The sequence below is a fragment of the Cronbergia sp. UHCC 0137 genome (assembly GCF_034932285.1).
In the GTDB taxonomy this organism is placed as follows: domain Bacteria; phylum Cyanobacteriota; class Cyanobacteriia; order Cyanobacteriales; family Nostocaceae; genus Cronbergia.
Genome location: NZ_JAYGHC010000001.1, coordinates 7,613 through 65,283 on the forward strand (window position 1 = coordinate 7,613; position 57,671 = coordinate 65,283).

At 37.5% G+C, this 57,671-nt stretch carries 37 protein-coding genes (1 of these 37 cut by a window edge); 30 read left to right on the forward strand and 7 right to left on the reverse strand.

Annotated elements, in window-relative coordinates; translation table 11 throughout:
- Positions 1-1,592, forward strand: a 1,592-nt coding sequence (locus tag VB711_RS00035) for a M61 family metallopeptidase (protein WP_323283623.1), incomplete at its 5' end; no start/stop codon positions are given.
- Positions 1,593-1,831: 239 nt separating this feature from the next.
- Here VB711_RS00035 and VB711_RS00040 read toward each other — a convergent pair.
- Positions 1,832-2,572: a 2-phosphosulfolactate phosphatase family protein gene (locus VB711_RS00040; protein WP_323283624.1), complete on the reverse strand. Its 741-nt coding sequence runs from the start codon at positions 2,570-2,572 to the stop codon at positions 1,832-1,834.
- A gap of 399 nt (positions 2,573-2,971) precedes the next feature.
- On the opposite strand from VB711_RS00040, the gene VB711_RS00045 reads away from it, so the two are divergent.
- The 4 genes from VB711_RS00045 to VB711_RS00060 all read left to right on the forward strand — a co-directional run bounded on the left by VB711_RS00045 (position 2,972) and on the right by VB711_RS00060 (position 6,982).
- Entirely contained in the window at positions 2,972-3,292 is a 321-nt protein-coding gene (locus VB711_RS00045) for a DUF6825 family protein (RefSeq protein WP_323283625.1), read from the forward strand.
- Positions 3,293-3,500: 208 nt separating this feature from the next.
- Positions 3,501-5,186, forward strand: coding sequence for an AarF/ABC1/UbiB kinase family protein (locus VB711_RS00050; RefSeq protein ID WP_323283626.1), 1,686 nt, complete (start codon positions 3,501-3,503; stop codon positions 5,184-5,186).
- Between the two features lie 17 nt (positions 5,187-5,203).
- Entirely contained in the window at positions 5,204-5,938 is a 735-nt protein-coding gene (locus tag VB711_RS00055) for a Stp1/IreP family PP2C-type Ser/Thr phosphatase (RefSeq protein WP_323283627.1), read from the forward strand.
- 846 nt (positions 5,939-6,784) lie between these two features.
- Entirely contained in the window at positions 6,785-6,982 is a 198-nt protein-coding gene (locus VB711_RS00060; RefSeq protein WP_323283628.1) for an NblA/ycf18 family protein, read from the forward strand.
- 470 nt (positions 6,983-7,452) lie between these two features.
- Here the strand turns inward: VB711_RS00060 and VB711_RS00065 are convergent, their stop codons facing one another.
- A complete protein-coding gene (locus VB711_RS00065; protein WP_323283629.1) occupies positions 7,453-8,697 on the reverse strand; it encodes a lipid-A-disaccharide synthase in 1,245 nt (414 codons plus the stop codon).
- 98 nt (positions 8,698-8,795) lie between these two features.
- The gene (locus VB711_RS00070) at positions 8,796-9,623 is read right to left on the reverse strand and encodes a hypothetical protein (RefSeq protein WP_323283630.1); all 828 of its coding nucleotides are present in this window, start codon (positions 9,621-9,623) and stop codon (positions 8,796-8,798) included.
- Between the two features lie 120 nt (positions 9,624-9,743).
- On the opposite strand from VB711_RS00070, the gene VB711_RS00075 reads away from it, so the two are divergent.
- On the forward strand, positions 9,744-10,115 hold the full coding sequence (locus VB711_RS00075; protein ID WP_323283631.1) for a four-helix bundle copper-binding protein: 372 nt from the start codon (positions 9,744-9,746) through the stop codon (positions 10,113-10,115).
- A 776-nt stretch (positions 10,116-10,891) separates the two neighbouring features.
- Positions 10,892-11,347: a hypothetical protein gene (locus VB711_RS00080; RefSeq protein ID WP_323283763.1), complete on the forward strand. Its 456-nt coding sequence runs from the start codon at positions 10,892-10,894 to the stop codon at positions 11,345-11,347.
- A gap of 292 nt (positions 11,348-11,639) precedes the next feature.
- On the opposite strand, the gene VB711_RS00085 is transcribed toward VB711_RS00080, so the two are convergent.
- Positions 11,640-12,074, reverse strand: a complete 435-nt coding sequence (locus VB711_RS00085) for a ketosteroid isomerase family protein (protein WP_323283632.1) — start codon at positions 12,072-12,074, stop codon at positions 11,640-11,642.
- Positions 12,075-12,147: 73 nt separating this feature from the next.
- Positions 12,148-12,669 (reverse strand): orange carotenoid protein N-terminal domain-containing protein, encoded by a 522-nt coding sequence (locus VB711_RS00090; RefSeq protein ID WP_323283633.1) that lies wholly within the window; start codon positions 12,667-12,669, stop codon positions 12,148-12,150.
- A gap of 217 nt (positions 12,670-12,886) precedes the next feature.
- Here VB711_RS00090 and queG point away from each other — a divergent pair, with 217 nt between their 5' ends.
- Complete coding sequence (gene queG / locus VB711_RS00095) at positions 12,887-13,852, forward strand: tRNA epoxyqueuosine(34) reductase QueG (protein WP_323283634.1); 966 nt, start codon at positions 12,887-12,889, stop codon at positions 13,850-13,852.
- Positions 13,827-14,465, forward strand: a complete 639-nt coding sequence (locus VB711_RS00100; RefSeq protein WP_323283635.1) for an HAD-IA family hydrolase — start codon at positions 13,827-13,829, stop codon at positions 14,463-14,465. The genes queG and VB711_RS00100 overlap by 26 nt, the downstream gene beginning before the upstream one ends.
- Positions 14,466-14,567: 102 nt before the next feature.
- On the opposite strand, the gene VB711_RS00105 is transcribed toward VB711_RS00100, so the two are convergent.
- A complete protein-coding gene (locus VB711_RS00105; RefSeq protein ID WP_323283636.1) occupies positions 14,568-15,332 on the reverse strand; it encodes an ABC transporter ATP-binding protein in 765 nt (254 codons plus the stop codon).
- A 275-nt stretch (positions 15,333-15,607) separates the two neighbouring features.
- On the opposite strand from VB711_RS00105, the gene VB711_RS00110 reads away from it, so the two are divergent.
- From VB711_RS00110 to VB711_RS00155, 10 genes are all read left to right on the forward strand, one after another.
- The gene (locus tag VB711_RS00110) at positions 15,608-16,693 is read left to right on the forward strand and encodes a hypothetical protein (protein WP_323283637.1); all 1,086 of its coding nucleotides are present in this window, start codon (positions 15,608-15,610) and stop codon (positions 16,691-16,693) included.
- A 61-nt stretch (positions 16,694-16,754) separates the two neighbouring features.
- Positions 16,755-17,192: a DUF29 domain-containing protein gene (locus tag VB711_RS00115; RefSeq protein ID WP_323283638.1), complete on the forward strand. Its 438-nt coding sequence runs from the start codon at positions 16,755-16,757 to the stop codon at positions 17,190-17,192.
- A gap of 122 nt (positions 17,193-17,314) precedes the next feature.
- Positions 17,315-17,605, forward strand: a complete 291-nt coding sequence (locus VB711_RS00120; protein WP_323283639.1) for a nucleotidyltransferase family protein — start codon at positions 17,315-17,317, stop codon at positions 17,603-17,605.
- The gene (locus tag VB711_RS00125) at positions 17,595-17,951 is read left to right on the forward strand and encodes a DUF86 domain-containing protein (RefSeq protein ID WP_323283640.1); all 357 of its coding nucleotides are present in this window, start codon (positions 17,595-17,597) and stop codon (positions 17,949-17,951) included. Before VB711_RS00120 ends, VB711_RS00125 begins: the two co-directional genes overlap by 11 nt.
- Before the next feature lie 25 nt (positions 17,952-17,976).
- Positions 17,977-20,742 (forward strand): SUMF1/EgtB/PvdO family nonheme iron enzyme, encoded by a 2,766-nt coding sequence (locus VB711_RS00130; protein WP_323283641.1) that lies wholly within the window; start codon positions 17,977-17,979, stop codon positions 20,740-20,742.
- A 136-nt stretch (positions 20,743-20,878) separates the two neighbouring features.
- On the forward strand, positions 20,879-21,136 hold the full coding sequence (locus VB711_RS00135) for a hypothetical protein (protein WP_323283642.1): 258 nt from the start codon (positions 20,879-20,881) through the stop codon (positions 21,134-21,136).
- Between the two features lie 12 nt (positions 21,137-21,148).
- A complete protein-coding gene (locus VB711_RS00140; protein WP_323283643.1) occupies positions 21,149-21,316 on the forward strand; it encodes a PIN domain-containing protein in 168 nt (55 codons plus the stop codon).
- 80 nt (positions 21,317-21,396) lie between these two features.
- Entirely contained in the window at positions 21,397-21,744 is a 348-nt protein-coding gene (gene avd / locus VB711_RS00145; protein WP_323283644.1) for a diversity-generating retroelement protein Avd, read from the forward strand.
- Entirely contained in the window at positions 21,741-22,820 is a 1,080-nt protein-coding gene (locus VB711_RS00150; protein ID WP_323283645.1) for an RNA-directed DNA polymerase, read from the forward strand. The genes avd and VB711_RS00150 overlap by 4 nt, the downstream gene beginning before the upstream one ends.
- A 523-nt stretch (positions 22,821-23,343) precedes the next feature.
- Entirely contained in the window at positions 23,344-26,013 is a 2,670-nt protein-coding gene (locus VB711_RS00155; protein WP_323283646.1) for an NHLP bacteriocin export ABC transporter permease/ATPase subunit, read from the forward strand.
- Positions 26,014-26,383: 370 nt separating this feature from the next.
- Here the strand turns inward: VB711_RS00155 and VB711_RS00160 are convergent, their stop codons facing one another.
- The gene (locus VB711_RS00160; RefSeq protein WP_323283647.1) at positions 26,384-27,148 is read right to left on the reverse strand and encodes an SDR family oxidoreductase; all 765 of its coding nucleotides are present in this window, start codon (positions 27,146-27,148) and stop codon (positions 26,384-26,386) included.
- A 243-nt stretch (positions 27,149-27,391) separates the two neighbouring features.
- On the opposite strand from VB711_RS00160, the gene VB711_RS00165 reads away from it, so the two are divergent.
- The 11 genes from VB711_RS00165 to VB711_RS00215 form a co-directional block, all read left to right on the forward strand.
- Positions 27,392-27,964 carry an aspartyl/asparaginyl beta-hydroxylase domain-containing protein gene (locus VB711_RS00165; protein WP_323283648.1) on the forward strand — a complete coding sequence of 191 codons (573 nt, stop codon included), beginning with the start codon at positions 27,392-27,394 and terminating at the stop codon, positions 27,962-27,964.
- 140 nt (positions 27,965-28,104) lie between these two features.
- On the forward strand, positions 28,105-37,257 hold the full coding sequence (locus tag VB711_RS00170) for a non-ribosomal peptide synthetase (protein WP_323283649.1): 9,153 nt from the start codon (positions 28,105-28,107) through the stop codon (positions 37,255-37,257).
- A 167-nt stretch (positions 37,258-37,424) separates the two neighbouring features.
- On the forward strand, positions 37,425-48,344 hold the full coding sequence (locus VB711_RS00175) for a non-ribosomal peptide synthetase (RefSeq protein ID WP_323283650.1): 10,920 nt from the start codon (positions 37,425-37,427) through the stop codon (positions 48,342-48,344).
- Positions 48,345-48,369: 25 nt separating this feature from the next.
- The gene (locus VB711_RS00180; RefSeq protein ID WP_323283651.1) at positions 48,370-48,597 is read left to right on the forward strand and encodes a hypothetical protein; all 228 of its coding nucleotides are present in this window, start codon (positions 48,370-48,372) and stop codon (positions 48,595-48,597) included.
- Between the two features lie 68 nt (positions 48,598-48,665).
- A complete protein-coding gene (locus VB711_RS00185; RefSeq protein ID WP_323283652.1) occupies positions 48,666-50,027 on the forward strand; it encodes an MFS transporter in 1,362 nt (453 codons plus the stop codon).
- Positions 50,024-51,364: an alpha/beta hydrolase gene (locus tag VB711_RS00190; RefSeq protein ID WP_323283653.1), complete on the forward strand. Its 1,341-nt coding sequence runs from the start codon at positions 50,024-50,026 to the stop codon at positions 51,362-51,364. Before VB711_RS00185 ends, VB711_RS00190 begins: the two co-directional genes overlap by 4 nt.
- A 223-nt stretch (positions 51,365-51,587) precedes the next feature.
- Complete coding sequence (locus tag VB711_RS00195) at positions 51,588-52,598, forward strand: hypothetical protein (protein ID WP_323283654.1); 1,011 nt, start codon at positions 51,588-51,590, stop codon at positions 52,596-52,598.
- Positions 52,595-52,939 carry a hypothetical protein gene (locus tag VB711_RS00200; RefSeq protein WP_323283655.1) on the forward strand — a complete coding sequence of 115 codons (345 nt, stop codon included), beginning with the start codon at positions 52,595-52,597 and terminating at the stop codon, positions 52,937-52,939. Before VB711_RS00195 ends, VB711_RS00200 begins: the two co-directional genes overlap by 4 nt.
- Positions 52,939-54,276, forward strand: coding sequence for a fatty acid--CoA ligase family protein (locus VB711_RS00205; protein WP_323283656.1), 1,338 nt, complete (start codon positions 52,939-52,941; stop codon positions 54,274-54,276). The genes VB711_RS00200 and VB711_RS00205 overlap by 1 nt, the downstream gene beginning before the upstream one ends.
- Positions 54,277-54,327: 51 nt before the next feature.
- Positions 54,328-55,473: an acyltransferase gene (locus VB711_RS00210; protein WP_323283657.1), complete on the forward strand. Its 1,146-nt coding sequence runs from the start codon at positions 54,328-54,330 to the stop codon at positions 55,471-55,473.
- A gap of 528 nt (positions 55,474-56,001) precedes the next feature.
- Positions 56,002-57,671, forward strand: the 5' portion of a protein-coding gene (locus VB711_RS00215; RefSeq protein WP_323283658.1) for an alpha-amylase family glycosyl hydrolase. Its footprint extends 349 nt past the window's final position; the window shows 1,670 of its 2,019 coding nt (coding positions 1-1,670); it begins with the start codon at positions 56,002-56,004; its stop codon lies off the right edge, out of view.

Sequence of the window (57,671 nt, forward strand, 5' to 3'; positions counted from 1 at the left end):
ACGCTAAAAATTTACAAGATTTTGCCGCTTTTGCCGGTGCTGAACCTTTATCTTGGCGAAAGGTGAGTAAAAATCATTGGCTGGTAGAAAAAGGTGATGTTTCTGAAGTAGTTTTACGTTATCGCGTTTTTGCTCATGAGTTATCTGTCCGCACAAATCATTTAGATGCTACTCATGGTTATTTTAATGGTGCGGCACTGTTTTTGAGGATTCCTGGTTGGGAAAATCTACCAATTCAAGTTACTATTGTTCCTCCCGATCCTGAATGGCAAGTAACTACGAGTTTACCAACTGTTGCTAAACAAATCAATACTTTTGTCGCGGCGGATTTTGATACTTTGGTTGATAGTCCGTTTGAGATTGGTCGTCATGAGTTATATCATTTTGATGTATTAGATCAACCTCATGAATTAGCAATTTGGGGCAAAGGAAATTTTCAACCCCAGCGTCTAATTGCAGATTTCCAGAAAATTATTGAAGTGGAAGCGCAAATGTTTGGGGGTTTACCATATCAAAGATATGTGTTTTTACTCCATTTATTTAATCAAGCTTATGGAGGTTTGGAACATAAGAATTGTTGTTCGTTAATTTACCAACGTTTTGGGTTTCGTTCTCAAGATAAATATGAGCGGTTTCTGCAATTGGTAGCCCACGAATTTTTTCATCTCTGGAATGTTAAACGCATTTGTCCTAAAGGTTTGGATGTGTTTGATTATGATCAAGAAAATTATACACCTTCTCTTTGGTTTTGTGAAGGAACAACGAGTTACTATGATTTATTGATTCCTTTACGAGCGGGAATTTATGATGTTAAGTCATACTTGACTTATTTAGGTAAAGAAATTAACAAATATCAAACAACACCGGGGCGTAAGGTTCAAGCAGTGGCTGAGTCTAGTTTTGATGCGTGGATTAAACTCTACCGTCAAGATGCTAATAGTGGTAACTCTCAAATGTCTTATTATTTAAAGGGGGAAATGGTATCGTTGTTGCTAGATTTGTTAATTCGTTCCCGTCATCGTAATGAGCGATCGCTCGATGATGTAATGTTGAAAATGTGGCAAGATTTTGGCAAAACTGAAATTGGTTATACTCCCCAACAGTTACAAGCTGTAATTGAATCTGTGGCTGGAGTTGATTTATCTGAATTTTATCAAAATTACATTCATGGACTAGCAGATTTGCCATTTGATCAGTATTTAGAACCCTTTGGTTTGCAGTTAGTCAATGAGCAAGAAGAACAGCCTTATTTGGGTATGAAAATTAATACTGAATATGGACGGGAAATGATTAAGTTTATAGAAGCCGATTCACCTGCACAAACAGCAGGGATTGACGCTGGTGATGAGTTATTAGCAATTAATGGAATTAAGGTAGGAACAAATCAGTTAAGTGAACGATTAAAGGATTATCAGCCAAAAGACACTATTGAAATCGCTGTTTTTCACCAAGATGAACTGCGTACCTATTCTGTCACCCTAGCTGCACCAAATCCGGGACGATATCAAATTAAACCTGTTGAAAATGCTTCATCTACACAAATGGAAAACTTTTCAGGTTGGTTAGGTGTACCGCTTTCTCATCTTCAGTAAAGGTTAATTAGGGTTTGTTAAAAAAGTCTTTTCGTTAGGGCTAGGAGTCAGGAGTCAGGAAATCCATTGGACATCTGGTGAAAATTAAATATGCGTTTTTTAGAACCCTTGTAGAGACGTTCCATGGAACGTCTCTACTTTTATGGAGATGTCTAATGTCTATTATTTTAACTTTCTTCCCTGTTCCCTGTTCCCTGTTCCCTTGCCATAACGACAATTTTTAACGCTAACTTACTTAGTTATTTATGGTAACTTTTTAAAACTCCTGGTTCTTGCTGGATAGGTAAAATATCCAAAATATCGGTTTGGGAACAGTATTTTAGGTCTTCGTAACATTCTAGACGCAATAATCTTTGACCGTGACTGGCTTTGTGCAGTAGTCCTAATAGGTCATTTTGCCACTGAGAATAAAGAGCGATCGCACTAATCATTTCATCATTACCAGCTAATTCTTCTAGGGATGCGTTAAACTGTTGGCAAAGACTGTGAGCGATCGCTCCAGCACAAACTGTATCCTCTAAAGAAAAAGTTCCTTCCCAGCCAGAACCCACAATCCAAACTGTTTCCGGTTGCTTTTCTAAAAGAAATTTGACCACAGCTTCCCGATTAATCAAAGCCGCTGTCAGGACAATTGGGGCATCTTGTATCCGTTGTAAGGCGCGAGTACCATTGGTGGTGCTAATAAATAAACGCCGTCCCTCCACCACTTCCTCTGTACAATCTAGAGGAGAGTTACCCAAATCAAAACCAGCAACCTTTCCACCACCCCGTTCTCCAGCCCGCAATCGTTTTTCTGCCGGCCAATTTTCGCTAACTTCTATCAGTTGGTTTAGGTCACTGAATACCTGCACAGCTTCCCCACCAGCCGCTAGAACCGTGGCCATTGTGCTTGTGGCACGGAGGACATCAACAGCGATCGCGCATTCTGGTATCGTATCACTAGGAGTTAATTCGGGAGTATGATATACAAATATCTTCACGCGCTAGATATACCTGCTTTATAAATACTGCGGTTATATTCTACCCACTTCATGTCACCATCTGTTTACCATAAATTCTATCTTTTTAATAATACATATATACTAATAGATGATAAACAGCCTATTAATCAAGGTTTTAGGTTTGGTATTATATTTTCTAATCTTAAACATAGAAGAAACAGTACCAACCCAAATCATGCAGGAGGCAGGGGGCAGGGGGCAGGGGAGGAATAATTAATTTATTACCCATTACCCATTACCCATTACCTCTCTCAACAAATGAATTTAATTTTGTCCGACCACTTTTAGGACATAACCCCAAAACCTTATGCCTCAGCACAAACCGTAAAGCTTATAGTCAGGTTATAATTTTCTTGCGGAGCAACGTAACAAAAATTTATGAATCACCCCCTTGTACAAGCCTTTTTTGTAGGTAGAGCAGTAGCTGAACTAATTAATGAGCGTGTAGAGGTCGCCTTGACCGATGCTTTGAGTGAACTGGGTAAATTTGATGCTGAAACCAGAGAGCAACTACGCCAGTTTACAGAAGAAGTTATGCTCAGAGCTAATCGGGCAGCCGAAGCAGCAGAAAACAGCGCAACTACAGGTTATAGTCAACCCAGTACAGATACAGTAGACTTACAAGCAGATATTGATGAATTAAGAGCAGAAATCGCGCTATTGCGAACGGAATTACAGAAGTATCGCACTACATTATAAATATTGAGCAAATAGAGTTCAGTGGAATTTATTTTGTCTACTGGTGACAGAATAAATTCCCACAACAAAATCCGCTGATGTAGTGCATTCAATCTAAAATTGCCTGACCATAAAAAGTCTTGGCTCATACCTGATCAAATAAAGCTTAGGATTCAGAGTGTCTTTTCTTCCTGGAGATTCGGTGAAAACCCAACGGTACGCAAAAAATATGAAACAAGGTTATTCAGATCAGGCATACCGTTGGAATCGTGAAAACTACTCTAGCAGACGACGCTTTGTAGATATCTGGTCGTTTGTCTTAACCTTAATGTTCAAGCTTTGGCGTTTTAACAAAGCCTGGAGTTATTCTGGTGGGATCACTCAGACCAAGCAAGCTGCTAGACGTAAGGCACAAGCGGTCTGGATTCGCAATACTATTTTGGACTTGGGTCCGACTTTTATTAAAGTTGGGCAGTTATTTTCCACCCGTGCGGATATTTTTCCTAGTGAATACGTGGAGGAACTATCCAAGTTACAAGATAGAGTACCAGCATTTAGTTACGAACAAGTAGAAACAATTATTGAACAAGAATTAGGTAAAAAAATTCCTGAACTTTTCGGAAATTTTGAGCCGATTCCCTTAGCCGCTGCTAGTTTGGGGCAAGTACACAAGGCTGTTCTCCATAGTGGAGAATCAGTTGTAGTTAAGGTACAACGTCCTGGACTCAAAAAGCTGTTTGAGATAGATTTAAACATTCTCAAGGGAATTGCCCGTTATTTCCAAAACCATCCCAAATGGGGACGGGGAAGAGATTGGATGGGCATTTATGAAGAATGTTGTCGCATTCTGTGGGAAGAAATCGACTATCTCAATGAAGGTAAAAATGCTGACACCTTTCGGCGGAATTTTCGCACTTACGACTGGGTGAAAGTACCGCGAGTGTACTGGCGTTATGCTTCGTCTAGGGTATTAACCCTGGAATATGTACCAGGAATTAAAGTTAGTCAGTATGAAGCTTTAGAAGCCGCAGGAATTGATCGCAAAGCGATCGCTCGTTATGGCGCTCAAGCGTACCTACACCAACTACTCAATAATGGCTTCTTCCATGCCGATCCCCACCCTGGCAACTTAGCCGTCAGCCCTGATGGGGCTTTGATATTCTATGATTTTGGGATGATGGGGCGCATTAAAGCCAATGTCCGAGAAGGATTGATGGAAACCCTGTTTGGCATTGCTCAAAAAGACGGCGACAGAGTAGTACAATCACTCATCGACTTAGGAGCGATCGCCCCCACAGAAGACATGGGGCCAGTCCGGCGTTCAGTCCAGTTCATGCTAGACAACTTCATGGACAAACCCTTTGAAAATCAATCAGTAGCCGCCATCAGCGAAGACCTTTATGAAATAGCCTACAATCAACCATTTAGATTCCCCGCCACCTTCACCTTCGTCATGCGTGCCTTTTCCACCCTAGAAGGAGTCGGCAAGGGACTAGATCCAGATTTTAGCTTTATGGAAGTTGCCAAGCCTTACGCCATGCAACTGATCACCGATACCAATGGTTCAGAGGGGAATAGCTTCTTGAATGAATTAAGTCGTCAAGCAGTACAAGTAAGTAGCACTGCTTTAGGTTTACCGCGCAGGTTAGAAGATACACTAGATAAATTAGAACGTGGCGATATCCGTCTGCGGGTTCGTTCTGTAGAAACCGAACGTTTGATTCGCCGACAGAGTAATATTCAAATAGGAATCAGTTACGCTCTGATTATTAGTGGATTTACCATGTCCGCCACTATTCTATTAGTTAATCATTACCTATGGTTAGCAGTATTAGCTGGTTTAATTGCCGTAGCAGTTTCATTCATGCTGATTCGTCTGTTGTTACGCCTTGAGCGTTATGATCGTATGTACTAAATATGTCCGCAAAATTTATGAAACTTAACTTCACGGGTTCCACTGATCCGGGACTTATTCGTTCTAATAATCAAGACGCTTACTATATAGACCCAACAGGTCGATTTTTTATAGTTGCTGATGGGATGGGTGGCCATGCCGGTGGAGAAGAAGCCAGTCGCATCGCTACCCAAAAAATCCGAGCTTTCTTGGAGGAATATTGGGAAAAGCCTCAGTCTAACCAAGAAATATTAGAACAAGCTTTTTTTGCAGCCAATAGCGCCATTTTGCTAGACCAGCAAAATCACGCAGAACGGTCTGATATGGGAACTACCGTTGTAGCCGTCCTTTGGCGATCGCCAGAAACACCAGTATGCGCTCACGTTGGTGATTCCCGGTTATATTGTCTCCGGCAAGGTATTTTAAAACAAATCACCCAAGACCATACCTGGATCGCCAGGGCTATTGAAATTGGCGATATTTCCCCAGATGAAGCTAGAGTACATCCCTTCCGTCATGTATTATCACGCTGTTTGGGAAGAGAAGACCTAAATCATATTGACGTTCAACCTTTAGATTTGCAAGAGAGCGATCTTTTATTGTTATGTAGTGATGGACTAACAGAAGAACTCATTGAGCAGCAAATAACCGCCTGTCTCCAAACATCTCCAGAACTAGATCAAGTAGCCTCATCTTTAATTACAGCCGCCAAAGATCAAGGGGGACACGATAACATCACTGTGGTCTTAATCGCTGTAGAACAAGACTCGTAAATTAACAGGAGTCAGGAGTCAGGAGTCAGGAGTCAGGAGGAAGAATTAGAGGAATAGTCTGGAATCTGGTCAAGTGATAATTTTTTGGTAGTTTCGATGCTTATTTCTTGCACCTGATTCACCTTCCAACTCTTGATATATCTGAGTTTTAGGTTTATTAAGCAAGCCCCAATTAGGACTTACGCAATATCAAACCCTTATATTTCCTATCTCGCACGTAAGTCTTGTTGGGTTTAATGTATTAAAACTATCAAAAATTAACAATTTAATACTGGGTCTAATAAATCAAGTAAATATACTCATCATTTTGTTCAATTTGAGCATTTTTCCTGCCAACAAATTGATAAAAATATTTTTAAGCTTAAAAAGTAACCCGACGAGGATACATTTCCATAATTAAATAGATTGACATCTTGCACCTAATAAGGTATGGCGATTATAATTTGTTAATTCCTTCGTAAATACCTTTGACTTTACCCCACCGCAACTCTCAATTGTCAGGGGATAATTTATACCAAATTGGGATTTTAGATTTTGGATTGGTAATTAAAAAAATCTCTTATCCATTACCCAATCCCTATCCCAACTCAGTATTTAACCTACAGAAACAACAGCAAAAAGCCCTTTTCATTCAACAAAGGGACTGGAGTTGTATACCAGTAGGCTTAGGTGTAAGATATCCGAACTGAAAAATAGCCATTATGGATATGGGCAATTTTGTCCAACAATTGTTATCTTTCTTAATACAGGGTAACAAACGCAGGACAATCTAAAGCCCAACTATGATCCTTTTGGGCTTTCTGTGAACAATGTCGCTTTTACACGTTGTCTTTTCGGAGATATTTTATGAATCAACCAATTAACCTTTCCTTAGAACAGCAGTTCAGCATCCGTTCATTTTCCACTCAGGTACAGGAAATGAGCCATGACCAAGCAAAAGACTTTTTAGTAAAACTCTATGAGCAAATGGTCGTGAGGGAGGCGACCTATAAAGAGCTTCTCAAGCATCAATGGGGATTAGATTCTGATCCCACTATGGCATAGAGTAAGTTTCCTTGTGTCGCAGTGGGCGACCTCCTTCTCTTGCTTTGTTCCAGGGAGGAAAGAGGCTGGGGATGCTGGGGCGTCAACTTCGATTAAACTTTACAAAGGTAAGTTATTGGATACTACTGTTCTGCTGACACCTTTCCACTGATCATAAATAATCACTACTTTATATAACTAGAAATTAATAACTTAGAAATATTTTGTTGATAAAAGTTTACAATTTTACAAAAATGGGTAATGGGTAATGGGTAATGGGTGATTGGAACTGAACGATTTTCTTGTGGAGGTGAATAATAATTTCTGCTTCCCCTGCTTCCCCTGCTTCCCCTGCTTCCCCTGCTTCCCCCTGCCTCCCCTGCCTCCCCTGCTTCCCCTGCTTCCCCTGCCTCCCCTGCCTCCCCTGCTTCCCCTGCTTCCCCTGCTTCCCCTGCCTCCTAGCCCTAACCAAAAGAGTCTTTCAACAAACCCTATAATAGCTCTTGCTTGACTAAATTCGCTAACTTTTCGGCTGCACCACTTTCACCCCTAACATTACGAAGTTTTTCCCGCATAGCCTCCAGTTTTTCTGGATTTTCTAAAAAATCTAAAACCATTTGTGCAACTTTTATTGGTTGGAGTTTTCCTAACAGTTCTGGTACTATTTCTTCTCGCGCCCAAATATTTGGCCAAGCTAATAAACCTATACGTTTGAGAAAAAACCAATTAATCAACTTAGCAAAATTTGTACCTACTCCTGGTAAATTAGCTAACAACCCCGGTAAACCATCCCAAGAACGCATAGAATCCATTTGTTGGGTTGGTAATAAAACAATCATCGGCACGCCTAAAGCACCCAATTCAGCAGTATTGGCACCCACTGTAGTTAAACAAATACAGCATTGAGATAATAATTGATGTGCTGGATTTTCTTGGGATAATTCTACAGTTAATCCTGTTTCGGTTTTTAGTATTGCTTTACCTGTTTCTGAGATAATTAAATCAGTATTATTAGTGCTAAAAGTTTGCATAAAAGGATTTTTTTGAGCATCGGCAAAACTGGCTAAAGTTTGTAGATCTAAAGTTGGGGCGACGGGAAGTACAAATTTAGTTTGAGGTCGTTTAGTATGAATATATTCAGCGATCGCTAAAGTTAATGGTACTCCTTGGGTTAATTTTGCTGCTTTAGAACCTGGTAAAATTCCGATAATTTCTGTAGAATCCGAACACTGTCCTTTTCTACCATTCGTCCCTACATCTAACATCAAATCACCCACAACTGTAAATTTATCAGCATATTTGGGTGATACCTTTTCCATAACTTTCGCTTTCATGACCCCAAAGCGGTCTATTAAATTATGCCACCGGGCTTCCCATTCCGCGTAAACTACAGTTTTATAACCTAGTCTTTTACCAATGATGATGGGGAAAACTTGATCTCCACCCAGGAAGACCACTACACCGCGACTTCTCCAGTCCCAATGTTCTGCTGTTTTACCCCAGAGTAAAAATTGCCAAAAATGCTCTGCTGATTGTACTCTATCAACTTCTGGATAGGATAGGGCGATCGCTCTTTCTTTGCCACTAGCATGGGGACAAGGTGATAAAATTACCGAAATCCTCACCTGTGAACGATCCTCACCTAGTTGCTGTCTCAATGCTTTGACTACAGGACGCACCCAAGTTGTCACTTCACCAGGTCCATTGGAGAGAATTAGGATATCCACGTTTTTCATCACAGTTTTAAAAATCGAATTATATGTTCTATTCTGCCCACCTATTTACATTATAAAATATTTATTAGATACTTATGTTGGAGTGGGAGATTCCTAAGTTATTCTACATTAACCCAAAAGTCAGCAGTTTTAATTTTATTATTGTGATTAAATTGAATCCACATTTTATAAGTTCCTGACAGAGGAAATTTAGTCATAAACTCTATTTGGTGATCAGAATTATTTTTAAGAGCATGAGCATGAATATAATCAGATTTGGTGAGTGGGTATGAACTTTTGATAATTACTAAATGGGCTTTTTCACCTAAATAGGGCTTTAAGTTTTTAATCGGTTGGTTTTTAATAGTATCTTGTAAATCAAACTTCAAGCTAATTTCTTGACCAGATTTGATTTTTTGTGGAGATATATTCAAATTGACTTTGACATCTGAGATAGTTTTAGTTTTTGTGAATTTCTCCAAACTTTTAGGGAGAGGAACTGAACCAGGAATTGTGATTTTCATTAATGATACAGTTTCTTTTTGTCCAGCAGGTTTGTAATCGCTGAAAAGTGTATATTCTCCAGGTTCAGTAAAAGTTTTATCGACTGTGAATCGACCATTGTTTTTATATGCTGGGTGAATGTGATCAAAAAGTTTTAGATCATTACTAACAATGATTAAGTGCATTAATTTTTCTTGAAAAATATCAAATTTATTAATAGGTTTACCAGCAGAGGTTTGAATATCAATAAGTAAATTCAAGGGGAGATTTGCTGCTATATTTTGAGGGAGAATTAATTCAGCCTGGCTAGTTTCCATCTGTGTATGTTCATCATGATTCATGGAATTGTGGTTGATTTGATCACCAGATTTGATATCTGATGAACAACTAGAAGATAATAATAAAGTTGTGATTACAAAAATTCCGGTAAAAAAACGCTTCATGTTGATATTATTCCTTTTGTCTCAATAGCAATACATAATTATTACACCATTAGCTAGACGCTCATCCTCTTTTTCTTTTCTAGGGTAAAGATATACCCAAAAACCTCAAGAGGTGTGAATATGGCTATCCAACAAATCAATTTACAGCAAGTTAACCAACAAATACAGCAGTGCATTGAAAATTGTTTAGATTGTCACAGCATTTGTTTGAACACAGTAACCACATACTGTATTCATCAAGGTGGTATGCACATAGAACCCGCTCATATTCGCTTAATGCTAGATTGTGCAGAAATTTGTCAAACTAGCGCCAATTTTATGCTTAGGGGTTCTGAACTTCATCTGCGTAGCTGTGCTATGTGTGCGGAAGTGTGCGATCGCTGCGCTCAAAATTGCGATCGCTTTAGTGATGATCATCAAATGAGAGTTTGCGCTGATATCTGTCATCGCTGTGCAGAATCTTGTCGTCAATTTTCTTTGGTTGCGGCATAAGTTACTAGGACTTACGCAAGATTAACATATTTTCGTCATTGCGAGGCTAATCTAGCAATCTCAAACCCTGATTTTTCCTATCCCGTGCGTAAGTCCTGACCTAAACAAAAAGTATTTTTTTATTTTGTAATAATTTTAATTTTTAATCTTTCTTTTGATAGTAGATTTATCTAAATCTTACACCAGATAAGTAGCTATCACATTAGCTGAATCTTGAATACATCCCATGGAAAGATGACTAGAAAAGAGAGTAGATTTAAATTTATTTTGGTGTGTCGAATAACTGCTTTCTATGAAGGTTTAGCGAAGTGCTAAACCTTTTTTTATGAATTAAACTATGAACGAGACTAGAGAATATCAAGTTTTGCTCAAGATGCACTTAATAGCCAAAAAAATTCGTTTAATCTAGCTGCTAATGATCTTGGATGCCCGGAAGGCTTTTGTCAGTTCGCTTTGATAATGAGGGATGTGGGAGGGCGATCGCGTTAGCTTACTGAATTTTCTAAACTACAATTAAGTAGGTGGGTGCAAATAAACATAACTATGTGAAGAAAAATTAACGAGGCTAAAACCTCCTTCCCTGCTGTCTTATGCCTCCTGCTGTCTGCCTCCTGATTAAGAAATGTGAACTTAAATAAAAACTTTTGCTAAATTTGTTTGATTTATTAGTGTTAATCATTAAATAATTTAATAAAGCCCGCAATTTTGTAGCATCATAAACAATTACGGGCAACAAAAAACACATAAAAAACACTATAGCCATGACTTCACCTACTATGGAAGCTTTATTTTGCTTGTCACCCCGCTACCGTCTTGATGATCAATCACCTTGGTTGGAGGGAATTGACCCCAGTCGTCATTACTGGCTATGTGTAAATGGTGATAAAAAGATGACTTTAGCTCTCCCTGGTTTAATAGTTTCATCTTTGGATGAGTTTAAACAAGTAATCCGTAAATTTCGCTCTCTTCAGCCTGGTGAAACGATGACTTTGGCGAGAATTGCCAGCCGTTGTTTAATTCGCTGTGTATCACCTAACTGTTATGCTATTGAAGCTCAAGTGAATCACGCTCCTGTTTTGCATTTATTTGATCGAGAGACGTTGGAAAGTTTGTTAATGACAGCCCACCCAGATTGGCAATGTGCGCCTTCTGATGTTGAGTTAGGGCGTAAATTTCTACTGCGATCTTTACAGGAAACTACTGTACCCCATAATTCTAAATCCAAGATTTAAAATTCCAAAAGTTGATTTAGGTTGCTAAAACTTAGATATATCAAGAGTTTGAACGTTAAAGAGGTGAATCAGGTGCAAGAAATAAGCGTTGAAACTACTAAAAACCTATCACTTTACCAGATTCAAGACTATTCTTCTCTTCTTCTAATTCTTCCTCCTGACTCCTGACTCCTGACTCCTGACTCCTAGCTAAATTTGTTGTGTATTCAGGTGTGTGACAATTAATTTTAGGTATGCGGTGCGTCAGATAGAAAAAATCTGTTTTGTGCCAAATTATCGGGTCTGACGCACCCTACAGACTACAGACTTGGGATGGTTGTAAAGTGAGTAATTCTTGGGGTGAAGCTAGAAGTTCGATTTTGGCTTCTAAAATTTGTCGTTGTGGGTTGAGAATAAACCACCACATAACATTTACGCTAAACCAGGAAGTTTTTGCTTTACCTATGACTTGAATTTGGATGTGGTTATTTTCTAACTCTGTTGTTATTCCTTGATGGGGTTCGGCTTTGGTGTCTTGAGCTTCTTGTTGTAGGTAGAGAGCGATCGCACTACGTCCCACTATACCAGATTCAAATGGTGGATACATCACCCCATCTTGGGCAAATAAAGCCGCCGTTTCTGTAAATTCACCCGCGTTTAAAGTTTTAAAATATTGTAGGATTTTGGGTTGTGTAATTCCAGCAATTTTATCTTCTGTGGTTGGAAAAATTTCGCTAGATATGATCATGGGAATAAACTGGTAATACAAATAGTTCCCAAGTTGTTACCTGAGAACTATTGGTGGACAAAACATTGAGATTCTAGTCAGCGAGAGGATCAACACCCATATCTGAAACTATTTTCCGAAAAACTGTAATTTGTTGACCAAAATCTAATTGTTTGAGTGTTTCTAAAACTTGTGCGCCATCACGAGAAAGTTTGTAATCTGCTGGCATGGGAGCAACAAAACCTTTGACCATTAATTCTGATAACTCATACCAGAAAGCTAACTTGGTATTAGCGGTCAAAACACCATAGGAACGTGTCAATTTCGTATCTTTTTGAGCAACTAAGTCACGCATGAACTCTAGTTGATCTAGATAAGACAGAAATTTAATTTCATTTAACAGACCTTGGGCTAATTGCAAACGAGCAGCACCTGTAGCGGCAGGTGTAATGGAACGCCCCATTTCGGTATAAGCATACCACAGAACTGCTAACTGGTCATCTACAGTTAGGGCTTTAAATACAGCCGTGGTTGAAGCGATAGCATCAATAAGCTGGGCGCTGTAATTGAATGTGCCAGAAAAAGGATTTGAAACTGAGTCAGAAGTGAATGTCATAATGTCACTACGCTCGATAAAGTAAATAGGCTGTTAATATCTGGGAGGTTGGCATCACTGTTAGATTCCCTAACCCCTTGACTCCTATTCTGCATTATTTCTTAATAAAGTGCAAATAAAATTTATATATACAAGTGGTAATAAATCCTAAACAGCGGAATCCCAGACATAATCTATAATCTAAGTGCTGGTTATTAGCTAATTTTAGATAAGAAAAATGAATAACTATGGCGTAACGAGCAGTAATGTGGTAAAGGCGAAAGCTAAAGAGTTGGGATTTCATCAAGTTGGGATTGCGGCAGTAGATGGGGTAGATACCCAAAGACTGGAAGCGTGGATAAAATTGGGTTATCATGCTGATATGGAGTGGATGAATAATCCCAAGCGGGGGGATATTCGATTAGTGATGCCAGAAGTGCGATCGCTTGTGTGTGTAGCGTTAAATTATTACACAGCAGATCAGCGTCCCCAAGGTGAAGAATATGGGAAGATATCCCGTTATGCCTGGGGGAGGGATTATCATAAGGTGATGCACAAAAAGTTGAAACAATTGGCTAGTTGGCTAGAGTCAGTTGAAACAGGTGTAAAAGCCAAATATTATGCTGATACCGGTCCAGTGCAGGATAAGGTGTGGGCGCAGAAAGCAGGTATAGGTTGGATTGCCAAGAATGGTAATGTGATCACAAGGGAGCATGGATCCTGGGTTTTTTTGGGGGAAGTGTTAACTAATTTAGAATTAGAGAGCGATCGCGCTTCTACAGAACATTGCGGGACTTGCACCCGTTGTATACAGGCTTGTCCTACAGGTGCAATTACTGAACCGTTTGTAGTGGATGCTAATAAATGTATTGCTTATCATACAATTGAAAATAGGGCAGATAAATTACCACAAGCGATCGCCTCTAATTTAGAAGGTTGGGTGGCTGGTTGTGATATTTGCCAAGATGTGTGTCCTTGGAATCAGCGGTTTGCTCATCCAACTGATATCACAGACTTTCAGCCATACTCTAGGAATTTAGCGCCCAAGCTGGTAGAATTAGCCCATATTTCAAATGAGGAGTGGGATAAACAATTCACCGCATCTGCTTTAAGGCGGATTAAACCAGAAATGTTAAGACGAAATGCTCGTGCTAATCTTGAAGCATCTAGGCTAAAGAATGACCCAAAAAGTAATAATCTTTGATTTTGATGGTACAATTGCAGACACCGTAGATGCTCTTGTTTGTATTGCTAATAATTTAGCTGTACAGTTTGGTTATATACCAATTACTGCCAATGAACTTGCGCTTTTAAGGAATTTAACTGCCAGAGAAATTATTAGTTATTCAGGTATTTCTATATTTAAAATTCCTTTTTTAGTTAAGAAGGTTAAAGCAGAGCTAAAAGATAAAATTCCCTGTTTAAAACCCATAACTGGAATTAGAGAAGCTTTGATTGAATTAAATAATCAAGGGTACAGGCTGGGAATTATTACTTCCAACTCTCAAGAGAATGTAACTGAATTTCTCAAGGTTAACAATTTAGATTACCTGTTTGATTTTATCGAATCAGGGGTAACTATTTTTGGTAAAACCACAATTATTAATAATGTTCTCAGGCAAAAGAATCTGAAACTTCAAACTGTGATGTATGTTGGAGATGAAACCAGAGATATCGAAGCCTCTAAAAAAGCCAATATCAAAGTAATTGCGGTCACTTGGGGTTTTAATTCCCATGAAGCACTAGCTAAGAAACATCCAGATTTCTTAATTCACCAACCAAGGGAATTAATAGATGTGGTCAAAGAGTTTGATTAATCCCATAAGTAAGCGGGCAGAATAAAATTTTTTCTTTGCGCCTTGACGTGAGATTTTCAAGAATATTTTTGGCGACAAAAAAATCAAAAAGTGGTGAATAGTTCATGAAAGTACCAGTTGATTTAGTTCGACCGGAGTGAGGTGAGAATGCACGATTTCACCATCACGGAACCAGACTACACGCTTGGTTTGACGGGCAACTTCTGATTCATGGGTAACTATGACAACGGTGATTCCAGTGGCGTTAAGTTCAGTAAAAATATCTAAGACCTCTTGAGTTGTGTGAGAATCTAAAGCGCCGGTGGGTTCATCAGCTAAAAGAACAACGGGACGGTTGACTATAGCGCGAGCGATCGCTACTCTTTGTTGTTGTCCCCCTGATAGTTGGGTGGGTTTATTGTTGAGGCGTTTTTCTAAACCGACTTTAATTAATGCTTCCCTAGCGCGATCGCTCCTTTCTTTAGGCTTGACACCAGCATACACCATCGGCAACATCACATTTTCTAAGGCTGTTAATTGATTTAATAAATGGAATTGTTGAAACACAAAGCCTAGTTTTTTATTGCGGATATGTGCCAATTTTGTATCATCCATTTGAGCGACATCAATATTATCTAAATAGTAATGTCCAGAACTGGGACGATCTAAACAACCGATAATATTCATGGCTGTAGATTTTCCCGAACCAGAAGGACCCATAATGGCGCAATATTCACCTTCTTCTATAATTAAATTGATATCATTTAATGCTTTTACTTCTGTTTCACCGCTACCATATATTTTGAAAATGTCCTCAAGTCGAATAATCCCTGTTTTTGGCATAGGGTTAGGAGTATTAGTATCGGTTATGGTGAGAGTATTGTCCATAGAGATTTGTCTTCATGTAAAATATGATCATAGCCTAGAGACTACTATTTTTGTAAAGATTAGTTAAAATTCCGATTTCTAGAACGACGGTTTTGTAGTCAACAACACGGCGATTTTCTGGAACATCTGAGGATTTACGCAAGATTAACGTATTTTCATCATTGCAACGCTCACTTAGTAATCTCTAACCCTAGTGGTAGTTCCTCCCTGTCTACCCTAAAACCTAATCAAAACAAACACGGGGGTTTCCCCTACCATTAAAGGAAATGTATTTTATGAATAATGATGATTGGTTAAATGCTCTTACTAATGCTGTGAACATGGATTTTTCAACAGATCAACATTCTGGATCATCTTCCGAAAATCACAATCCTTCGACTCAAGAAACTGTCAACAATGATTTACATTCCTTAATTCCTCATCATCAATTTGATCCAACTCATCCTCATGGTATTGTTATTGGTAATCCCATAGAAGAAATGAACCATTGGCATCAACAAATATCCTCCGATGCTTGTGGTGTGGCGGCTCAACAGAATGCGATCGAACATCTTACCCATCAATCTTTTTCCCAAGAACAATTACTTCATCATGCCCAAGAAAATCATTGGTATAGTCCAAACAAAGGGATATCTGCGGAAGATTTTGGGAAATTAATTACAGAACAAACTCATATTGGCGTGGAACATCATTATGGTGGGACTCTGAGGGAAATTGCTGATAAATTAAATAATCACGAAGAGGTTTTTGTTGGGGTAAATTCTACTATTGAATGGCTACCAGATCGTAATTCTTCTTTAGGAGAAAATGCAATTGATTTATTCGATCCTCGTCATTATCAAGGTGCAGAAGCTAATCATATTGTGCAGGTAATTGGTTTAGAAATAGATCCCTTTAATCCTGATAATTCCTATGTCATTGTTAACGATTCTTTATCACCAGATGGTAAAGCAATGGAGATTCCTGTAGCACAATTTGAAGCAGCAATGAACGCAAGTGATGGTTATATTGCAACTACAGAAATTCATGATTCATCTCAACATCAAGATCATGAAATGACATTTAGAGGATGTGATAGTTATGGATTTGATGAAGATCGTAAAAACTTCTATGTCAATGGACAACTTCGAGGTCATGCTGAAGGGAGAAAAATTTATACTGGCAATTTTTATTTTGGTTCTAACACATACAAAGGTTGTTTAGGCACAGATATGAATATTTATGATTCCCATGATGTAAAAGTTGGTTATTTAGATAGTTGTGGAAATGTGCATAAAAATAATGGAACAATAGTTCTTTCAGGTGAGAATCATAGTGGGTTAGCAAATGTGGGTTATTATTTGTTAGATTTGTTAGGATAAAAGGGATAAACAAAATGCTCCAAGATGTAAACTTGTACCCAAAAAATAGCCAAGGAAGATTATGGTAAATTCTCTTTATGAGCGTGACTTTTTACTGTGGACAACAGATACAGTTACAAAACTCAAAGCAAAAAGATTTGAGCAATTAGACTTACAAAACTTGATTGAGGAAATTGAAAGTTTGGGGAGAAACCAAAAAAAAGAACTGAAAAGACGGCTTTTAGTTCTCTTGGAACATTTACTAAAAAGATTGTACGTTAATTCACCAGATAACCATCGTGGCTGGGAAATTACTATTAATGAACAAAGACGACAATTAGAATTAGAAATTGAAGATTCTCCTAGTCTCAAAACCATCTGGAATGAATCTTTTAGTGCTGCTTGGAGAATTGCCCTTAAAGGAGTTCGTAAAGACTATCCACAAGTTATATTTCCTGATGTCTGGCCATATTCTCAAGATATAGATTCTATGTTAGATTGCGATTTTTGGGAAAAATAAAGAAAAGTATTTGGCGACTGAAAAATTAAGGGTTTCAAACCCACGCAGGTGGGTTTTGCCTGTGTAGCTGCGACTTCTAGTCGCCTGATGCAAAACTTACAGAAAAATGAGGAAAAATAACTATGAACCGTGAAGAAGTTTTACAAATTCTCAGAACACATCAACAGGAATTAAAAGACTTAGGAGTAAAATCTCTTGAATTGTTTGGTTCTGTTGCTCGTAATGAAGCTCGTCCTGATAGTGATGTAGATTGTTTGGCTGAGTTTTCACGTCCTTTTGGATTAATTCAGTTTTCCAAGGTACAAAGATATTTAGAAGAAATTCTTGATTGTTCTGTTGATTTAGGGACAAAAAATATGCTCAAAGAAAATATCAGAGATTGCATTTTAGCAGAGGTGATTTATGTCTTCTAGGAGTTGGCAATTAAGAGTGCAAGATATTCTGGAACGCATTGATGCAATTTCTGAATTGGTGATAAAAGTTTCCTTTGAAGATGTTCAAAATAATGTACCCCTGGCTAAAGCAATTCTGTTTGACTTACTTGTAATTGGTGAAGCATCAGCAAATATTGATGAACTAATTCGTCAGAAATATCCTGAAATTCCTTGGCGAGATATTATAAGTATGCGAAATCTAGTAATTCATGAATACTTTCGCGTTAGTTTAGAAATTCTTTGGGATACGGTAAAAAATGATTTGCCAACCTTAAAACAGCAATTACAAAATTTACTCGAAAAAGAATCTCAATCATCACAATAAATAACCACAAAAAAGGAGTTTATCTATGAGTATTATTGGTGCTATGGTCGGCGGTATTGCAAAATTAGTTGGCACTATCGTTCCCACATTAATGGCAATAAATCAAAGGCGAGCTATTACCACTCAAACACAATCTTTAGCACTAGCGCAAAAACGAGATAGCGATTCTAAAGATTTGGCAATGAAACGCATGGAATTTGATGCCAAAATGGAAATGATGCGGCAAACAGTAAGAGCAAAAGAGCGTCAAGAAGATAAAGAATTTAGTCTCACCCTTAAAGCCATAGAAGCAGAAACACTTCTCAGACAAGAGAAAATGCGGCAAGCATTCCAAGCATTAGAAGCAGAAAAACAAAGAGAATTTACCCAGGTTATCGAAAAATTTAAAGCAGAAGTACAAATTGCTCTCCAATCTGATAATATCGCCTTTCAACGCTGGAAAACTGAAACAGATCGTCAATTTTCCGTTGAAATTACTCTTCTTAATGCTCAAATTAACCGACAACGAGATAAACAAAATCGTGATGATGCTAGAAGAGATCGCAATAGTCCTGTTTTTTCCGTTGCTGATGATATTCTGCAAACCATTCAGAACCGCCCAGAAATGCCCCTAACAGTCTTCTTTTCACCTCCAGTATTGCGTTACGACCCTTTACCAAATAGTACCGCTCAGACTCAATTCCCCATGATGGAATCTACTCTTTCTGGCGCTTTACGGGAACTATTTAAACAATATACCCTCAATCAACGGCCAGTAAAATTTATGGCAGGAGAATGGGTAACAAAAAATCGTCGTGCAGAGGCAGCAATTAATCAGATATTTAGTGAATTAGGCTCTATTCCTGTGCTAGTTTTAGAAACTGAGGTAGAAGAATCTTTTTTTAATATCAATATCGGTTTTTGGAATAATGATTTTGATGATGCGCGGTTTGAAACTGTTGTGCGTAAATTGCGTTGGCAAGATGCTATAAGTGAAATTTCTCAAACATTAATTAAACAATGGCAAGAACAAGGACGACAAATACAAACAGACTTTGATAGAGCCGAATTTAGTCGTCGTAGTCGAGAAGCTTTTACACACTATATGGAAGTATTGCACTGCATTCATGTAGGCATGGTGACAGATGAATATTTTTTGATTTATGCACCCCAACGACAATTACCTCTTTTGCCCACATTGTTACCAGATTTATTTGATGAAGCCAATCTTAATGATGATGAACGTATCTCTTTAACTCAAGCTGTAATTAACTACTGTAATGCTCTATTTGATGGTTTAGAGCAAACTGAACCTGCTGTTATGGTGGAATTGCGTCTGGGTTGGACAAAAATTTTACAGTCTGTTCCCTCACGTTATGGTTTTGCTGAACAAGTACAAACTGTGATGCAAACTTGGTTAAAACAACGAGGTATTACTAACAGTATTGAGCCAATTATTGACATTGGTAAAATGCTTGTACCTGAAGATGCAGCTTTTGTGGAATCTCTCAATAATTTTTTAAGAGTTTTAGGAGAAACCAATTATCTTAATATTGCGACATCATGTTTTCAGCGTGGTATGGAACATTTAACTAAGCAACGTTATGATTTAGCAAAAATTGATTTTGATCGGACTGTTTCTTTAAATCCCCAAGTAGATGTGTATTATCAAAGAGCTATAGCTTGTTATGGATTAAAAGACTATAACAATGCTATTTTTGATTTAGATAAGGCTATTTCTCTCCAACCTCAAAGGGCTGAATTTTATGATTTACGAGGTGATAATTACCTAAAATTAAATAACTATGAAATTGCTCTAGATAACTATAACCAAGCGGTAACTTTAGGATATTCCAGCGATAAACGGGATGCTTTGCAAAAGGAATGGAATGATACCCGTCGTCAGGAGGAGGAAGCGCGTAAACGCCGTGAAGCGGAAGCTGCTCGTAAACGTGCCGAGGAAGAAGAAGCGCGTAAACGCCGTGAAGCGGAAGCTGCTCGTAAACGCGCTGAGGAGGAAGAACGTAAACGTCGGGAAGCTGAACCTACTCGTTTTTTGCCTAACTCTATGCTGTTTTACACTACTCGTCAACGCGCTGAGGAAGAAGAACGTCGTCGTGCCTTGATTTTGCCTTTACGCAATAATTTAACTCTAGAACTGGTTCAGATTTCTAGTGGCACACTCAAAATGGTATTAGGACTCACTATTAATCTTTCTGAGTTTCGCATGGGCAAATATCCTGTTACCCAAGCCCAATATCAAGCTGTTATGGGTACAAACCCCTCCCATTTTTCAGGTAGTGGCAAGGAAAATCACCCTGTTGATAGCGTTAATTGGCATAAGGCAACGGAATTTTGTCAAAAGCTGACTGAATATCTTAACAAACAAGGAATTAATGTCAAAATTGCCCTCCCTAGTGAAACCCAATGGGAATATGCTTGTCGTGCTGGTACAAGGACAAAATACTGGTTTGGAGATAGTGATAGTCAGTTAAAAAACCATGCTTGGTATAAGGATAATTCAGGTAGTCAAACCCATTCTGTAAAGGAAAAAGAGGATACCCATACTAATCCTTGGAATTTAGTGGATATGCACGGTAATGTATGGGAATGGTGCGCTGATTCCTGGACAAGTAATGTTGCTTTCTTCCCTACAAACGATAAAGCGTATGTTAGTGCGTCTCAAAGCAAAAAATTACTGCGTGGGGGTAGCTGGTTCAACGATAGTCTTAATTGTGGTTCTGGTTATCGCTACCACTATATCGCGGGCCTCGACAGCAGCAACTACGGTTTTCGTGTAGTATGTTTGTAGTAGCAGGACTCCTTACCCTTTGCTCTTTTGCCCTCTTGCTCTTTGTTTTTTATCCGCCGTAAGGCGGATCGATTTTTTTTGAAAATGGAGCTAAGTCAGTTATAATTTTTAGACAAGGAGTTATAGTTTTTTATTTATGAATAAAATTACTTTAGAGATATCTGATCAACTAATGAATCAACTGCAAAATCAAACTGACTCTGTGCAAAATATTTTGCTTAAAGCATTAGAAGAATATTTAGCAAAAGAGCAATTAGGTTTTCTCAAAACTAAAACATGGGAACTGTGTGGAAGTTTAGAAATTCCTAACCCCGAACCTGAATTTACTACCAAACTTCAAGATTCAAAATTATCTACCAACTATGCAGAACATATTGATGAGGTTTTATATTAAAAAAATCAAACTATGAATCAAGAAATAATTGTTGACACTTCAGCTTTAATTGCTTTTTTTGTTAAATCTGAAACTAATCATCAAATAGCTAAACAATATGTATCGGATCATTTCAATCATCGTTGGATTATCTTAGAAACAGTATTTGATGAAACAGTTACTTGGATTAGAATCGCTTAAATGTCTTAGAAGTTTTTGCTTTTGATGAACATATTCGTCAAATGGCAGGTAATGGTATTATTTGTGTACCCTAAAGGAAAATGCAAGAACCACCAATTATTCAAAAAACCTATAATCTAATTAAATGGTATGTACCCATTCTGAATAGATTACCTAGAAATCATAAATTTACTTTAGGCGATAGAATGGTTAATAAACTATATGATATTTTGGAGGATCTAATAGCTGCCCGTTTTGCATCTGAAAAAGTAGCAATTCTTAAAGAAATTAATCTTAAATTAGATATAATTCGCTATCAAACTAGATTGCTGTATGACTTTGAATTAATAAAAATTGAACGCTATAATTATGTTAGTGAATTACTCAAGGAAATTGGTAATGACTTAGGAGGATGGATTAAAGAACAAAAAATCAAGGTAAAATTATGAAACGTCATGGTAATCTTTTTTCAGAAATTACTACATTTAAAAATTTATTAAAAGCTGCAAAAAAAGCTCAAAAAGGCAAACAATTTTATCCAAACGTTTTAAAATTCAACTATAATTTAGAAACAGAATTATTAACTCTCCAAGAAGAATTAATTAATCAAACCTATCAACCTGGAAATTATAGAACTTTCAAAATTTTTGAACCCAAGCCGCGTTTAATTTCGGCCGCACCATACCGAGATAGAGTAGTGCATCATGCCTTATGTAATATCATTATTCCCTTATTTGAACCAACATTTATTTATGATTCTTATGCTAATAGGGAGGGATTTGGAAGTCATAAAGCTATAAAACGGTTTACAAATTTTTATCGTTCTAGTAATTATATTCTGCAATGTGACATTAAAAGATATTTTCCTAGTATCGATCATCAGATTTTAAAATCTTTAATTAGGAGAAAAATTAAATGTCCTCAAACTCTGTGGTTAATTGATTCTATTATTGATTATAGTAATGCACAAGAACCAGTATTAGATTATTTTCCTGGAGATGATTTATTAACTCCTATACAGAGGAAAAAGGGATTACCAATTGGTAATTTAAGCAGTCAATTTTTTGCTAATATTTACCTGAATGGATTAGATCATTATATAAAGGAAGATATTAGATGTCCAAAATATTTAAGATATGTAGATGATTTTGCTCTTTTTGGAGATGACATAGATTTTCTTAAAGATGCTAAAGGTAAAATAGAAGCATATCTGATTAATTTGAGATTAAAAATACATCCTATTAAAAGTCAATTATTTACTACTGAGCAAGGAGCAAATTTTTTAGGCTTTAGAATTTTCAATGAGCGAATTAGAGTTAGAAATGATAATTTAAGACGCTCTAGGAAAAGATTGAAAAGGATGCAAAGAGATTATAATCAAAGGCTAGTTTCTCTTGAAAAATTGATTCAAAGACTACAAAGTTGGGAAGCACATTTAAAGCATGGAAATACTTATAAATTAAGACAAGATATTTTTGATTATTGGGTTTTTAGTACATCTAATCAGTCACCAGAAGAAAAATAGTTAAATTCCTGCATAATATGGTAATATTACTATGGGATAAGCAAAAAAAACTGCGTGGGGGTAGCTGGTACAACAATAGTAATAATTGTGGTTCTGGTTATCGCAACAACAATAACGCGGGCAACGACAACAACAACAACGGTTTTCGTGTAGTATGTTTGTAGTAGCAGCACTCCTTAAAGATCAGAACTGATGAAAGGGATTTCATTAGGCGTATAAAGAGGAGTCCAGACTTATTCCAGTGATGGCAACATCCAAAAATAAAACCAGATAAAGTGGCTTAGTAGGCAACGCCGAAAGGTCGCTTTATCCTGAAAATTTGATAAAAGTTATAATAAATAACAAGTATGTACAGGTTAGCTTAAAAAACAAAACCGGACAAAAGCCAGCAAATGTTGGGTTTCCTAGCGTCAACCCAACCTACCTGATTGAATGTTTTTAGCTTAACCGACAAGTATTGCCACCCTACGTGTATGTTCAACACTCAAATAGGAGTCCTATAGTTGGGTATTGATAGGGACTTATGGAAAAATTAAACAATCAATCCGCAATGATTGGGGTGTCTTTTTTTGATTCATTTAACTTACCATCTGAAGAAATTGCTGGTAATAGCTCTTTTTTACTAACTGATTTGCAGACAACACGGTGGATTGAATCGGGTACGATCGCTATCTTTGCGGTAAAATCAACAGGAGAACGCCGATATCTATTTAGTGCGATCGCTGGAGAGTTACTTTTAGGTATTGAAGATCCTACATTTGAATATCAAATCCTAGCTGTAGCCATTGAACCTAGTCAATTAAGAGAACTTACCTTAACTCAATGGCAAACAGTACAATCAAGGGAATTAAATGCCTTAATTCAAACATGGCTTAATCACCTAACAACAGTCTTTCCCCAGCAAAATAGTTCTTGGTTATTGCAAGACTACACATCTGAAGCGGAAATTTTTTTACTACAAATCCATCAACAATTTCTTCAACAACTTGCAGAATTAGAACAACAGGAATATGCTATCAAACTTGCCCAATTTGAGCAAAGACAGCGACTCAATCAAAGTGCATTAAACTGTGCTGTAAATGTTTTTTCCTCAGTTCTCCAACCAATTAAGTCTAAACCATTCATCGGTGATCATGATTTACTGATAGCAGCAGAAGCCGTAGGACGGGCTTTAGGTATAGAAATTCGCTTACCTGTACAGTCCGAAAAATCACAGTGTCGCCGTGATCCCCTGGAGGCGATCGCCCATGCTTCCCAAATTCGCACCCGTCGGATATTTTTGACCAAACACTGGTGGAAACAAGACTGTGGACCCATGTTAGCCTACCTAGAAGCAGATCATCGTCCCGTGGCCATACTGCCCAAAAGTCCCAATCGCTACAAACTTTTTGATCCTCAAACAGGCACAGATTATCCTCTCAATGCTTCACTAGCCAATCAACTATCTTCCACAGCGTACATTTTTTACCGTCCGTTTCCAGAAAAAATTAAGTCTGCTTGGGAAGTGTTTAATTTTGCCGTTTATGGACGCAAACGAGATGCGATCGCACTAATTCTCAGTGGTATCATTGCCACCTTGCTGGGAATGCTTACTCCTCAAGCCACAGGGATAATCATCGATCAAGCTATCCCTAATAGTAACAGGGGTTTATTGCTGCAAATTGCCATCGGCTTAATTGCGGCCAGCTTTGGTATAGCCATTTTTCAATTCACCCAGAGAATAAGAACATTGAGATTGCAAACTTTGACCAATTCCACAATCCAAGCAGCACTTTGGGATCGGTTACTCAAGTTAAAAATTCGCTTTTTCCGTCAATATTCCACTGGACAATTACTCTCCAGAGTAGCCGCTATTAATCAAATTCGCCAAATTCTCGGTACTGCTATTGTCAAAACTTTATTTAACAGTATTTTTTCGTTATTAAACCTGGGATTATTATTTATCTACAACTTCGCTCTGGCTTTAGTTGCTATAGGTTTAGCCAGTATTACTATCCTAATTATGATCACAGCCGCCCATCAAACTCGCAAAAAATTACGTCTTTTAGAAGAAAATCAAGGTCAGTTATCAGGAATATTAGTAGAAATGATTGGAGCAGTTTCTAAACTACGGGTTGCCGGTGCTGAAAATCGAGCTTTTGCCTATTGGACAAACCATTATCGTCAAAAATTACAGTTAACTTTGCATATCCAGTGGATAGAAGATATGGTTTTAGTTAGCAATCGCTTATTAACTGGAATTAGTCCATTATTGATGTTTGCGATAGTTGTTACTATGATTCAACCAGCCCTATCTATAGGAACTTTTTTAGCTTTTAATGTGGCTTTCGCCATATTTATTCAAGGTGTAACTAATCTCAGTAATACCCTGATTGATATTTTAGAAATTGGCATTCTCTGGGAAAGAGTCTTACCAATTCTGCAAGCAGAACCAGAAATAAGTACAAATAAAATAGATCCTGGTGTCTTGTTAGGTAACGTTACCCTAGAAGAAATTGTATTTCGTTATCGACCCGATAAACGACCAGCCATTAATAATATTAGTTTAACAGCCCAAGCTGGTGAATTTATTGCTCTAGTTGGTGCTTCTGGTAGTGGAAAATCTACCTTAGTAAGACTGCTTTTAGGTTTTGAAACTCCTGAATCTGGGAAAATTTATTATGATGGGCAAGATCTATCAGAATTAGATATTGGGACAGTACGGCGACAGTTAGGTGTAGTGTTACAAAATGGACGGATTCATAGTGCTTCTTTGTTTGAAAATATCGCTGCTGGTGGTTTAATTACAATAGATGAAGCCTGGGAAGCGGCAAGAATGGCGGGTTTAGCAGATGATATTCAAGCTATGCCGATGCAAATGCACACTATTATTTCTGAAGCTGGTTCTAATCTTTCTGGTGGTCAAAGACAACGGTTACTAATAGCGCGATCGCTCGTTCTCAAACCCAAGATTCTGATTCTTGACGAAGCGACCAGTGCGTTAGATAATCACACGCAAGCGATCGTCACTGCCAGTCTAGACCAACTGTGTGTCACCCGCATCGTTATTGCCCACCGTCTTAGCACTATCCGCAAAGCTGATCGCATCTATGTTTTAGATCAAGGTCAAGTTATCCAACAAGGAACTTTTGATCAACTTGTATCCATCCCAGGGCTTTTTGCCCAATTAATGAGTTGTCAACTGCCAAGGTGAGTGAAATGCAATACGCCCTACCCCTTGACTCCTAGTAGTCTGTAGGGTGCGTCAGACAGAATAATTTAGGCTAAAATCACTAATTTTAAGTTTCTGACGCACCTTGTTTCATCTAAATTAGTGCGGTGCGTCAGATAGAAAAAATCTATTGTTTGCTAAATTATCGGGTCTGACGCACCCTACAAGAGATAAAATCCATCATCCTTATGGGTAACTCCTAGTAATAACTCAAGTTGCTAGTTATTAATTTTTCGGATATTTTGTAGTCTGTAGGGTGCGTCAGACGGAATAATTGAGGCTGAAATGACTAATTTTAAGTTTCTGACGCACCTTGTTTCTAGCAACTTACGTTAATATTTCGCCAACAATATCAAAATCGCGCCCCTCCATCTACATCTATCACACCACCAGTGAAGTAGTCGCATTCAATAATAAAACGCGCTGCTTGCCAGATTTCATAGGGTTCAGCGATGCGTCCAAGGGGTATATTTGCAGTCATTTCCGCTAAAGCCTCTGGTGATACCCGACTGAGAATAGGGGTATTCGTTAATCCTGGCGCTATACCTGCTACCCGAAAACCAAAGGGAGCCAATTCTAAAGCCCATGTGCGCGTATCTGCATCTAATCCGGCTTTAGATGCACTATAGTTAGACTGACCAGGATTACCTGATCTAGTAACAGAAGAGATATTGATAATTAATGCCGGAGAGATATTTTGCTCGATCGCTAAAGCTGCAAATTCTCGCGCCATAAAAAAAGCACCGGTTAAATTTACATCAATTACCCGCTTCCATTGTGCCGTGGGCAGTTTCCGTAACCAACCATCTTCTTCTCGTGTAACTAATAACCCATCTCTCAGAATACCCGCATTATTAACTAGGGTATTAGGATAACCAATCTTTTCACAAGCCAAGGATATAAATTCTTTAACACTCGATTCATTTGCCACATCAAGTTGCAAACCCTCGATTTCTCCTGGTAGTTCCACAGCCTCCGCTGTCAAACTCTTCAAACCGTCTACATCTAAATCACCACCAACAACTTTAGCCCCGTTACGAGCCAATTCCAGCGCCATGCAACGTCCAATACCACTGGCCGCACCGGTTACTATAGCTTTAATATCTTCTAATTTCATCGTCCTTCCTGTTAATCATGATAACTTTCCCCCTCGTTGAAATACCTGGGTTATGTATAAAAATGTGTTAAATTTAGAAGGCGATCGCCTCATAGCAAACTTATTGTATGTCTAAACTTCTAAATTATTTTAGTTTGTAGCATTATAAAAATTTATTTTTTTTATACGTGAAGTCAGAACTATGATATTGTATTCTGTGGAAGGTGCAATAGTAACTTTAAAAACTAACCACATACTGAGCCAATGTTCTTTGAATCTAGAGATTTTGACTTTATTGCGCCTTTAGAAGCCAACTGGCTACTAATCCGCAAAGAATTAGAACAACTTCAGCCCCAAAACTTTATTGATTGGCCAGAAAAAAATATTTATAACCAAGGGTGGGAAGTTTTTGGATTATATGCTTTTGGACGGAGATTAGAGGAAAACTGCCAATTGTGTCCCCAAACAACTAAACTAATTGAGAGCATACCGGGGATGATGTCAGCCGGATTTTCTTCTTTAGCGCCAGGAACCTATATTGGACCTCATTTTGGTGCAACTAAAGCCGTTCTCCGTTGTCACTTGGGTATATTTGTACCTGATGATTGTGCGATTCGGGTAGACCAAGAAACCAGAAGTTGGCAAGAAGGAAAATGTCTAATCTTCGATGATACTTATGAACATGAAGCCTGGAATAAATCTGAGCAAACGAGAATCGTCTTACTAATCGACTTCAAAAGACCAGATTCCACTTTAACCGAACCAATGACAAACAATCAAGCAATTGACGAAGAGTATTGGTTAAATATCTTATCTGAGGTTGAAACATCAAAATAATTAATCATTCAGTCAGTATTAATCCATCAACTGTTAATTTATGATGAGATTATCCTACTTGAACAGCAAAATTGTGACTTAGTGATTATTAACCAAAAGTTAATATTGATTAACTATTAATTAACCTTGGTGTTTGATGTATGGAAGTTTATGTTTTACCTCTCTCTCTTTCCCAACGACAACTATGGTATCAGGAAATATTATCGCCTGGCAACATAGCTTATAATATTCCTATAGCTTTACATTTATCAGGTAATCTAGATCGGGTCGTTCTAGGAAAATGTTTTCAGGAAATTATCAACCGCCATGAAATTCTCAGAACCACCTTTGCCTTAGAAGAAGGCGAACCTGTACAATTAATTCATGCAGAACAGGAATTTGATCTAGAAGAAAAAATCATAGAATTATCTTTAGATCAAAAAATACAGGAAATCTTAGAAATAGAATCTCGTCAACCCTTTAACCTCGTTACAGGTCCATTGATGAGAGTGATTTTATATCAAATATCATCACAGGAGCATATTCTGTTAGTAAATCTCCATCATATCATCAGTGATGGTTGGTCTTTAGGGATATTTGTTCAAGAACTAACGCAACTTTATACTGCGGCTATTCAAGGTTCACAAATTACCTTACCAGACTTACCAATTCAATATGGAGATTATGCAGAATGGCAAGAAACCTGGTTACAAACACCGACAATTCAACAACAATTAACATATTGGGAACAAGCTTTAGCTGCACCTTTGCCAATTCTTGATTTACCTTTAGACAAAAATCGTCCTACATCACAAACTTTTCAAGGTGCGGTGTTGCGCGAACCTCTATCAATAGATGTTATTCATTCTTTAGAAGCATTAGCCACAGCAGAGAGTGTCACATTTTTTATGGTGACATTAGCAGTTTATCAAATTCTCCTATTTCGTTATTCTGGTCAAACTGATATTATTGTTGGTAGTCCTTTTGCTAATCGTAGAAAAAACGAAATAGAACACTTAATTGGTTTTTTTGTTAACACCTTACCCCTGCGTTGTAATTTTACGGGTCAACTTTCATTTAGACAATTGTTGCAGCAAATCTCCTCAACTTGTGTAGAGGCTTTCGCACATCAAGATGTTCCTTTAGAACTAATTATTGACAAACTAAAAATCAAGCGTGATCCCGTCCATCCACCAATTTTTCAAACCCTTTTTGCCCTCCAAAATGCACCCATTGGCGAAATTAAATTACCAGGAATAACTGTCAAACCCATTTATTTGGATAATGGTGGGGCTAAATTTGATCTCAGTTTAATGCTAGAACCTGGATCTGAAGGATGGATAACAGCACTAGAATATAATACTGATTTATTTACAGCAGAAACAGCCCAAGAAATATTAACACATTATCAACAACTTTTAACAGCAGTTATCAATAATCCTGATACTCAAATTGATGTTTTACCTTGGTTAAATAGGGAAGAGAGAAAAGAACTTTTAGCATTAGGTTCTATTTCCCAAAATATAGAAGTTGAACAGACAAATTTAATTAATATTTTCACGAAAACCGTCAAAAATCATAGCGATATAATTGCTGTAGTTGACTCAGAAACAAAATTAACTTATCAAGAATTAGATCAACGTACAAATCAATTAGCTGCACTATTAAAACAAAAAGGAGTAACTACAGAAACAAAAGTAGGGATTTTTCAAGAACGTAGTTTAGAATTAATTATTTCTATTTTAGCAGTTTTAAAAGCTGGTGGAACTTATGTTCCCTTAGACCCTCAATATCCAGCAGAAAGGTTAAATTTTATTGCTGAAGATAGCGGCATTAAGTTACTTTTAACAAAAGAATCATTATTATCAGAAATTCCAGCAGCAATTTCCGAAATTATCATACTTGATAAAATAGAACTTACAGAAAACATAAATAATGTAAATCTTACTTCTCAAATTCTACCCGAACAAACAGCTTATATCATCTACACCAGTGGTTCTACAGGACAACCAAAAGGTTGTTTGGTCAGTCATAAAAATGTTATTCGACTGATGAAAAATACTCAAAAATGGTTTGAGTTTAATGATCAAGATGTTTGGACAATGTTTCACTCCTTCGCATTTGATTTTTCAGTGTGGGAAATGTGGGGAGCATTATTATATGGTGGTAAATTAGTAATAGTTCCTTATTTAGAAAGTCGTTCTCCCTCTGCTTTTAGAGAACTTTTACAAAGAGAAGGAGTAACAATTCTCAATCAAACCCCTTCAGCTTTTCGGCAATTAATCCGTGCTGACGGAGAATATTCTGAACGATTAAATAGTTTAAGAGCAGTTATTTTTGGTGGAGAAGCATTAGAATTACAAAGTCTTAAACCTTGGATTAAACGTTATGGTGAGAGTCATCCACGTTTGATCAATATGTATGGAATTACAGAAACTACCGTTCACGTTACTTATCGTCAGATATTAGCAGAGGACATTTTAGAAAATCGCGGTAGTGTGATTGGTGTACCTATTTCTGATTTATCTTTATATATATTAGATAGTGCTTTTGAACCTGCACCTTATGGAGTTGCAGGAGAAATTTATGTAGGAGGAATGGGGGTATCTAGAGGATATTTGAATCGTGCTTCTTTAACAGCACAAAGATTTATTCCCGATCCTTTTAGTCAACAACCAGGAGCGAGATTATATCGTACTGGAGATTTAGCAAGAAGGTTGAGAAATGGTGATATTGAATATTTAGGACGTTGTGATTTACAGGTAAAAATACGCGGATTTAGAATTGAATTAGGGGAAATTGAAGCAGCTTTAGCATCATTACCACAAATATCAGAAGCTGTAGTAATTGTTCACTCATCTGTAGAAAATGAGCAAAGGTTAGTAGCTTATATTGTAGCTAATGCAAATATTGATCGGAATGAATTACGGACAGCATTAAAAGAACGTTTACCAGATTATATGATTCCCGCAGCTTTTATGTTGTTGGATGCAATACCTTTAACTGCTCAAGGTAAGATTAATCGTTCAGCTTTACCCTTACCAGATTGGAATCAAGCAACAACAAGAAAGAGTTTTACACCTCCTCAAACTGATGCGGAAAAAGTTTTATGTGGCGTTTGGGAACAGGTTTTAAGTATAGATAAAATTGGGATTGAGGACAATTTCTTTGATCTAGGTGGTGATTCAATTTTAGCCTTGCGAGTGGTGACAGAAATGCGTCGTCAAGGTTGGATATTAACACCCAAGGAAATTTTTCAAGAACAAACTGTGCAAAGATTAGCCATGGTAGCACAGATACAAAATTGTGCTATATCACAAAATCAGATTGCTACGGGTGAAGTTCCTTTAACTCCGATTCAAAAATGGTTTTTTGAACTTGATATTCCTAACCCTGATCATTGGAATCAAACTTTATTGCTGGAAGTGCATCCATCTTTAGAAGCATCACAAGTTGCAACAGCGTTACAGGTGATTTTTTCCCATCATGATAATTTCCGGTTACGGTTTACAAAAGAAGCGGAAAATTGGCGACAATTTTATGTAGAAAAAGATGTTACTTTGGCTTGGGAAATAGTTGATTTGGGGTTAAGAACCGAAGTTGAACAAAATGCAATCATGGGGGAGGTGAGAGAACGAGTTGAGCGATCGCTCAATTTAAGTAATGGTCCCCTTTATCGTGTAGTATGGTTTAATCTCGGTGAACACTGTCCAGCACAGCTATTAATTGTTATTCATCACCTGATTATTGATGGTGTTTCTTGGCGGATTTTACTGCAAGATTTAGTAGAACTCATTAGCGGTAGTCAAATTTCCCCAACTACTTCATCCTGGCAACAATGGAGTCAATTTTTACACAGTTATATTAATTCCCCAAATATCCAAACAGAAAAACAGTTTTGGTTAAATACTCTACAAAAAGAAACCGCAAAACTACCTCTAGATTTTCCCCAATCTGTAAAAGATAACCTAGAGTCTTCTGTGAAAACTGTTAGCTGTCAATTAACCACAGAACAAACTCAAATATTGTTAACAAAAGCTAATAAAACCTACCGCACCCAACCCCAAGAATTATTACTTGCAGCTTTAGCAAAAACTTTAGTAACTATCACTCAACAATCCCACATTCAAATTATGATGGAAGGGCATGGAAGAGAAGAATTATCTGCCGATTTAGATATTACTCGCACCTTGGGTTGGTTTACTACCCTTTATCCATTCAGTTTGGAATTACCAGAGATTAATTTAGCATCAGAAATTATTAAAACTGTTAAAGAACAATTGCGTAATGTTCCTCAACGTGGCTTTGGTTATGGAATTTTAAGATATCTTGAACAGGGAATAGGGTCTGAGGAAAATTCCAAGTTCTGCAATTATCAACCACCAGAAATTAGCTTTAATTATCTCGGACAAGTGAGAAATGAAAGCGGTAAAAATCAACTATTTCGCTTATTAAATTCTGAGGTAGCGCCAACAAGACATCCCCAAGGTGTGCGTCCCCATATCATTGATATTAATGCCATTGTTGTAGAAGGAGAATTGCGTGTTGATTGGTTGTATAGTTGCAAATTGCATCAATCAGCAACAATTATTCAATGGGTAAATGAATTTAAAAATAATCTTCTAGAAATTCTCAACCACTGTACAGAAATAGCTGTAGGTGGATATACACCATCAGATTTTCCCTTGGTGAAAATCCAGCAATCAAAATTAGATATTATTCAAAATCAATATCCCCAGTTAGAAGATATATATCCCCTTTCACCATTGCAACAAGGAATGCTATTTCATGCAATCTATGAACCAGAACAGGGTATTTATTTTGAACAGGTAACAGGAAAAATTATTGGTAAATTCAATATTGATAATTTTGATTATGCTTGGCAAGTTGTTGTCGATAGACATCCAATTTTACGCAGTGCTTTTGTTTGGGATCATCAAGACATACCTCTGCAAATCGTTAATAAATCGCTCAAATTTTCAATTATTCAAAAAGATTGGCGTGATTTATCACCCACACAACAAGAAACTGAACTTCAGCAATATTTAATCACAGATAAACAACAAGGATTTAGTTTAAATCAAAGTCCTTTAATGCGGTTTACTGTGATTCGCTTAAATGATTCTACTTGGCAATGGTTATGGAGTCATCACCATATTATCCTTGATGGTTGGTCATTACCAGTTATTTTTAAAGAAGTCCTGACTATATATCAATCAATTTGTCAAAGAGTTGCCCATGCTTTACCACCTGTTCCCCCTTATCGCCATTATATTCAATGGTTAGCAGGTCGGAATCAGCAAAAATCTAAACAATTTTGGCAACAACATTTAGCAGGTATTTCTACATCCACTCGTCTAAATTGGGAAATTTCTGAATCAGAATTTGATCATAATTTACCTGCTTATCAAGAAGTAGAATTACGTTTGAATGTATCTGAATTTGCGTTATTGCAAAAGATGGCACAAACCCAGCGATTAACATTAAATACTATTGCTCAAGGTGCTTGGGCAATGTGTTTACAAAAACATGGTGCGGGGGAAGATGTCATATTTGGGGTGACGGTTTCTGGTAGACCACCAGAATTAGCAGAAGTGGAAAATATGGTAGGTTTATTTATTAATACTCTACCGATGCGAGTAGAAATTAATCCGAGTTTATCTGTTGCAAATTGGTTGCAAAATATTCAACAGCATCATGTAGAAATGCGAGAATATGAATATAGCAAATTAACGGATATTCAAAAAGAATGTAATTTATCTGGTTCAGCTTTATTTGAAAGCATTTTGGTGTTTGAAAATTATCCTGTTGACCAAAGTTTAAAAGAACAAGTCCAGGATTTTCGAGTTGATGATATCCAGTTTTATGAAAGAACAAATTACCCGTTAACAGTGGGGGTAATTCCCGATCAAGGTTTATTATTAAAGCTGAATTATCAAACAAAGTTTCTGTCTATCAATGCCGCAGAAAATTTAATATCACGCTTTAAAAATATAATTATTAATATGGCTGAACAGCCAGAAGTAATGTTAGGGAAAATCCAGGCAGTATCACCAACAGAACGGGAAGAAAATATCAAACAAAGTCAAGCTAATAGCAATAATTGGGGAGATTTTCGCCCTAGTCATCAGTTATTTGAAAATCATGTAGATTTACAACCTAATCAGGTGGCATTAGTTTGTGATGATGCTAATATTAGTTATGGTGAATTAGAAAAACGCGCTAATAGTTTAGCTGCAAAATTATTAGAAATAGGTATTGGTGATGAGTCTATAGTGGGGTTATATTTTGACCATAGTATTGAATATATTATTGCTTTGCTGGCAGTGTTAAAAGTTGGTGCGGCTTTTCTACCTTTAGATCGCAATTATCCTGAAAATAGATTGAAGTTTATTGTAGAAGATAGTCAAACGCGGTTGATTTTAACTGAGGAAGTTATAGCACCGGGATTATTTCCAGAAAATGTGAAATTGCTGGCTATTGGTGAACTGGATTTAACATTAAATACAGCACGGTTGAATTTAAAAGTTAGACCGGAAAATCTGGCTTATGTGATTTATACATCTGGTTCTACAGGTAAACCAAAAGGTGTTTTAGTTCCTCATGGTGGGATTCAAAATTTGGTACGCGCTCAAACTGCCAGTTTTGGAGTGACAGAAACAAGTCGAGTTTATCAATTTGCTGCTTTAAATTTTGATGCAGCTATTTCCGAGATTTTTATGGCTTTGGGTAGCGGTGCTACTCTATATTTACGATCGCAAGCAAACCGTTCTCCCAGTGCTGAACTGTGGAAAAAATTGACGAGTTGGAAAATTACTCATGTCACCCTTCCCCCTTCTTTGGTAGCGGCGATTAATACCGCAGATTTACCAGAATTGCAGACTTTGATTGTAGCTGGAGAGTCGGTTTCAGGGGATTTATTACGCCGTTGGAGTGTCAATCAACGCAGATGTTTTAATGCTTATGGTCCAACAGAGACAACAGTTTGCGCCAGTTTGATGGATTGTAGCAATTTGTTAGGAGAAGTGAGTATTGGCAGTGCGATCGCAAACGTTGAAATTTACCTCCTAGATTCATTTTTAGAACCGGTTGTCCCTGGTGTAATTGGGGAAATTTATATTGGTGGTATCAGTTTAGCGCGGGGTTATTTACATCGTCCTGACTTAACAGCAACGGCATTTATTCCCCATCCTTTCAGCAAAACACCGGGAGCGAGACTTTATAAAACAGGCGATCGCGGCGTTTATGATCTGCAAGGCAACATCCGCTTTATGGGTCGTCAAGATGCCCAGGTCAAACTTAACGGATATCGGATCGAATTGGGCGAAATTGAAGCGGCTTTAACCAGACATGAAACCGTAGATAGCGCCGTGGTCATGCTGCGTCAAGACTTACCCGGACGTAAACGCATAGTTGGTTACGCTTTAGCACCGCAAGACAACCCACCAACCAGCCAAGACTTAAAAGATTACTTAGCCCAAGTTTTACCAGCTTACATGATTCCCAGTGTGGTGGTATTAGTTCCAGCTTGGCCACTTACCCCCAACGGTAAAATAGACCGCAGACTTCTACCAGCGCCCGAATTATCACAAACAGAAGCGATCGCTAAAACCCACACAGAAGAAATATTTGCCCAAATTTGGACAGAAGTGCTAGGAATAGAAACCGTCAATCCCCAAGATAACTTTTTTGAATTAGGGGGAGACTCAATTATTAGCTTACAAATCGTAGCGCGTGCGCGTGCATCTGGCTGGGAAATCAACCCCAGAGACATTTTTGAAGCTCAAACCTTATCTCGACTAGCTGCGATCGCTAAACCATTCGCGCAAAAACAAGAGATCATCGAGCCGTTAAACGGTATCATTCCCCTTTCCCCCATTCAAAACTGGTTTTTTGCCAAAAATTGGACCCATCCCCACCACTGGAATCAAGCCATAGCCTTGAATTGTAACGAACCCTTAAACATAGATGCCTTCATCCTAGCCTTAGACGCTGTAGTTGCCCATCATGACATTTTTCGCGTTGGATTTTCCCAACAACAAGGACAATGGCAACAATTTTATACAGGAACTGCTCAAACTCCCCCTTTGCAGATTGCAGACTTTAGCCACCATCCACCGCAAACACAGCGAGCAGCTTTAACCGCAATTGTAGAAACAGAACACTCCAGTTTTCAATTTGATCATCCGCCCTTGCTGCGATTTTTATATGTTAGCAACTTAATCGAATATGGTAACATCCTGTTTATATTTGCCCATCATTTAATTATAGATGGCGTATCCTGGCGGATTTTATTAGAAGACTTAAACCAAGCGTACCAACAAGTCTTAGATCATCCTGAATCCTTGCAAGAGAGAGGTTTTTCCATAAATAATCAACCTATTTCTTTACCTCCCAAAACATCCTCCTATCGCCAATGGACTACATCTTTACAAACCCTATCTAACTCCAGCGAAATTATCAAAGATATCCCCTTCTGGCAAAACATTATATCAACTCCAGTTTCCCAATTACCTGTAGATTTTCCGTTTATTGCTAACAAAAATACAGTAGAAAGTACAGCCATCCTATCTAGTCAACTATCTCCAGAAGAAACAAATACTCTGCTCAAACAAACAACCACAACCTATCATGCCAATATTCAAGAAATCATGTTGGCAGCCTTACTAAAAACTCTCGCAGAAACTTACAAATCTGATCATTGGCTAATAGATTTAGAAGGACACGGCAGAGAAGAACTAATCGAACAATTGGATATTTCTAGAACCATTGGTTGGTTTACTTCTCTTTACCCAATTTTGCTACAAAAACCCAGCACCAATACCGAGCAAGATACATTAATCAAAGCCATCAAAACCCAACTCAGAACCATTCCCCATCATGGCATTAGTTTCGGATTATTGCGTTATCTCAGTCAAAATCAAACTTTACAGGAAACCCTTAAAAATGCCAACCAAGCCGCCATCAGTTTCAATTATTTGGGACAAATTGATAATTTACCAAAAACAAATCACCGATTTACTATCAGTCATGCTCCCACAGGAACAGGATTATGTCCGCAACAAGAACGTCCCCATCTTTTAGCCATTAACGCTCGCATTCAAAATGAATTACTACAAATAGAATGGTCTTATAGCCAAAACATCCATCATTCACAGACTATTAAATATCTAGCAGAAAATTATCTTTACAACTTGCGATCGTACCTCACAGATTCAACAGCTACTAATTCCTCATTTTACAGTGCTACAGACTTTCACCTAGTTAACCTATCTGAAAACGAACTAGATTCGATTTTAGAAGATTTAGAATAACAAGGAGTGATATCTCATGTATTTAGACCACATTCTAAATTTCTTTATCACTTTGCGGCTACCCTGCGGGATATGCCTCCGGCACGTTACACGAACGCTAAGAGCGATTGCGCGAAACTAAATCTAGCTTTATGTACTGATTAAAAAATTACTAAAAACTGATAATTATGACCAGCTTAAAAGACAAAATCCAAGATATTTTCCCTCTCACCCCCTTACAAAAAGGACTATTATTTCATTCCCTATACGAACCAGAGTCAGGAGTTTATTTTGAACAATTGCATTGTCAATTACAAGGGGATGTTTCCATAGTCGCAGTCCGTCAAGCATGGCAAACTTTAGTAGATCGTCATCCAATTTTGCGAACTGCAATTATTACCAAAGGACAAACCGAACCCGTACAAGTTGTATTCCGTAATTTGACATTTAACATAGCCGAAGAAGACTGGCGAGGACTAAGTGATTCATCCCAAAAAACCCGGCTCAAAGAATTTTTAGCAGCAGACAAACGCCAGGGATTTGTTCTCAACCGTCCCCCATTAATGCGAGTTACCTTAATTCGTTTTCGGGAAGATTCCTGGTATTTAGTATGGAGTCATCACCATATAATTTTAGATGGTTGGTCTTGGCCAATCTTACTTCGAGAATTTTTGATGTTGCATAAAGCAGCTAAAGAAAATGTAGAGATTACCTTACCTAATGTTCGTCCTTATGGTGACTTTATCGCTTGGTTAAAACAGAAAGATCCTCAAGATGGGGAATCATTTTGGCGTGAATATATGGCAGAATTTGCAAGTGCCACGCCCCTATTAATGATGTCTAAAAGCAAGGTCGATAACGGTTTTATAAGCGGAGAAATTAAACACAATTTATCACCAGAAAATACCGCATTCTTGCAAAAATTAGCCCGTAATTGTAGCGTCACCCTCAACACCGTCATTCAAGGCGCTTGGGCAATATTACTTAACCGTTATAGCCGCAGTAACGATATTGTTTATGGGATAACAGTTGCGGGAAGACCTCCAGAATTGCCAGGTGTAGAAGGAATGATTGGACCCTTCATTAATACCTTACCATTTCGCGTTTTAATATCTGGAGAACAAACCCTAGATAGTTGGTTGCAAAACCTCCAATCACGTGCAGCTTTAATGCGTCAATTTGAACACACCAGTTTATCAGATATTCAAACTTGGAGTGATGTGCCACGGGGACAACAAATGTTTGAAAGTTTGCTGGCTTTTGAAAATTTCCCCGTTGATAAAACCTTAAAAACCGAAGATTTTGGTTTGAATGTACCAGAGTCCTACTTCTTTGAAACTACCCATTATCCTTTAACTTTAGTCGTCGTTCCTGGGGATATAATCTCTCTCAAATTAAGTTATAATGCGGCTCGGTTTGATGTAGTAGCTATGGAATTATTGCTAGAACAATTTAGCAATTTATTGTTAAATATGGCTAATAATCCTCAAGCACCTTTACAGTCTTTATCATTACTAGGTTATAGAGAGAAGGAAGAAGTAACAGAAAATAGGGAACAATCACCAATTACTATTAATCAAATTTTTGCAGAAACAGTTAATAAATATCCAGAACGCATTGCTTTAACTTATGACAATGAAAACCTCACATATCAAGAATTAGACAGTCGTTCTGATCACATAGCGAGATATTTACAGTCATTAGGAATTAGTGCCGAAAAACGAGTAGTAATTTGTTTAGAACGTACTCCAGAACTGATTATAGCCATGTTAGCTGTAGTTAAAGCTGGGGGTGTATATGTTCCTGTTGATCCAGCTTATCCCCGTGATAGGATTGAATTTACAATTAATGATTGTGGTGCAGAAGTAATTCTGACTACAACTAATATTAGTAAACAACTACCGGATTCAGCAATCAAAATTTGTTTAGATGCTGAATATATAAACGTTGCAAATAATGTCTTGACAATAGATAACCTCAACCCAAATTCAGGTGCTTATATTATTTATACATCTGGTTCTACGGGTAAACCAAAAGGTGTATTAGTTACTCAAAATAATCTGATTCGATTATTTAAAAGTACAGAAAATTGGTTTGAATTTAATCAACAAGATGTCTGGACTTTCTTCCATTCCTTTGCTTTTGACTTTTCTGTGTGGGAAATTTGGGGAGCTTTGTTATATGGTGGTAGATTAGTAATTGTTCCTCACTGTGTAAGTCGTGATCCCCAAAGTTTTCTACAACTTCTACAAGAGCAAAAAGTTACTGTTCTCAATCAAACTCCCTCAGCATTTGCTCAATTATTAGCTTGTCAAAATATAAATTATAATCTTGCTAATTTACGCTATATTATCTTTGGTGGGGAAGCTTTAAACCTAGCAAGTTTGCGTCCTTGGTTTGAAAATTATGGAGAAAATCAGACGCGCTTGGTTAATATGTATGGGATTACAGAAACTACAGTTCATGTTACCTATAGACCAATTAGTAAACAAGATTTAGACAACTCCTCTGGAAGTTTAATTGGTCAACCAATTCCCGATTTATATCTTTATATTCTTGATCCTGATGGTAATCATTTACCGACAGGTGTAATTGGGGAAATGTATGTTGGTGGTGCAGGAGTTGCGCGTGGTTATTTAAACCGACCAGAATTAACAGCAGAAAGATTTATTGAAGATAGATTTAAACCAAATTCCCGTTTATATCGTACAGGTGATTTAGGTCGTTTTTTGCCCAATGGTGATTTAGAATATTTAGGACGCATAGATCACCAAGTCAAAATTCGTGGTTTCCGCATTGAAATCGGCGAGATTGAAGCTGCTATTGCTCAGTTTATTGATATACAGGAAAATATTGTCATAGTTGCGGATGATGCAGAAACAAATCAAAAACGCTTAATTGCCTATTTGGTTTGTACTCCAGGCAAACAACCAACTATTGAAACTCTGCGAAATCATCTGCAACAGTATTTACCTGATTATATGATTCCCGCGCAGATTGTTTATCTAGATAAATTCCCTCTTACACCCAATGGGAAAATAGATAGAAAATCTTTGCCTGTTCCAGAGATTCAAAGAGAGAATTTAGGAATTGAATTTGTTGCACCGGAAACAGAAATTGAGCAGAAATTAGCAGAAATTTGGCAACAAGTTTTAGGAGTAAATCGCGTTGGCAGATTTGATAATTATTTTGTTTTAGGTGGCGATTCTATCCGCAGTATTCGCGTTTGTTCATTAGCACAAGCAGCAGGATTAAATTTGAAAATTGAGCAAATCTTTTCTCATCCGGTTTTATCAAAATTAGCGGAATTTTTAGAGACAGCAACAACGGCAGAAAATCAGAATTACCATCAAGAACCCTTTGCTTTAATTGCAACTAAAGATCGAGAAAAACTAGAAAATATAGCTGATGATGCTTATCCTTTAGCACAACTACAAGCAGGAATGTTATTTCATGGTGAGTATTCCCAAACTTCCACAACTTACCATGATGTTTTTAGTTTCCGTATTCGCATACCTTTTGATATCAAAGTTTGGGAACAAGCTTATACTCAAATGTTTACCAGACATCGAGTATTAAGAACTGCATTTTATTTAGCTGAATTTAGTCAACCATTGCAAGTAATTGTTAAAGATGTACCTGCAAAGGTGATGTTTACAGATTTACAGAATTTATCACCATCAACACAAGATGATTATATCAAAACTTTTATTGATCAAGAGAGGGAAAATCGGTTTAATTATCAAATTGCGCCGTTAATGCGTTTTCATATTCATCAGTTAGATGAAAATGTGATGCAAGCTACTTTTACTTTGCATCATGCCATTATGGATGGTTGGAGTTTAGCTAACTTTTTGGCAGAATTAACAGGTTTATATTTACATTTAATGGGTAAGGGTGTACCTGCTTTACCTCCTCAGACTAATTTAGAATATTCTCGGTTTATTGCTTTAGAACAACAAGCTTTAAAAGACCACAAACAAAAAGAATTTTGGCAACAACAACTAGCAGAGATTCCGTTTACTAAAATACCCCGTTTACCGATGGCAATTTCTCCAGAATTACAGCCAAATATGGGGAAAATTGATATCACTTTACAAGACACGATTTCTCAAGGTTTAAAAGATGTATCCCATCAATTGGGTGTACCTTTAAGAACTGTATTACTGGCGTTACATTTGCATATTTTGGCTGTGTTTTCAGGAGAAGAGGAAATAGTTACAGGTTTGGTTAGTAATGGTAGACCGGATGAAACCGATAGCGATCGCCTTTTAGGTCTGTTTTTAAATACACTACCATTACGGTTAAAATTACCCTGTGGTTCTTGGGTAGATTTGATTACAGAAACATGGCGTGCTGAACAAGCATTAATGCCAAATCGTCGTTTTCCTTTAGCAGAAGTACAAAGGTTAAATAATAATCAACCTTTATATGAAACCTCTTTTAATTTCGTCCATTTTCATGTTTATAAAGGGTTATTAAATTGGCGAGAAGTAGAATTAATAAATTCAACATCCTTAGATGAAACAAATATTCCCTTTGCAGTTAGTTGGAGTGAAGAAGTAGCGGCTGTTAATATCAGTTTGAATATTACTTATAGCTGTCGAGAATTTAGCCAAGAGCAAATTTCTAGCATTGCTGATTACTATCAAAATTGTGCTGAATTATTGAGTGAAAATCCTCAAGGTAATCGGGATATTTTACAGGAATCATACAAAGTTAATGAAAGAACGAACCGTGTTACAGAGATATTTGGGGTAAGTGAATTACCAATCCCTCCACAAATTACCCCAGTTCATGAATTTGTCGCTGAACAAGCAGCAATAAATCCTGATGCTATTGCAGTTGTTTGTGAAGGTGAAAGTTGGACTTATCAAAAATTAAACCAAAAAGCTAATCAATTAGCGCGGTTTTTACAACAGCATGATATTAGTCAAGAACAACCTGTAGGTATTTGTTTAGAACGTTCTTTAGATATGGTTTGTGCCATGCTAGGGGTACTCAAAACAGGTGGTTGTTATGTGCCAATAGACCCCCATTATCCCCCGGTGCGTATCCAATCTATGTTGGAAGATGGGAAAGTTAATTTATTACTCACTCGATCAGATTTGAAAGTCAATTATCAGCAAAGTATTTGTCTTGATACTTACAGTCAAGAAATTGCAAATCAATCTGATGAAAATCTAGAAATTGCGGTTTTACCTGACAATATCGCCTATATTATTTTTACTTCTGGTTCAACGGGTAGACCTAAAGGAGTTGCTATTTCTCACCAAGCATTAGCTAATCATCAAACTTGGTTTTTAGAGCATTTTGCAGTTAATAAACATGATGTAGTTTTGCAAAAAACACCATTTAGTTTTGATGCTTCTGTGTGGGAATTTTGGACACCTTTAATGGTGGGTGCAAAACTGGTGATGGCTAAACCAGGAGGACATCAAGATCCAGCTTATTTAGTGAAAACTATTCAACAAGAAAATGTCACTTTACTGCAATTAGTACCCAGTTTATTAGAGATAATTTTGGGTGAACCTGGATTTTCTCAATGTGCTAGTTTACGGTTAGTATTTAGCGGTGGTGAAGCCCTGAAAAAGCGGATTTGGGATGAATTTAAACAAAAATTAGCTATTCCTTTAATCAATCTTTATGGACCAGCAGAAACTACAATTGATGTTACTGCTCATAATTGCAGAGATCACGAAAATCATGAAAATATTCCCATTGGTGAAGCAGTCAGCAACACTAGATTATATGTTCTCAATTCCTGGATGCAGTCTGTACCCGTAGGAACACCAGGAGAGTTATTTGTATCGGGTTATCAATTAGCGCGTGGATATTGGAATGCACCAGGAAAGACTGGGGAACGCTTTTTACCCGATCCTTTTGTTGCAGGTGAAAGAATGTATCGTACAGGCGATCGCGCTCGTTACTTACCAGATGGTAAAATAGAATTTCTCGGACGTGCAGACCAACAAGTGAAAATTCGCGGTTTCCGCATCGAACCCAATGAAATTATCGCTGCATTAGAACAACAATCTTGGGTAAATCGTGCGGTAATTAAAGCAATTTCTCAACCTGAAAAACCAAATCGTCTGGTTGCTTATTTACAACTTCAAGAAATACCAAATAACTGGCAAAAAGTCCTGCGTTTGGAATTAGCGCAGATTCTCCCAGATTACATGATTCCGGCTTTATTTGTCAGTATTGACACTTGGCCATTATTACCCAATGGTAAAATTGACATTAATTCTTTACCCGATCCAGAAATTTCAGAAATAACCACAAAAGAAGAATATATTGCACCACAAACCGAAAATGAAAATATATTAACTCAACTTTGGCAACAGGTATTACAAGTATCTCGCGTTGGCGTTCATGATAACTTTTTTGAAATGGGTGGAGATTCAATTATTGGCTTACAAATTATTGCTAAAGCCAGGGATTTAGGTTTTTATTTCACCCCTCAAGATTTATTTAATTATCCCCAAATCAGTGATTTAGCTACTCACGTCAGAAAAGTAGATCATCAATCTTCAAATTTACCAATTATTCAAACCGGAGAAATTCCTTTAACTCCCATTCAACAGTGGTTTTTCCAACAATCATTAGCACATCCAGAATATTGGAATCAGGCAATTTTATTAGATATCAAACCACAATTCAACATAGCCAGATTGCAAAAAGCTGTAAATCAAATATTTAAAAAACATCCAGTTTTCCGGTTAAAATTTCAGCAAATAGAAACAGGTTGGTTACAGAAATTAGATAATAATATTCAAGGTGTAAATTTGGATATTGTTGATTTAACAAATATCCCAGAAACTCAATTAGCTGCACAAATACAAAACCTAGCCACGAAATTTCAAAGTCAACTAAATCTAGAAACTGGTAATTTATTCCGTGCAGTTTATTTCCAAACACCAGCCAACACAGCCGAAAAATTATTATTAATTATTCATCACCTCATAGTTGATGGAGTTTCTTGGCGTGTAATTTTGCAAGATTTAGCTGGGAATATTGCTAACAATACTCGACAATCTTTACAAAAACAGGGTGTGAGTTTCCCTCAATGGAGTCATTATTTACAGCAAAATATTGAAAATGCTAATTACCAAGAAGATGTTAACTTCTGGAAAAATCAAACAGTTGATAGTTTCACATTACCCCTAGATTTTCCTGAAGGAATAGCAAATAACAAAGAAAATTCAGCCACACAAATTGAGTGTAATTTCACCAAAGCAGAAACAGAAAAACTATTATTTGAACTTCCTCGAACCCGCAAAGCACGCATTCAAGAAGTTTTGTTGACAGCACTTGCAGCAACAGTGACAGGATGGACGGGTAAATCAGAAATTGTCATTGCTTTAGAAAGTCACGGAAGAGAAACAAGTTTAGATATAGCCGATGCTGTGGGTTGGTTTACATCTTTATTCCCTTGTAAATTAACAACAACAAATAGTGATATTTTAGACAACTTAGCCAGTATTAAAACACATCTTAGAAACTTACCAAATAATGGTTTTTCTTACGGTATTCTCAGTCAAAAACCAGAATATGCGGAAATTTTACCACCCATTCCCCAAGGGATTATCTTTAACTACTTAGGACAATTTGACGAACAACTTTCACCAGATGCACCCTTTACACCTGCTGCTGAAGATACAGGAATTTCTCGACATCCAGAAAATCAACGTGGTTTTCAGTTAGAAATAACGAGTTTAATAGTTAACAGTCAACTGCAAATGCGGTTTGGTTTTAGTAAAGCTTTACATCAAGAAGCAACTATTCACAATTTTGTAGATAATTATCAAAGATGTTTACGCAATTTATTAACAGTTAGTGAAGAAAAAGTTGTAAATTTCCTACCAGAAGATTTTCCTTTAGCCAATTTGACTGAGGAACAGTTAAATATAGCTGTAGAGGGTATTACCGATATAGAAGATATTTATACCCTTGCACCAGTTCAAGAAGGGATACTTTTTCATGCTAATTACGAAACCGAGAAAGATATTTACCTGCAACAAATAACAGGTAATATTGAAGGTAGTCTGAATGTAGAAATATTTAAAAATGCTTGGAAAAACTGTATTAACCGTCATTCTAGTCTGCGGACTTCCTTTATTTGGAAATCCCTTCCCCGTCCCCTAGCGAGAGTGCATAGAAGCATAGATTTACCTTTCATTGCTGAAGATTGGCGTAATTTAGAAGTTGACGAACTAGAGCAAAAATGGATAGATTTATTAACAAATGACCGTCAAGAAAAACTATCAACAGAAACAGCGCCCTTAATGCGGTTAACCTTAGTCAGAACCGATGCAGAAAAATGGCGATTCTGTTGGACTCATCATCATGTACTGTTAGATGGTTGGTCATTACCCCTAGTATTTCAAGATGTAATTGCTTTTTACCAATCACAACAAAATAATCAAATTTTAAATTTACCACAAGCACCAAATTATCGTGATTTTATTAATTGGTTGCATCAAAAACAAAGTAGAGAAGCAGAAGATTTTTGGCGTAAACAATTAACAGGTTTAGAATCAGCAACCAGTTTAGGATTAACAACTCAAAAATCTGCTGTTGTTGAGGATTACCAAATCCTGCAAACTACTCTACAACCAGAAATTTACACACAACTAAAAACCTATGCCAACAAACATCAAATTACCCTCAATACCTTAATCCAAGCAGCTTGGGGAATTTTGTTGAGTAAATATAACGGTGTTGATGAAGTTGTGTTTGGTGTAACAGTTTCAGGAAGACCAGCAGAATTATCAGGTTTTAATCAGATGGTAGGTTTATTTATTAATACCCTACCTTTGCGGTTAAAATTGGATGTGGCTACACCTGTACGACAATGGTTAAAAGAAATAGGCGATCGCATTCTATCAATTAACGAATATTCCTACAGTCGCCTAGTAGATATTCAAGGTTGGAGTGATATCAACAGAGGTGAATCTTTATTTGAGTCCATAGTAGTTTATGAAAATTATCCCGTAGGCGAAAATTTGCGTAACCATCCCGGTGAATTAATCATCAATGGCGTAGAATCATTAGAAAAAAATCATTATCCTGTCAGTCTATACGCATTACCAGGACAAGATTTAACTCTAAAAATTGCCTTCCAGAAATCAATAGGAACAGTAGAAGAACGGGAAAACCTACTACAGCAACTCACACACATCTTAACCACCTTTGCTACCAAATCACCACAATTTATTGGTGAAATCGGTCTGCAAACTTCTCCTGTTTTACCAATTACTAATTACCAATTACCAATTACCACCATACTGGATTTATTTAACCAACAAGTCGCAAAAAACCCCAACTCACCCGCCATTTTACAAGGTGAAACATGGTTAACTTATGGCGAATTAGATCAAAAATCTCACCAAATTGCCCAAGCATTAATACAAATAGGAATTACAAAAGAAACATTAGTAGCAGTTTGTTTAGAACGCCATCCAGGGTTAGTTATGGCATTATTAGGAATTATCAAAGCTGGTGCAGCTTATTTACCATTAGATCCAGCCTTCCCTAGCGATCGCTTAGAATGGATACTTAATGATAGTAATGCCTCTATCATACTCACAGAATCTCAAATTGCTGACCAACTACCAAAATCATCAGCCCAAATTCTGCTGTTAGAAGCAATACCACCATCAGAAACAGTTAATTTCCCACCGCAAAACCCCTTAGATTTAGCTTATGTAATATACACTTCCGGTTCTACCGGCAAACCCAAAGGAGTACAAATTCAGCATCAATCTTTAGTGAATTTTCTCCTCAGTTTCCAAGAAAAATTACAACTAACAGCCGCAGATACCTTAGTTGCAGTTACAACAATCTCCTTTGATATTGCCGGACTAGAATTATTTTTACCCTTAATTAGTGGCGCGAAATTAGTTATTGCTGACAAAGAAACAACCATAGATGGATTTGAATTAGCTCAATTGTTGCAACAAACCCAAGCAACAATTATGCAAGCAACTCCTAGCACTTGGAGACTATTATTAACAGCAAACTGGCAACCAAAAGAGCATTTTTGTACTCTCTGCGGAGGGGAAGCAATGCCTGTGGAATTAGCTGCTTCTCTTTTAGATTTGAAGGTAAATTTATGGAACGTTTACGGACCGACAGAAACCACCATTTGGTCGTCCATGAAGCAAATACAGCAACCAGAAGATGCACTTTCTATTGGTCAAGGAATTGCTAACACATCTTTATATATTTTGGACAGTGGTTTAAATCCATTACCACCAGGAATTGCTGGGGAATTGTATATTGGTGGTATGGGACTAGCACGGGGTTATAGAGGCAACACAACACTAACATCAACCAAATTTATCCCTGACCCATTTGCACAACAACCAGGACAGCGTTTATATCGAACCGGAGATTTAGCGCGATCGCTACCAAATGGAGAAATTGAGTTTTTAGGCAGACTAGATTATCAAGTAAAAATACGCGGTTATCGCATTGAACTAGGAGAAATTGAAACTATTCTGGAAAGTCATCCAGCTATTACTCAAGCCGTTATTCAAGTAGTTGGTGATACCCCCGCAGATAAACGTCTGGTAGCTTATTTAGTCGCTCAAAATGAAACACCTACAATAGAAAACCTGCGTCTATATCTATCAGCAAAATTGCCTGACTATATGATTCCTTCAGCTTGGGTTTTCTTAGATAAAATGCCTCTCACAGCCAATAATAAAATTAATCGTCGTGCTTTACCCGCACCCACTCAAACAGAAGAAAGAGGAGATTATTTAGCACCCAGAAACCCGATTGAAGAAGCATTAGTAGAAATGTGGCAAGAATTACTTAAAATTGAAAAGGTGGGGGTAAAAGATAACTTCTTCCATTTAGGAGGACATTCACTTTTAGCTGGACAATTTCATGGACGGATTAAAAAAATATTTGCAGTTGATTTGGCATTAAGAGAACTATTTGATGCTGTAAGTATTGAAAAAATAGCCTCTCTTTTAGTAGAGAGAGAAAGTAAATTAGGTAATACAGAAAAAATTGCCAAAGCCTTTTTACGTCTCAAACGCATGACCCCAGAAGAAAAAGCCCAACTTTTGGCAGCAAAACAACAAAGAAATTAATTCCAAAAACTCAATTCAAAAAAACATGAAAAAACTACTTATTACCGATTCATCAGGATTAATTGCTCCAGACTATTTTGATGTAAATTGTTATACGTCTGCCCAACTTAGTCACGACCTAGCAGTAAAAATTCCCTTTAATGATTTTGATGCCCATGCTGTGGGAGATAATTTTATAGAAGAATTTATTACAGCGCCATGCAACAGCGAGGTTTATAATTTTAGGAGGGGGAAAATACCTGTTCCGTATTAGAAGCTTTTGAAGTCGTAACTGTAAGTAAGAAATAAACCCAAATAAACCAATGATATGTGAGTATGTGCATGAAACACCTAAATAAACTAATTGTAATAATTCGTGAACTGCGTAATTTTATTATTTTCTGGATAGGACAATCTTTGTCAGAAATTGGTAATCGTCTGACCGGATTTGGTTTAGGTATTTGGGTTTATCAAAATACTCACGAAGTGGCGGGATTAAGTTTAGTCATATTTTTTACGACTTTACCAGGTGTATTAATTACGCCTTTTGTGGGTGCATTGGTAGATAGGTGGAATCGTAAATGGACAATTATTTTTAGTGACTTAGCAGCAGCCACTGTAACACTAGCACTTGCTGTACTTTTATTCACAGATCATCTAGAGATTTGGCATACTTACATCACAGCATTCTGCACATCTGTTTGCGGTTCTTTTCAAATGATTGCTAAGGGTGCAGCTTTACCGATGATGGTGAAAAAACATCAAATGGGAAGAGCTAATGGACTAATTTATTTTAGCACAGCCGTAGGACAACTAACCGCCCCAATTTTAGCAGGTATACTTATTGCTAGTATACAACTTGAAGGTTTGTTAATCGTTGATTTTTCTACCTACTTAATTGGTTTATTTACTCTCTTAATTATTGAAATTCCCCAACCAGAACCTAGAACTACATCAACTCAAGGCATTCGTATCAATACCATGCTTAATGATATTGCTTATGGTTGGAATGCTATTGCAGATAACGCAATTTTGTTGATTTTACTAGCATTTATGACCATTCACTTTTTTGTAGATGGGATGACAACGGTTTTGATTAATCCTCTGATTTTATCTTTTTCTTCAGCTAAAACCTTTGGTAGCGTTATGTCAATTGCTGGTTCTGGAATGTTAATTGGTAGCATATTAATGAGTATTTGGGGAGGAGGTAAAAAATATATTTCTACTTTGTTTACTTTTGCAGCATTGAATGGTATTGCTTTAATTATTACCGGAATTAAACCCTATATTCCTATTATTTCCATTGGTCTTTTTCTGTCCTTTTTTACCTTACCAATTATTCTCAGCACTAACATGACAATTTGGCAAACTAGCGTCAATTCCAATGTTCAAGGACGGGTTATTTCGCTGTATAGTACATTTATAGGGTTGGCACTGGCTTTTGGTAATCTCAGTGCTAGTCCTCTAACCGATAAATTTTTAGAACCCATGTTATTAGATGATGGGCTGTTATCTACGAGTATAGGAGCTTTAATTGGAACTGGCCAAGGGCGAGGAATTGGATTTTTGATGGTAATGGAAGGACTGCTGATTTTGATGATATCAATTAGTCTTTACACTTATTTCGCCTTGAGAAATATCAATTCTGAGTCGAACACTCAACAATTAATAGTGACTCGTAAAGAAATTGTAGAGGATTTATGAATCCAGATAGCCAGCAAAACAGGAAAAAAACAATTAGAGGCCAGCTAGAAAAATTTGAGTTACACTCAACAATTTTTGGGTTTGTACGCAAATTATATCTTTATCTGCCTCCCAGTTATCAGGATGATTCTCAACGGCGTTATCCTGTGCTTTATATGCACTATGGGCAGCACTTATTTGAACCCAAAAAATCGGATAGTCAATCTTGGCGGGTGCATGAAACAATTGAAGAACTACTTGATGGTCATTTAATTGATGAAATTATTGTGGTTGGTATTGCGGCGGCGGCGGCTACTGTAGCATCTGATTACTGGCACTATGCATCCTTCTATCAAGATATCCCAATGACAGGTTATCTGTACGAAAGCTTTATAGTGCAAGAGGTAAAGCCGTTTATAGATGAAAATTTTAGGACATTGAGCGATCGCTCTCACACTGCTATAATCGGAGCTTCTTCTGGTGCAACTGTTAGTTACAATATCGCTGTACGACACCCCCATATTTTTGGCAAAGTCGGGATGCTTTCCCCTGTTGTCCGTAGTTTTGATACTAATACTTGGTTATACCCCTGGCCGATAGACAAACCAGAGTTTATGCTTTGGATTGATACTGGCGATGCTGAAGGAATTTACACCCGTCCTGTCGGAGAATTGGTTGATGCACTAATAACTCAAGGTTGTGTCCCTAATACTGACCTGTTTTACTATGTTGAACCTAATTCCCCTCACTATGAAACCTATTGGGGTAAGCGTCTGAAGAATCCACTGTTGCTATTTTTTGGTGATAGGGGTCAGCCAGTTTCAGTAAAACTACAGGGTGAAGATATTCTAGGGGTAGGAAGCAAACCACTAATAGTTAATCCCATTGTGGAGTATAACACCGGCTTTAAATGCAGTGACATAACTGGTAATTATCATATTCAACAACCACAAATAATTACTGTGGAACAGGGAAACCGGATGATTGGACTTTCTCCTGGTGTAACGAAAGTGTCTTTCTTTTCTCAAGGATTAGAAACATCCCGTAGTTACACTGTGGTATCCAATCTCCCTGATCAAGTGCAAATTAACCTTCGCGCCCATGTTCCAGAGTCAACCCCAGAGGTTGAACAGATATATTTTGGCACATTATTTTTACAGCGTATCAGTACAAATATTTACGAGGGCAAATATACCTTACCACGAGGTTTCATCCTAGCAGATGTTTTTAGCTGTGGAATGCGTAACTTTGAGCGACAAAAAGACGGTTCACCCATACCACTACGGGTTTTAAAAGCACTTGCTGATACAGAAATAGAGTATAAAATTGAATGCTGGTCTAAGTCTGAATCCATATAGCAGGAGTCAGGAGTAAAACCCTGTTGTGAAACGAGTTTCATCAATGGCTTACGCCAACCTGCGCTAACATGGCGGTTGCCATAACTTAAAACTTGAATAGGGTATAAACAATAACGTGGATAAAATCGCTCTTTCCTCAGAACTCAGGCTTGATATTCCTCCTTACTACAAATGTCACTACCCTTTAGTGGATTTGTATTTGCGGCAGATTACTGGTAAAAGTATGCTCAGTTTACTAGCTAATTCCGATTTTTGGAGTGTTCCTGTATTTAGTGTCAATACTGCTGATTTAGTGCCGAATCCAGTTATGGTGATGGGTAACAAGCTATTTGCAGAGGAAATAAACTTATTTGAGTTAACTATTACCAGTGCATCTTCTTGTGAAGAAGGACTGGCTCAAATTAGCACCCGTATCCAACGCAATGAACCTGTGATCCTGTCAGGAACTACCTACGAATTACCATACAGTCCAGATTTCCAAAATCCCAATTATCTTCAACCCCGCACCACTTCTACTTTAGGTGGCGATTTTCAGATTTCTGATCACTATATATCTGTGATTGGCTTAGGATCTGATGAAGTTCTGCTTTATGATCCTATACCAAACAAATTTGTTGCTACTATTTCCCTGGAGGCATTAGCAAAATTTTGGCGTGGTAATGTCCAGTTTAAAGAATTTACTCAAGCTAGAGGCTTTTCCTTACTCCTCAGTTACGGTATAATCAACGTGACGCTTGCAGCAAATTATCAAACTGAAAAACTAGATCAACTAGCAATTAATATTCTCGATCGCGTGAATAGCGCCTTTTTGGAAGGACGGACTAGAACTAGACCCGGTAGGATTTATTTGTCAGGGGTGGCTCTGAGTAATTATATCCATGAAGCTTTTAGTTCTTATTACTCCAAAACAAGAGAAATTCCCCAATCTCTGGGAAAATGTCTCTTTGATATGCGTTGGAGTCGCTATTATCTGCGGGACTTACTCCATGACTTAAATCAACAACTCAATATTCCTCTTTCAGAGATTTGTCATGAGATGCTTGTAGTGGTTGACTTATGGGAAGAAGTATACAAAATATTTCTCCCCCTTGTACGGAAAAAGTCAGTGGTAAATGATGCCCAAGTCCAAAAGTTTATAGATTTTCTGGCTCAGGTAATCCAGAGAGAGCAAGACTTCCACTGTCAGATTCAAGATTGGTTAAGCAAAATACAAGCGGAGTTAAGTATTATATGAATTATATGCAAGAACGATCGCAGTTTCATGACAATGTTCGGGAGATTATCCTGGCCTGTATTGAAGAAATAACTGCCCAAGGTTGGGGACGCATCCAAATTGAACAAGGTGAGGCGGCTAATATTCTAGCCGGGGGTGGATTTATTGATTCATTAGGACTGACCTCATTACTGGTAGCGATTGAACAGGATATTGAGGCAGAGTTGGGATTAACAATCAGTTTAACTAGCACAATTACTGAAATTACACCCAGTAGCACCAATCCACTGGCTACAGTAGGAACATTAACCGATTATATTGTCAATTGTATTCATCATCCTACTGTCTGTGGGGGTGTCTGATGGCTATCGAATTTCTGCTAGACAGGTTTGAGCAAACTAAAGACGCGGAAGCATTGATTTGGCGCGATCGCTCTCTGCTTTATGGTGAACTGAGTCAACTGGTGCAATTTTGGCAGGAACGTTTACAGACGGAGTTGATTCCTAAAGGTGCAGTCGTCACTCTGGAAGCGGACTTTTCACCCAATGCTGTGGCCTTGTTATTAGCCTTACTCCAGCAAGATTGCATAGTAGCAGTTTTAACAGCAGAAATGAAAACCAGTCGGGCTGAGTTGCGTCAGATCGCAGAAGTAGAATGGATCATCAAAATAGATGCAGAAGATAATGTGAATCTGGAAAAAACCGGAACTCAAGCTAACCATGAGCTTCTGTGTCAACTGCGCGATCGTCAACATCCAGGACTGATCATTTTTACATCTGGGTCAACAGGTAAGAGTAAAGCAGCTATTCATGATTTTGCTCTGATGCAAGAGAAGTTTCAAACCCTCAGACCTACTCAGAGGACACTACTATTTTTACTATTTGATCATATTGGTGGTATTAATACCCTGCTGCACATTCTAGCCAATGGGGGATGTGCAATTATACCCTTGAATCACTCTCCCGAAACAGTAGCCGCAGCGATCGCTCAACATCGAGTACAGGTATTACCTACTTCACCTACCTTTCTCACACTCCTGCTTTTGAGTGGTGTTCATCAGCGATATGACCTGAGTTCCTTAGAAATTGTTACCTATGGGACAGAAGTCATGCCAGAAAGCGTCCTCAGCAACTTAAACCAACTTTTTCCCCAAATCCGCTTTCATCAAACCTATGGACTTACAGAACTGGGTATCATGCGTTCAAAATCCCGATCTTCTGATTCTCTCTGGTTTAAAGTAGGTGGTGAAGGATATGAAACCCGCATCGTCAACGGAATGCTGGAAATTAAAGCCAAAAGTGCCATGCTTGGGTACTTGAACGCTCCCGCACCTTTTACCCCAGATGGTTGGTACATGACAGGGGATGTGGTGGAAATTGACGGTGAGTGGCTGAAAATTCTCGGACGTAAATCGGAAATAATTAACGTTGGTGGTCAGAAGGTTTATCCGGCCGAAGTTGAGAGTGTTTTACAGGCTATGGCAGGTGTGGCAGAGGTTTCAGTTAAAGGTGAAGCAAATCCCATTACTGGTAATATAGTTACTGCCAAGGTACGTCTAACAACAGATGAATCTTTACGGGACTTTCGGGTCAGATTACGAGCTTTTTGTCAAGACAAACTAGAGTCTTATAAAATTCCCGTGCGGGTGACAATAGTACAGGAAAGACTCCATAGCGATCGCTTTAAAAAAAGCCGATAGTTTCTCAAGACAAACCTACCAATTAACAGATTCATAACTTTGGTAATTCAAATGAAAGAATACAAATATTGGCCGACAGGAGACATAATTAGAGTTGTTGCCACCTTTACAGTTTTGTTTATCCATATTACTCAATATTCAGTCAGAACTTCAACCTCACTAGATATAGCTTGGTGGTCGTTAAATATAGGACAAAGCCTATCTATTTGGGCAGTTCCTGCATTTATTATGTTGAGTGGTGCTTTGTTACTTTCACCCCAGTCTCTTGATGAATCTCCTCTCGTTTTCTATAAAAAACGCCTTTTAAGAATCGGAATACCTCTGTTATTTTGGGGCGTTGTGTATTTTTTCTTAGAAAAAAAATGGAGTCCTGATATATCTTTGGAATATCTCATAGACGATCTATGGCATGGTCACATATCTTGGCATTTATATTTTTTATTTGCCATCCTGGGTTTGTATTTATTAACCCCTTGGTTGCGGTTATTAATCAAGAAAATATCGACCAAACGAGAAGAGTTGATTTTGATCATAATTCTCCTTTTCATCACAACTTGCGTAGATAGTTATAATCAGATATTTCAACTTTGGAAATGGCATGGAACTCTACGCTGGGTATCATATCTAGGATATTATCTCGTTGGTCGTTTTCTCTTGTGCCATACAATTGATAATATCAGAATTTTCATTATTTTATCTGTCACAGGGTTGATATCTAATATTATGGGTAGATATCTGGAAATGTTATTTCAAACTGGAGCTAGTGGTTTTTTTTACAGCAATCTTTATTCTAGTGTAACAGTAATGATATTTTCCATTGGCATTTTCGGAATGCTTATTTATTTGACAAAAGAAATAACTGAAAATTCCAAGATAGTGAAAATATGCCGTTTATTAGCACCCAGCACTTTCGGTGTGTATTTAGTTCATATTTTGATTGGTCAAGAGTTACATTTCAGGTTTAATCTTCAATATCCCCATGATATTTTGATCGCTTTAATATATACAGTTATATTAAATGTAAGCAGTATGTTATTAGTATATTTAATAGGTCTAATTCCCTTGTTCCGTTTTCTTGTCGGTTGTCATACACAAAGAACATTGGAGGATAATAAAATCTATATATTTTATCTGAAAAAATATTTTCTTGGTAAACTCACCCGGACTTCCGATGAAGAAATATCCATCAAGTCTTAGACCGACAAGAAAAGTATTTATTGTTGTGTACAAATGGAACTAGAAAAATTAATCAAAAAAATATGAACCAGATTATTTGATAAGTAGTCGGACAAAATTAAATCAGGGAACAGGGAACAGAAAAATCAGTTGTGTAATTAATTCTGTCTAATTACTTAGCAGGTTTTACAGAAATTCATTTAATCAATAAATATTGGAGAGCGCGAAGTAATTTTTAAAATTATCTTTTTTTAGATCCTTTAACAATTATAGAACAATTCGACAACCTCAGTGAGCATAGAAAATAAGTAAGAGGAAAACAATTATGGTAAGCTATTGATTGAAAACATATTCAAACATAAGTAAAAATGCACAAAAACAACCTCAGTCAGTAGCGAAAAGTAAAATTGTCTAAAACCTATGATCAAGACAATTTTTGATACCCACCCCCTGAGACTGTACTCAAAAAAATTGAATTGATAAATCAGTAGACCAATTCCAGGATCATATCTGCATCAACTCACCATCTTTAACTCGTAGGAATGCTATATGCGCTATTTTGATGAACACTGTGAAGTACATTTAGATCCTAGCATTGCACCTTATACTTGGGTGTTTAGAAATACCGAAAAGATCCGCATTAGATTTGGTGTTCACTTATCTAAACATCCCGATTATGGTCAGGTAGTTTATGAGTTAAATGATGGACAGGGATATTGCGATGTAGATCGCATCATAGCAGAAGCTGAGAGCGTGATAGAAAATGGGTTCAAAATGTTCTCAGTTATTCTCCCACAGATCAGTAATGGAGGAGGGTATCAATATAGATTAGGCTATGTGGATACAGATGGAATTGAACATACAAATGAGCGATCGCAATTTTTGTTAGTCTGCGATGAAGCACCACGTTCAATGGCAGAAATTCCCTCTGTATTTTTAGGAATTGTCAATAATTATCCTGTATACGGACCAAAACCATCTCTATCCATGACATCTAGCCCCAAAGATTGGGGTTCTCGTTTATTTTACTCCATCATTATTGATCGCTTTGCTCGTAGTAAAGACACAACTCGTACTCGTTTAAGCCCAGTTACATACAATCCTTCTTGTCCTCATTCCAGTCATGGTGGCACAATTCAGGGGATAATTGAGCATCTAGAATACCTCAAGTCATTGGGAATCAGAGCAATTATTCTTACCCCTGTATACGTCAACGCTCCTGATGGCTATCATGGCTATCATCCCATTCATTTATTGATGGTTGATCCCCATCTGGGTACACTTCAATGTTTACAAGAACTGGTAAAAAAAGCTCATGAATCTGATATTGCTGTCATTTTAGACGTAGTAAACAATCACATTGCCGATAGCATTAACTGGGAAGAATATGGGGGTCCAGCAGGAGGAGAATTTAAATATGTACAAGGTGAAGAATCCGCAGTTATGCCTTTTCCCATCGAAGCCAGGAACACATCACTATTTCACGGACCAGAATACACCGATATGGTCAATCAAAGACTGTTTGGATTTCTTGAAGACTGGCGCACTGAAACAACTTATGTCCGGGAGTTACTGATTCAACATCTGAAATACTGGATAGCCGAAACTGATATTGATGGCTTTCGCTACGATTCTGCACGTCACGTTGGTTTAGACTTTTGGGAACCTTGCGTAGAAGAAATATCAAGATATGCAAGTATTTTAGGAAAAACAGAATTTATCCAAATAGCCGAACACGCAGGAAGTACCCACGAACAGGTAATTGAATATAATAGTGCTAAATTTTCTGGCTTGATTGATTACCCCACCTATTATATTGTTAAGCATTCTTTGGGGGATGGTAATTGTCTGTGGGGTTTAGCTGATTATTTTTGTGGTTTTCTCAAGCCATCACAATCATATTATGCTGGTTGGCAGAACAATATTATGTTCTTGGATAACCAAGATACAAGTAGAATTTTCCATGAATTTTTGCATCGTATTCACAACCGAGATCAATCTCGTATCCGTGTCCATTTTGCCCTAGCCTGTTTGATATTAGGACCACAAATACCTGCTATTTATCAAGGAACAGAACAGGAATTTGATGGTGCATTAGGATGGCATGAACAAGAAGGTCAAGAAGAATCTATTGGTCATGATTGCTATGTGCGTGAGGATATGTTTGAAAATCCCGCTTGCACTTGGAAATTTGGTCAAATTAACCGCAAAACTTTTCA

Coding starts and splice junctions, on each gene's coding strand:
- VB711_RS00045 (WP_323283625.1), top strand. CDS start 2,972: ATGAATCACCCCCTTGTACAAGCCTTTTTTGTAGGTAGAGCAGTAGCT.
- VB711_RS00050 (WP_323283626.1), top strand. CDS start 3,501: ATGAAACAAGGTTATTCAGATCAGGCATACCGTTGGAATCGTGAAAAC.
- VB711_RS00055 (WP_323283627.1), top strand. CDS start 5,204: ATGAAACTTAACTTCACGGGTTCCACTGATCCGGGACTTATTCGTTCT.
- VB711_RS00060 (WP_323283628.1), top strand. CDS start 6,785: ATGAATCAACCAATTAACCTTTCCTTAGAACAGCAGTTCAGCATCCGT.
- VB711_RS00065 (WP_323283629.1), bottom strand. CDS start 8,697: ATGAAAAACGTGGATATCCTAATTCTCTCCAATGGACCTGGTGAAGTG.
- VB711_RS00070 (WP_323283630.1), bottom strand. CDS start 9,623: ATGAAGCGTTTTTTTACCGGAATTTTTGTAATCACAACTTTATTATTA.
- VB711_RS00075 (WP_323283631.1), top strand. CDS start 9,744: ATGGCTATCCAACAAATCAATTTACAGCAAGTTAACCAACAAATACAG.
- VB711_RS00080 (WP_323283763.1), top strand. CDS start 10,892: ATGGAAGCTTTATTTTGCTTGTCACCCCGCTACCGTCTTGATGATCAA.
- VB711_RS00085 (WP_323283632.1), bottom strand. CDS start 12,074: ATGATCATATCTAGCGAAATTTTTCCAACCACAGAAGATAAAATTGCT.
- VB711_RS00090 (WP_323283633.1), bottom strand. CDS start 12,669: ATGACATTCACTTCTGACTCAGTTTCAAATCCTTTTTCTGGCACATTC.
- queG (WP_323283634.1), top strand. CDS start 12,887: ATGAATAACTATGGCGTAACGAGCAGTAATGTGGTAAAGGCGAAAGCT.
- VB711_RS00100 (WP_323283635.1), top strand. CDS start 13,827: ATGACCCAAAAAGTAATAATCTTTGATTTTGATGGTACAATTGCAGAC.
- VB711_RS00105 (WP_323283636.1), bottom strand. CDS start 15,332: ATGGACAATACTCTCACCATAACCGATACTAATACTCCTAACCCTATG.
- VB711_RS00110 (WP_323283637.1), top strand. CDS start 15,608: ATGAATAATGATGATTGGTTAAATGCTCTTACTAATGCTGTGAACATG.
- VB711_RS00115 (WP_323283638.1), top strand. CDS start 16,755: ATGGTAAATTCTCTTTATGAGCGTGACTTTTTACTGTGGACAACAGAT.
- VB711_RS00120 (WP_323283639.1), top strand. CDS start 17,315: ATGAACCGTGAAGAAGTTTTACAAATTCTCAGAACACATCAACAGGAA.
- VB711_RS00125 (WP_323283640.1), top strand. CDS start 17,595: ATGTCTTCTAGGAGTTGGCAATTAAGAGTGCAAGATATTCTGGAACGC.
- VB711_RS00130 (WP_323283641.1), top strand. CDS start 17,977: ATGAGTATTATTGGTGCTATGGTCGGCGGTATTGCAAAATTAGTTGGC.
- VB711_RS00135 (WP_323283642.1), top strand. CDS start 20,879: ATGAATAAAATTACTTTAGAGATATCTGATCAACTAATGAATCAACTG.
- VB711_RS00140 (WP_323283643.1), top strand. CDS start 21,149: ATGAATCAAGAAATAATTGTTGACACTTCAGCTTTAATTGCTTTTTTT.
- avd (WP_323283644.1), top strand. CDS start 21,397: ATGCAAGAACCACCAATTATTCAAAAAACCTATAATCTAATTAAATGG.
- VB711_RS00150 (WP_323283645.1), top strand. CDS start 21,741: ATGAAACGTCATGGTAATCTTTTTTCAGAAATTACTACATTTAAAAAT.
- VB711_RS00155 (WP_323283646.1), top strand. CDS start 23,344: ATGGAAAAATTAAACAATCAATCCGCAATGATTGGGGTGTCTTTTTTT.
- VB711_RS00160 (WP_323283647.1), bottom strand. CDS start 27,148: ATGAAATTAGAAGATATTAAAGCTATAGTAACCGGTGCGGCCAGTGGT.
- VB711_RS00165 (WP_323283648.1), top strand. CDS start 27,392: ATGTTCTTTGAATCTAGAGATTTTGACTTTATTGCGCCTTTAGAAGCC.
- VB711_RS00170 (WP_323283649.1), top strand. CDS start 28,105: ATGGAAGTTTATGTTTTACCTCTCTCTCTTTCCCAACGACAACTATGG.
- VB711_RS00175 (WP_323283650.1), top strand. CDS start 37,425: ATGACCAGCTTAAAAGACAAAATCCAAGATATTTTCCCTCTCACCCCC.
- VB711_RS00180 (WP_323283651.1), top strand. CDS start 48,370: ATGAAAAAACTACTTATTACCGATTCATCAGGATTAATTGCTCCAGAC.
- VB711_RS00185 (WP_323283652.1), top strand. CDS start 48,666: ATGAAACACCTAAATAAACTAATTGTAATAATTCGTGAACTGCGTAAT.
- VB711_RS00190 (WP_323283653.1), top strand. CDS start 50,024: ATGAATCCAGATAGCCAGCAAAACAGGAAAAAAACAATTAGAGGCCAG.
- VB711_RS00195 (WP_323283654.1), top strand. CDS start 51,588: ATGCTCAGTTTACTAGCTAATTCCGATTTTTGGAGTGTTCCTGTATTT.
- VB711_RS00200 (WP_323283655.1), top strand. CDS start 52,595: ATGAATTATATGCAAGAACGATCGCAGTTTCATGACAATGTTCGGGAG.
- VB711_RS00205 (WP_323283656.1), top strand. CDS start 52,939: ATGGCTATCGAATTTCTGCTAGACAGGTTTGAGCAAACTAAAGACGCG.
- VB711_RS00210 (WP_323283657.1), top strand. CDS start 54,328: ATGAAAGAATACAAATATTGGCCGACAGGAGACATAATTAGAGTTGTT.